Source organism: Bacillus sp. SRB_331 (assembly GCF_003264175.1).
Classification (GTDB): Bacteria; Bacillota; Bacilli; order Bacillales; family Bacillaceae_G; genus Bacillus_A; species Bacillus_A mycoides.
Map to the genome: position 1 here is coordinate 542,958 of NZ_NADV01000011.1, position 54,759 is coordinate 597,716.

Below are 54,759 nucleotides of genomic sequence, written 5' to 3' on the forward strand. Positions count from 1 at the left end.
AGATTCCATCAATAGAGGAACTTGAAACAGGAAAGTATATTACTTCAAAAACTTGCCCGAAAGGTGAACCAATCCATATTTCCGATGATGGTACGGTATCAGCTGGGAAATCGTGAAGCAAAAAGGTTTTACTCTTTTAGAAATGCTACTTGTCTTATTTGCTATTTCTGTACTGAGTGTTGTTACGCATTTTAACGTTACTTCATTACATGAAAAACAAAAAGTTGAGCAGTTTTTGAAACAGTTTTCAAATGATATTTTGTATATGCAGCAGTTAGCGATTAAGCGTCAAAAACATTATACGTTACGCTGGTTTAAAGAGAAACATATGTATTATATTTCGGAATCGGAGACAGCCCTTTTAATTGCTAAGGGAGAATATGATAAAGATGTCCAAATTGATTTGCATACCTTTCCAAACCCAATGACATATAATCCGAGCGGGAATATTAATAGGGGTGGTACGATTTTACTTTCCTATCGAGGGTATAAATATGAGATTGTATTTCAGCTTGGAAGAGGGAGATTTACGTATCGTGAAGTGTCAAAAAGGATCAGTAATGGTTGAAATGGTTGTAGCGTTAAGTTTAATAATGATGGCGGTATCGTTATTGCTCCCGCAAACATTATTAATTATGCAAGAAAGAAAAAATATAAAAATGAGCTATAAAGCATTAATATTATTAAAAAAAGAAGCGGCCTTATTTAAGTATGAGAATGAGGAAAAGCGAGTAAAAGAGCAAGTCATAAAAGGAATTGTATATTACACATATTGGAGAGGAGATGAAGTTTGTACGATGTGGAAAGATATGAGAGGAAAAGCGATGGAGCAATGCCTTTATGCAAAGGAAAAATAAAAAAGAAGCGGGATTTACATTAATAGAAATGATTGCATGTTTGTTGCTTTTATCAATGTTCTTTTTACTTTTACCGCGTCTTCATATTATGGGGATAGAAAATACACATTCAAAAGGATTAAATGACTGGGAGTGGGATGTGTTTTTAGGACAAATGCAATTAGAGTTTCGTGAAGTATCAAGTGGGAGGAAGATAGAGCTAGAAAACGGTGGGAATATTTTACGCTTCCAACTTCGTAATGGTGATCAGGTGACGTATGAAAAGTTGAATAGTAATTTAATAAGAAAAGTAAATATGCGCGGAAGGGAATTTATATTACAAAGGATTGAAGCGATTTCGTATAAATTAACACCTCATTTGTTATATATATATGTGAAAGATATAAGTGGTGAAATATATGAAGGCGTGGCTGTGCGCTATAGTGAAATTGAGATAGAAACATGAGAAAACAAGATGGATTTGTAATGCCAGGAACAATTATTTTTCTTATTTTATTCATTTCATTTTTGATGTACGAAACGAATATGTTACTTTCGGATAAAAAATTTTATTCTGAAATAGAACAAAGTTTTTTCATGGAGGAACTTGTTGATCGAGCTATTTCAGATATAAAAAGAGACTTACAGCAAAAAGAAAAAGAGGATGTTTTTTTATTTCAGTATGAAAGAGGAGAAGTGAGTGGAAAGTACGTCTTTGAAAATGATGTTATTATCATTTCGTTGCAATGTGTTACAAAACAGAGAGTTTTCTATACAGTGAGCTTTCGGTATAGGGAAAAGGATAATAAAATATTTGATTGGGTAGAAGGATAATATGTAAAATATATGGAGAAGAACCATGAGTTTCTATTGTGGAGGGAGTCAATTTCTTTGAGGAAAGGGATAAGAATAATGGTCAAAAGTTTAAATTTTCTCAAAAAAGAGAAAGGTAGAAAGAATATGATATATTCATGCTATCCAATCATTTTTTTCTAGGGAGATAAGGAAATGACAAATAACAATCAAATAGGTGAAAATAAGGAACAAACTATTTTTGATCATAAAGGAAATACGATTATGACAGAGGATAGGGAAATACAAATTATTTCAAAATTCGAAGAACCTCTTATTGTCGTATTAGCAAATGTATTAAGTGATGAAGAGTGCGGTGAATTAATTGAATTGTCTAAAAGCAAGATGGAACGTTCTAAAGTTGGTTCATCACGTGATGTAAATGATATTCGAACGAGTAGTGGTGCATTTTTGGAAGAGAATGAACTAACTTCGAAGATTGAAAAACGAATTTCATCTATCACGAATGTTCCTGTAGCGCATGGAGAAGGATTGCACATTTTAAATTATGAAGTAGATCAAGAATATAAAGCGCACTATGATTATTTTGCGGAACATAGTAGATCAGCTGCTAATAATCGTATAAGTACTCTTGTGATGTACTTAAATGATGTAGAAGAAGGCGGAGAAACATTCTTTCCGAAATTAAATCTTTCTGTACACCCTAGAAAGGGAATGGCAGTATACTTTGAGTACTTTTATCAAGATCAATCACTAAATGAGCTTACGTTACATGGAGGGGCACCTGTTACGAAGGGCGAGAAATGGATTGCAACGCAGTGGGTGAGAAGAGGTACTTATAAGTAAAAGTGAGCCAGCTTGTTTGATTACGAGAAAATAGTGAGTATGTTACGTTTTGTTCTTCATAGCATAAGAAGAACAAAACGTTTTTTTATTAAATAAAGTAACATCTTTCGTTATAATAACGGATGATTGAGAGGAACAAAAATGAAATCTATATACATAACTGGCTATATGGGAGCCGGGAAAACAACAATTGGAAAAGTGTTAAGTAAAGAACTTCATATGGATGTTGTAGATACAGACCAAAAAATTGAAGAGAAGCAAGAGAAGGCAATTCGTGATATTTTTGCCGAAGAAGGCGAAATGGCTTTTCGGGAATATGAAGGTGAAATGTTACGTTCACTACCGGTTCAGAATGTAATTATTACAACGGGTGGAGGGATTATTGAACGAGCGGAAAATCGAAAGTGGATGAAGGAAAATGGAACTGTTGTGTATTTATATTGCGATCCACATGTAATTGCAGAAAGGCTTCGTGAAGATACGACACGTCCACTATTTCATAAGAAAGATATAGATGCATTTATAACGAAATTTGAATCGCGCCGAGCTTATTATGAAGAGGCTGATATTCATATCGATACGACAAATAAGTCGGTAAAGCAAATTATGAATGAATTAAAGCAAAAGATTAATGAATAAAAAAGTGGACATACTAATCAAGTAGAGGTGATGATAATATGTCTACTAATGATTATGTACGCTTTGTGACACAGCAATTTGTGTCATATATGGATGCTCCAAAAGAGGATCGAAAACAACAGAAACAACAACGTCGTGCGGAGAAAGAGCCATTCTTAAATAAATGGTTTGGTGTTATGCCACTGAGCGCTGCTTTGTTTTATCGAAATGTAAAAAATAAAAGAAAAAAATCAAGCTAACTTTTTCGTAATATGTCTGGCAAAATAAAGATCCCCTAGTGCAATAAGCTGCTAGGGGATCTTTATTTATTGTTGCACAGATTCTTTTTCTTCAGTAACCGCATGTATCTTATTATTTACCCATACAAACCCTATTCCGATGCAAATAGAAATACCCCAGCCAACAGCGGTCATAATAGCTCTCATTTCACCATATCCATCTACACCGAAAACAGAGATGAAATAGATTTTCAAGAAGCTTTTTAATATAAATTGAAGGCCGAAAAATAGTGTTAAATATTGCAGTGCTGGATATATACGACTATCACGATAAAGCTCACGACTTTTATCACGATCATGACCTTGCAGTGCTGAAATATCCGCTGCGAAATATAACATAAGTGGTTTTTTTATAAAGATTGTACATATAACGATGCAGCCAAGTACGATATGATAATATGCATCATTCCATAGCATTCGTTCCGCTGATCCAGATATTAAGTCTACCGTTGTATTAGAAATGAGTGTAATTAAAATAAAGAACCCTGTAACGTTAAACTGTTTTTCTTTTTTAAAGGTATACAGTGTATAAATAATCCCCGGAACAGAGGAAATTAACATTGCGTAATAAGGATCGATATAAGGTTTTGCAAATTTCCAAATGAGGAATGGGAATACGAGATAAAAGACAAGATCTAATATAGCTTTTTTATTTTGATTCATACAAATCCTCCTTAAGTCATACATATATTTTATAATATAATTTCTGAAAATTGTATAAGGTTTAATAAAAAAAAGAAAAGTAGATGATTAGTAGATTAAAAAAATTGTCCCTAGCGTAGTAAGTTTTTTTAGTATATAATAAAGGAAACGCTTTCATTTTTTGATTTGTTCACAAAATGGATGGAAAATCACATATTTACTATTGATATGTTACTTTATAATGAAACTAATTAAATATACATGCATACAATATTGTGAAATAAATAACATAAATAATCTATATAAATGTAAACGTTATCAAAAGAGAGGTGGAGACAATGAGTAAATTTTTCTTCAATCATAATCCAGCAACATTAGAGGATGGAAGACTGGTTAAGTATGCTGAAATTATTTATGGAGAAGGTGGCCGTTCTGTATTAGAAAATTTAATGGTGAAGGCATCTATCAGATTACGTGATCGTTATCCGAATAAATCTGACGAACAGATCTCGAACCTCGTAAATCAAGGCATCCATGATATGTTTCAAAAATACGTGAATGAGTAAGAGCAGCTACTGGCTGCTCTTATTTTTTTGTATAAGGATTGTGCCTCTAGCTGAAAATAAAGATGCATTTTGAAACATGCAAAAAGGAGGCGAAAAAGATGAGTAATGGAATTGGTCGTTCAAAAGAGAATCTTCCAACTGATGCAAACCATGTAAGTGCAAAGGATCGTGCATATCAGAAACGTATGACAGAGAAAAAACAGCAAGAGCGTAATGAAGATAGAGAATAGGCTGGGAACATATCTTAAAAGAAGCTCCTTCAATCTGAAGGAGCTTTCTTTAAGATAGAAAATGATTTGCGGTAACATAAAAGAGACCACCGTTTATAATTTGTATTGTAATGCGTGGTTCGTATTGTTCTTGTAATGCTTGCTTTTCAATTTCATAGCTTTCTGGAAGTTCATCGCTATCTTCGTAAAATCGATTTAAAAGGTCTAAATCGTGATTCCAACGCACTCTCGCTTCTTTTGCCCACGTGTGGTCATCTTCAGCGATTATACTTTTTAAAGCATCCTCTATACGTTGTAAGCCACTTTGTGGCTTAATGATAGGTGAGAGGGTAAAACAAAAGTCAGGTATTTTCGGTGTGAGTTTGATCTCTGCTAAAGTGTCGTGAAAGTTTGCAATCATTGTCCCGGAAATAAGATGAATACCGATGGAATGAAGTATGTCTTTTTTTCGGTCGCATTGATAAGATACTTTTATATTTACACCAAGCCAAGGATGAAGGGGGGTATGAGTTGCCCCGCTATGTTTCACTTCCTCATATAAACGTATGTATGAACCTAGTTCTTTTGTTGTTTCAAATATTTGATGCAAACGGGGTGAACCGTAATGAATAAGTTCACCGTCGTTTTCTTCGTTTTCTGGATTTGTAATAAGAGTAAGGCGCATCGGGTTCGGAACGCCTCCTGTTTTTTCAAGATAGTGCCAATAGAAAGGGCGGTTCATTAATAATTTATCCATTTCAATTGTTAACTGCACGTCTAATAGGTGAGGGGAACGTTCTAAAATTTCGCAGTTATTCGCCTCAAAAAAGTTATATAAGTAATTATGAATTTCATTTTGCTGCATAGTCCTGCACCTCTGCTTCATTGCGCTTCGCAAAATCGATAATAGATGTTAAATTTTCCATCTTGATTCGAATTTCACCTTCGCTTTTTGACTGCGCGAAAATTTCTTGAATATGCGCATCAATATTTTTCATGTTGATTCTCGTTAAAATTTCATCGAGTTCACCGATTACACGTTCAAATAAATTAATTTTTTCATATAGTAGTTTTAAAATGTGCTCTTCAACAGTGTGCTTTGTTGCTAAGTTATAAATATGAACATCATTTTTTTGTCCAAGACGGTGAATACGTCCAATCCTTTGCTCGAGTCGCATTGGATTCCACGGTAAGTCGTAATTAATCATATGGCTACAAAATTGTAAGTTAATTCCTTCACCACCAGCTTCGGTCGCAATTAATACTTGGGCATGATTTTGGAAAAGCTCCTTCATCCAATCTTTCTTCCCGCGCTTAAATCCACCGCGAAATGGAACAGAGGAAATGCCATGTTGTTGTAAGAACCATTGTAAATACATTTGTGAAGCTCTATATTCAGTGAAGATAATGACTTTATCGTCAACTTCTTTTATAAGCTCTAGTGCTTTATTTGCTTTGGAGTTGAACGGAATATGATTAATTTTGTCCATCAGCACATCAATATGTGGGTCCTTTATGTAGTGCTCATTTTCTTTCTGTCTTTTTTCTACATGTTTTTTTAATGAATAGTAAACAGCTTCACGACTACTACATGCTTCCCGTTTTAAAGTTAAGGATGAGAAAGCAGATGTGACGGCATCTTGTCCACGCCAATTTTCAATTTCATTATACAAAGCTTGTTCTTCTTCATTGAATTCAACGAAGATTGTTCGTACATGCCTCTTCGGCCAATCAATGCCAGTGTTATTGCGTCTATTTCGAACCATTACTTTATTGATAAGAGCTTTTAAATCTTCATCGGATTCAGTGGAACGATTTTTGGAAGCGTAATATTCTTCAAAATTAGATTGATTGCCTAAATGACCTGGTTTTAATAAAGAAACGAGGTTGAAGATTTCATCGATTTTATTTTGAACAGGAGTTGCAGTTAGTAATAAACAAAACTTCTTTTTTAATCGCTGTGCAAATTCATAGTTTTTTGTTTTATTATTTTTTAGTTTATGTGCTTCATCGATAATAATAAGGTCATACTCTAGGTTTAAAACGATATCGCGATGCGGTGAACGTTTCGCAGTATCGATTGATGAAACGATGACATCAGCTTGTTCCCAAGAATAACTTTTCTTTTGAGCGACCGCAGGAATAAAAAATTTTGTGTTTAGTTCATACGCCCACTGAGATACGAGAGAAGCTGGAACGAGAATGAGTACCTTTTTTACAAGTCCTCGAACCATATATTCTTTCAAAATAAGTCCAGCTTCAATCGTTTTTCCAAGTCCAACTTCATCTGCTAGAATCGCTTTACCATTCATTTGTTCAATGACATTTTGAGCGACCTCTAATTGATGTGGAAGCGGCGTGAAATGTGATAAATGTTTCGGTGCTTGCAATCCATCAAAAGTAGGGACGAGTAACGATTTCTCTGTTTTATAAGCTAAATGATATAAATCCCAATTTGTCCAAGGACCATCTTCGTCAATTCTTTTTAAAAAATTATTTTGCCACGTTCGATCTACGGAAATATCGACATTCATTAAGACTCTCCCACCTTTTATAAACTAAAGTGATTATTAAAAAAATCTTTATTATAAGCCTTGTAATAAGGCGCTATCACAATTACTAAAAGTTAAAGAATAGACAACGATAAAGGTCTAAATCTTAAAAGTTGTATTTAATAGGATTAAGAATAAAAAATTCTAAATTATTTTTTATGCTAGAATATTGATGAAATATAGCGAATGATGTTAGGATAATGGTGTGAAATGTGTGGAATCTTTCGTATTTTATCCAAGAAAGCACTTTTTTATTTACGCTTTCATAAAAAAAAATAGTGAGATTCCGTATATCCTATCTTTTCAGAATGAAAATGTTTAGATATGGGAAGCAACTTTTATTGATTTGTCAGAGCATAAGGGGGAAAGAGCATGATTACATTACAACGTACACCGTTATTTGATGTATACGCGAAGTATGGTGGGAAAACAGTCGACTTCGGTGGTTGGGAATTACCAGTTCAATTTTCAAGCATTAAAGAGGAACATGAAGCTGTACGTACAGGAGCAGGTTTGTTCGATGTATCTCATATGGGAGAAGTAGAGGTAAAAGGTGTAGATAGTTTAGCATTTTTACAACGTGTTGTTACAAATGACGTATCTACCTTAAAGGTAGGGGGCGCACAATATACAGCTATGTGCTATGAAAATGGTGGCACAGTAGATGACTTATTAATCTACAAACGTGGTGAAGAAGACTATTTATTAGTAATCAATGCATCAAATATCGAGAAAGATTACGAATGGTTAGCTAGCCATGTAATTGGCGATGCGAAAGTAGTCAATGTTTCTAGTGAAGTTGCGCAGCTTGCAATTCAAGGACCAAAAGCAGAAGGCATTTTACAAAAAGTTGTGTCAGAAGATTTAAAAGAAATTAAGTTCTTTAAATTTAAAAATAATATTCTTGTAGATGGAATTCCTGCACTTGTATCTCGTACAGGTTACACAGGTGAAGATGGATTCGAAATTTACTGTAAGAGTGAAGATGCAGCAAAACTTTGGGAGAAACTTCTTGAAGTGGGAGCAGAAGAGGGCTTAAAACCATGTGGCTTAGGTGCTCGTGATACACTTCGCTTCGAAGCAACACTTCCGTTATACGGACAAGAGTTATCAAAAGATATTACACCGATTGAAGCGGGAATTGGCTTTGCGGTAAAACCAAATAAAGAAGCAGATTTCTTTGGAAAAGAAACGTTAAAAGAGCAAAAAGAAAACGGTGCATCTCGTAAATTAGTCGGCATCGAAGTAATCGAACGCGGTATTCCTCGTACGCATTACCCTGTATTTATAGGAGAAGAAAAAATCGGGGAAGTAACGAGTGGTACACAATCTCCAACGTTAAAGAAAAGCATTGGTTTAGCACTAATTGATGTAAAATACGCAGCAGTTGATACAGAAGTAGAAATTGAAATTCGTAATAAACGCGTCAAAGCAGTAGTTGTTCCAACACCATTTTATAAACGTTCAAAGTAACGGGGAGAGGGGTAGATTTCATGTTGCATCGTTATCTTCCAATGACAGAAGAAGACAAAAAAGAAATGTTACAAACGATCGGCGTTCAAACGATCGACGAATTATTCTCTGATATTCCAGAGAGTGTTCGTTTTAAAGGGGATTTAAAAATTAAAGAAGCAAAATCAGAGCCAGAGCTGTTAAAAGAGTTATCTCAAATGGCTAGTAAAAATGCGAACTTAAAAGAATATGCTTCTTTCTTAGGAGCAGGTGTATACGATCATTACGCTCCAGTAATTGTTGATCATGTTATTTCTCGTTCAGAGTTTTATACAGCATACACACCATACCAACCAGAAATTTCACAAGGGGAATTACAAGCAATTTTTGAATTCCAAACAATGATTTGTGAATTAACAGGAATGGATGTAGCAAACTCTTCTATGTATGACGGAGGTACAGCTTTAGCTGAAGCGGCAATGCTAGCAGCTGGTCATACTCGCAAAAAGAAAATTCTTGTATCTAAGGCAGTTCATCCAGAATCAAGAGCGGTACTTGAAACATATGCAAAAGGTCAAAATCTTGAAGTTGTTGAAATTGATCATAAAAACGGTGTAACAGATTTAGAAGTATTACAAAGTGAAGTAGATGATACAGTTGCTTGTGTAATCGTTCAATATCCAAACTTCTTCGGACAAGTGGAAAAGTTAGCTGATATCGAAAAAATCGTTCATCAACAAAAATCATTATTTATCGTTTCTTCAAATCCATTATCATTAGGCGCATTAACACCGCCAGGAAAATTCGGTGCTGATGTTGTAATCGGTGATGCACAACCATTCGGTATCCCAACGCAGTTTGGTGGACCGCACTGTGGTTACTTTGCAACAACGAAAGCATTTATGCGTAAAATTCCAGGACGTCTTGTCGGACAAACTGTAGATTCAGATGGTAAACGTGGATTTGTATTAACGTTACAAGCACGTGAACAGCATATTCGTCGTGATAAAGCGACGTCTAACATTTGTTCAAACCAAGCGTTAAATGCATTAGCAGCTTCTGTTGCAATGACGGCACTTGGCAAACAAGGTGTAAAAGAAATGGCACGTCAAAACATTTCTAAAGCACAATATGCAAAACGTCAATTTGAAGCGAAAGGTTTCACAGTAACGTTCGCTGGACCATTCTTTAATGAATTTGTTGTAGATTGTAAACGTCCAGTTAAAGAAATAAATGATGTATTAATACAAAAGAATATTATCGGTGGTTACGACCTAGGCCGTGATTATAAAGAGCATGAAGACCATATGCTTGTAGCGGTAACAGAGCTTCGTACAAAAGAGGAAATTGACACACTTGTAAACGAAATGGGGGCTATCCAATGAAGAACCAAGACCAAGCACTTATTTTTGAAGTGACTAAAGAAGGACGCGTAGGATATAGCTTACCCAAATTAGATGTAGAAGAAGTAAAATTAGAAGATGTGTTTGAGAGTGATTATATTCGAGTAGAAGATGCAGAGCTTCCAGAAGTATCTGAACTTGATATTATGCGCCATTACACAGCGCTTTCAAACCGTAACCACGGTGTGGATTCTGGATTCTATCCACTTGGGTCTTGTACGATGAAATATAATCCGAAAATTAATGAAAACGTAGCTCGTTTCGCAGGCTTTGCAAATATTCATCCACTTCAAGATGAAAAAACAGTGCAAGGTGCAATGGAATTAATGTATGACTTACAAGAACATTTAATTGAAATTACAGGTATGGATACTGTTACGTTACAACCAGCAGCTGGTGCACACGGAGAATGGACAGGATTAATGTTGATTCGTGCATATCATGAAGCGAACGGTGACTTTAACCGTACGAAAGTAATTGTTCCTGACTCTGCTCACGGAACAAACCCGGCGTCTGCAACAGTAGCTGGTTTTGAAACAATTACGGTGAAATCAAATGAACATGGTCTTGTTGACTTAGATGATTTAAAACGTGTTGTAAACGAAGAAACAGCAGCACTTATGTTAACAAATCCAAATACATTAGGCCTATTCGAAGAAAATATTTTAGAAATGGCAGAAATCGTCCATAACGCAGGCGGTAAATTATACTATGATGGTGCAAACTTAAATGCGGTATTAAGCCAAGCACGCCCAGGAGATATGGGATTTGACGTTGTGCATTTAAATCTTCATAAAACATTTACAGGTCCGCATGGCGGCGGTGGCCCAGGTTCTGGTCCAGTAGGTGTGAAAGCTGATTTAATTCCGTACTTACCAAAACCGATTTTAGAGAAAACAGAAAATGGCTATCACTTTAACTATGATCGTCCAGAAGCAATTGGGCGTGTGAAACCATTCTATGGTAACTTCGGAATTAACGTTCGTGCATACACATATATTCGTTCTATGGGCCCAGATGGCTTGCGTGCAGTAACAGAGTATGCTGTATTAAATGCGAACTATATGATGAGAAGATTAGCACCATTCTATGATCTTCCGTTCGATAGACATTGCAAGCATGAATTTGTATTATCAGGTCGTCGTCAAAAGAAACTTGGTGTACGTACATTAGATATTGCAAAACGTCTGCTTGATTTCGGTTACCATCCACCAACAATTTACTTCCCATTAAATGTGGAAGAATGTATTATGATTGAGCCAACAGAAACAGAATCAAAAGAAACATTAGATGGTTTCATTGATAAGATGATTCAAATTGCTAAAGAGGTAGAAGAAAATCCAGAAGTTGTACAAGAAGCACCACATACAACAGTAATAAAACGTTTAGATGAAACATTGGCTGCTCGTAAACCAGTTTTACGTTATGAAAAGCTAGCACCTGTACAAGTGTGATTGGAAAAAAAAGAACTCGCTACATGCGGGTTCTTTTTTTTTTGCAACATTGGTGCGGATAGAATGAAAAAAATGTTAAAAATTTATATTTTTTGTTTCATATTGCTGTAAAGATGCGGTTTTATAGGTGTTTTTGTTGAAAAAGTCGGTTTGATAAAAGTATTTATTTTTGTTAGAATTTTATTGAAATTAAGAAGATGTGATGAGGTAGAAATTACTCATTTTTATGTATATGTGAAAAAACGAGCAAGACGGGGGTGGAAGCGTGGGATATCGATGTTATAGAATGGTATACCATTTAGAAAATGGAGAAACAATTAAAGATGTAAAAGAATTTTGTTACCGAGACCAAGGGAAAGTGTTAGAAAGAGTAGCGCACCGTGTAATGGATAATAGAGAAGTGACAGCGATTGATAAACAAGGAACAATCATTTCAATAGCGTGTGAGGACATTGTAAAGGTAGAACTTGATTACATAACAGAAAGTTAACCTTGAGTCATATCGAATTATTCGATAGAATATACTGTTGAATGGTGAAGAGAGAAGAGAGGAGTTTATCATGGGTAATACAAGACACTTTTATATGTTTATTTTAGCGTTTGTTCTTGTTGTGGCGTTAACGATTTATTTAATTGTTGATAGCAGCTGGTACAATACAGTTCATCCAGCATTCCTTCTTTTTATGTATGTAGGAATTGCGGTTGTTAGTTTCGGAATGAGAGACGAAATGTTAGATCGCTTTGAAAAGTGATACATATACGAAAGACCAACAGGAAAATGTTGGTCTTTTTTTCTTGCCAAAAATAGGATGTTTTGTATATACAGTATATACACACTGGAGGAAAACATGAATATTATTATTTCGAATTCTTCCCAAGACCCTATTTATGTGCAAATAAGAAAACAATTAAGCCAGCTTATTTTAAATGGTGGTTTAAAGGGTGGAGACCAATTACCGTCTATTCGTAGCTTAGCGAAGGAATTACAAATTAGTGTAATTACAACGAAGCGTGCATACGAGGAGCTTGAAAAAGAAGGATATATAGAAACTGTTGCTGGGAAAGGGACTTATGTTTCACGTAAAAATAATGAACTACTAAAAGAACAAAGGCTTCGTTTATTGGAAAGTAAAGTGGAAGAGGTTGTAAATGAAAGTAAAGCGTTGCAGCTTTCACTGGAAGAGTTGCAACAGATGATTGCGTGTTTATACAAGGGGGAATAAGAGATGTTAGAGCTAAAAAACGTTTGTAAAACTTATCAAGATTTCTCAGTGAAAAATGTAAGTTTTACATTGCCACGTGGATATATTATGGGATTTATCGGACCGAATGGAGCTGGAAAAAGTACGACGATCAAAATGATTATGAATTTAATCAGAAAAGAGAGCGGTGATATAAAAATTTTTGGTAAGGACAATAAGAAAGCCGAAAAGGAAATAAAACAAAATATTGGTTTTGTATATGATGAAAATCATTATTACGAAGATTTAACGTGTGAGCAAATGAAACGGATTATTGCACCGTTATATAAAAAGTGGGACGAAAAGCAGTATCAATCGTATATGCAGAGATTACAAGTTCCAACGTATAAAAAGATTAAAGAGTTATCCAAAGGGATGAAAATGAAATTTGCGATTGCAATCGCACTTTCACACCATGCGGAATTCATTATTATGGATGAACCAACAGCAGGATTAGATCCAGTTGTTCGAAGTGAATTACTTGATATGCTGCAAGAAATTGTAATGGAAGATGAAGTGTCTGTCTTATTTTCCACACACATTACGACAGACTTAGAACGCATCGCAGATTACATTACATTCATCAATGATGGAGAAATTATATTTGCTGGTGAGAAAGATGAATTAATGGAGAACTACGTAATCGTAAAGGGAAGTAATGATTTATTAGATCGAGAAGGAAAAGAACTATTTGTTGGATTACGAAAAAATAAATTTGGTTTTGAAGGTTTAGCAGAGGATAGACAAGCAATTATAGACTGGTTTGGGCAAGAAGTAATATTAGAAAAACCGACCTTGGATGATATCATCGTTTACACTGCGAAAGGGAGAGGTGCCTATGCGTCAGCTCATATATAAAGATTTATTCTTTTTTCGGGTAACTTGGTTAGTGAATCTGAGTATGCCTCTTTTATTCTTTATATTAGAGCCAGATGGTGAAATGTTATTTCCGATGAGCTGTCTATTTATAACTCTTTCCTCCGTTATGACGTTAATCTTTATGGATGAAAGGAATAAAAGTGACATTATTATAAATAGTTTACCGTTAAGCAGAAAGGATATCATTATTGCTAGATATATTTCCTGTGCAATATTCATTGTAGGGGGCATGGTTTCCACTATGCTAGTTGTTTTTCTTATAAGAGGTATCGCTGTTATTGATGATATCGGTGCATATCATCCTAATTTGTATATTGAAATTCCGTGGTATGGAGTAGTAAATGGGGCTGTTTACGCTTTGGTTTTTGTTGCGGCATTTTTTCCTAGTTATTACGGAACGAAATCAAAGATAGCAAGAAGTATATTGTCAGGAGCATCGATGGCAGTAGGTGGAATTGCATGGATATTTATAGGAGATGGACTGAACGAAACAGCACCATCATTCATTAATTGGATTACGAATCCATCACATCTTGGCGTATTTATAGCTGGAGGAATTATATTGGCTAGTGTGTATATCGCTTCTATGTTTCTAACAATTAAAATCTATGGATCGCGTGATTTATAGAGAGGGGAATTTGCATGAAACAGTTGATTTTGAAGGAGTTTTTCTTACAAAGAAAAATGTTTCTCATCTATTTAATCTTGCCAATATACGGAGCATTCCAAAGCTCTATAGAACCATTTCAATTGGCGTATGTTTGTTTTGTTATATGTCTTTCAATGATTTCAATTTCTTTATCAGTTGAAGAAAAAAATAACACAGAAAAAATATTAGTGAGTTTACCTTTTACTAGAAGAGACATTGTTATTGCGAAATACATGACTACTGTATTTTTTATTGCATTTAGTCTAGTTGTTACATTTGTTTTCTTTGTACTACCTGTATTTGTATTAAGAGAAAATATAAATATTCCGTGGTATGCATTATTTATAGCTATTTTCTTTTCCGTTCTTTATGCTGTTATGATCCTCCCCATAAAATATAGTGGGGATAAGCGAACGGTTACTATCCTTGGAGTAGTTATATTTTTTCTTCTAATAGGCTTGTTAGGGTTTATGTGCAATATATTTGCTGATGAAAGGCTTCTGTTAATGTTTTTTCAATTGCGATTTTTAAAGAGAAGGAGCTTTAATAATTGCATATTTGATTAATAAGAAAAAAATGTTTAATGTTGCGAGATGCCACTAGGAGGTGTAACAAATGATCAAGCAACTAGTTTTAAAAGATATGATGTTGCAAAAAAAGTTAAGCTTTGTGTATCTAATATGCTTGCTTTTCCTTCTCATTGTTGATTTTCGTAGTGATAGTTTTCTGATGACATTTAGCATGTTTATACCTGTTCTTGGAATGATGCTGTCAATGAGTTATGAGGATAAAAATAAAAGTGACATGATAATAAATAGTTTACCGTTGCAGCGTAAAGAAATTGTCATAGCGAAATACATATTTGTAAGTATTTTAGTTGCTTTAGGTGGGATTTTCCCATTTGCTGTTAGTTTAATCCAGTTGCAAAACGAAAATACAACTGTATTTATTCTATGGGGAGCGATTCTCGGAGGAATAACAGGTGGTTTTGTTTATAGCATAATTGTGCTCCCGATTGAATTTGCAGTAGGGTACAACAGCGCAAAACAAATTGCTCCTTTTATCGGAATTGCATTTGGGTATTTAAGTGGACTGATTGTAAGTAAAGTATGGTTAAGTGTAGAAAATGCTTGGAACACTAGTATATTCATAAATATTTGTTTCATAGCAGGGCTGCTTCTTTTATATATCATGTCTATGTTACTCTCAATTCATTTGTATAGTGAGCGTGATTTGTAAGGGGGGAGAATAGCTTTGAAACAATTAATTTTAAAAGATTTCATCATTCAATGGAAATTTTTAATTTGGTACATATTGTATCCTATTTTCTTTTATATGGCTTTAACAGATACGGAAAATCTGTTCATAATTATGGCAGTAATTATTACAATTGGGGCAACAGTAAAAACATTTGAAGCAGATAGTAAAAATGAGAGTGAAGTTATAGTAAATAGTTTGCCAATATTGAGAAAACAAATTGTGTATGCGAAATATATAGTAGCAATTATTATTCTTTTTATAAGCGTAACGGTCGGTTGTTTCACGATGGGAATGAAGAATGGGGTTAACCTATTTGAATTTATTGAAACGACAATGGTTGCTAGTATTAGCTTTATTTTAGTGTATTTAAGTTTTGTTTTACCGATATCGTTTTGGCTAGGGTATAAAAAAACTATTTTTATTACGATAGTAATATTCATGGCGCCGATTGTTATTTTAGAAACTTTGTTTCAAATCAACCTGGAACAAATTCAACTATACAACAGCGTGTTATTCGTTAGTTCAATATGCATGTTCATAGTATCTATCTTCGTTTCAGTGAAATTGTATGAGAAGAGAGAATTTTAAAAGGTGCCTCATAAAAGGCACCTTCTTTAATAACGACAATATGAAAGTAAGAGTTTATAAACAGAGAGGCTATTCGGTACAACATCTTTCGGAGTATGTAATATAAAGCTGAAAACGATGATGAGAATGAGAAAGAGAAAAAATAAAAATAGGATCTGCTTATGTATAGAATTTTGCATATGATCCACTCCTTTTTTAGGTAGTATGTCCAAAAGAAAGGAGGGTATGAAAATTTTAGGAGGGAGAATGATGAACAAAAGAAAGTGGTTATATAGAATAGGGGTACTTTTATTTTCAATTGGTCTCATATTAGCAAATTTTTACTCAGATATACCATCGCCATTTCCTAATTTGCATAAAGGGATTGGTATGAGTGTTGTCCTAGCTGGTCTGCTTTGTCTGATCGCATCAAATTTCTATAGAAAATCTGAATGAATATAAAGTGAAACTTTAATCAGTGGGGGTTTTGTCCATCCCCACTGATTATTAGCCTTCACCAATCGGGCGTTTACGGGCAGTTGATCTCCCACCTAACTCCCTCGCATTCGCCGAATTTTGAGGTGGGGGTCTTACTGCCCGTTAATGCGGGATAAAAAAAGGACAGTTACTTCTTTTCAGAAGAACTGTCCTTTTTAAATAACTTGTTCCATAGCTTGGCGATACTCCATATAATCACGATTGTAATGGAGGCAATAATTGACCAAGCGATAGATGCAATTTCAAGTGCCATGTTAGGAAGGAATGTAAGAATGAATAGTACTTTATGAAACAGCCATTCTATTATATGAAAACTTATTTGTAATAGAATGACGATCCCGAGTGTAATCCATGCTAAGATTTGTTTTCCTTTTTCTTTCCACATGACATTCACCTCACGTTAGCCTAATAATTTTAAGCCAACAGCGCCGCATAGAATGCAGCTTAAGAAGGCAAGGCGACGCCAATCCGCTGACTCGCGGAAAATAAGAATACCGAGAAGTGCACTTCCGGCAGTTCCGATTCCAGTCCAAATTGCGTAAGCAGTTCCCATCGGTAATGTGTTCATTGCAAGAGATAAGAAGAAGAAGCTTACGCCAAAGTTAGCGATTAAAATAACTTTTGGTGCCCAGCCTTTCTTTTCAGTGGCTACTTTCATAAAGAGTACACCAACAATTTCACAAATACCAGCTAGAATTAAAAATACCCAAGCCATTTTATGCGGCCTCCTTCGCTTCTTTTTCTTCTGTTACTCGTTTTAAACCAATTACTCCGAAGAAGATTAAACCAATTAATAAAACTTTTACGATAGAGAAAGGTTCTCCGAAGATGAAAATCTCTGTAAGAACGATTCCACCAGCTCCAATTCCTGTAAAGACTGCGTATACAGTGCCGACAGGTAAATCTTTATATGCTCTAAATAATAAGACGAAACTAATTGTAATTAATAGGGCAACACCAGCCCACTCAAGTGGTGCCTCCGCTTTTTTAAGTCCAATAACCCAAAAGATTTCAATAATACCAGCTATGATTACATAAATCCATGCCATATGTCATTTCTCCTTCCTACCAGTCGTTAGGTAAAGGGCTTAAAAACGACGCATTGCAAAGGAGCAATCCGTCAGTTTGAAAGTCCGCGCCAAAATACTTTCCAAGAAGCTTCTAAACGTGTCTCAAAACGATTTAAACCTGCGTATAGTAGTTCAACCATAAGGCCGTCAAGTAAGCATAAAAAAGCCTCCAAAGCGTCTTTTACTTCAATGTTATGCAGTTCATCTTGTTCGCTTGCTCTTTTAAACACAGGGAATAAAAGTTTTCCGACATTTTCAATGTGTACATTCGCTTTATCAATAATTTGTTCGCGAAATGCATCCGGCGGAAAATAAGAAGTTCGTAACCAAAACATTGATTCTTCACTTTCACCAAATCGTTTTGCATAACCTTTTAACAGATTTACTAGCAATTCTTCAGTAGACGATTTTGAAAAATTTTCGATATCGTCAGTGAAGCTTTGTAAATCTTTTTGAAGAGCGGATTCTAAGCATGTAAAATATAGCTCTTCTTTTCCTTTAAAGTGTGCGTAAATCGATGGTTTTTTAATCCCAACTTCTTGAGCAATATTTGCTAATGAAGTTCCTTCGTAGCCGTAGCGTGCGAAATGAGAAAGTGCTACAGCTTTAATGCGGTTTGCTGTCATTTTCATCCCCTACCTACCGTTCGTTAGGTTCATTATATGAGATAAAAAATATAAAGTCAATAGGTGAAGAACTGAAAAAAGAGTGCTATGGTTGGCACTCTTTTCTAGACTGTTTTTCGCTCAATTAAATGGAATGAAAGTTCTTCTGAGTTTCCAATAATGTGTTCGTTTTGTATCTGTTTATGAAATAAAGAAAAAGCACGTGATCCCATTGTGAGCCCGGGATGCTCAATAGTTGTAATTTCTAATGCTTTTGAAATTTCATGGTTATCAAATCCCAGGATAGCGAGGTCTTCAGGTATGCGAATGCCATGTTTTTTTGCCTCTGTTAATAAACCAGCAGCTACTTGATCGTTCGCTGTGAAAATAGCGGTTGGACGATTTTTCATGTTTAAAATACGATGAAGTATTTTTGCCCCGTCCTGCATCGTATAACATTGATGGAAAATCCAATCAGGGTGTACTGTTTTTCCTTCGTGACGAAGAGTGTCGGCGAAAGCTTTTTCACGCTCGATTGAATTAACACTTGTTTTTCTTGCTAAACAAATGCCGATTTTTTCATGACCTTTACTGAGTAAATAGGAAGTGCCGAGATGGAATCCTTCGTAATGATCTACATAGACAGATGAAATGAGGGGATGGTTCATTTTTTCACATGAAATAATAGGGGCAAATTTTGCGAACGGTTCAATTTGTTCCCATGAACTCGTGCGAGAGCAAATAATCATCCCGTCAAATTGTTTCATTTTCATCATTTCAAGAACGCGAATTTCTTCAATACTATCGTAATTCGTTTGGCATAAATTAATATGATATCCAGCTGCTAACGCTTCGTTTCCGATTCCTTCAATGATCGTGCTAAAGTACGGAAGATTAATAAAAGGTAGCATAACCCCGATTGTATACGTTTTTCCCTTTATTAAATGGATAGCATTTATATTTTTTGCATAGTTCAATTCTTCAACTGCATCTAAAACACGCTTACGCTTTTCTTCTTTTACGTAAGGATGATTATTAAGAACACGAGAAACAGTTGATATAGATACACCAGCAGTTTTTGCAATTTGTTTTATATTGGCCATATGTATCACCTCTTTACTTAATTATAAGGGGAAAATAATAAGAATGAAAAAATCTTGACCTGAAAAGCTTTTCACAATCTATGTTATAAGCATGACTTCTGTTATTCGCGTAACCTTTTTATTTGGGCGTAAGAATAGCGAGGTCTTTTTTGTATGTCTGCAAAGAATTTTTGTCAAAATGTGTGAGAATAACGTGGAAAGTTTTCGGAGGAGGCGTTTGATAACGAAGCGAATAGAAGAGAGTATAAACGCTTCGCTCGTTAAGAGAGCGGTATGAAAGGGCGGAAACAAATTGAAAAAAGGAATCATTTGTTTCGTGTTTTCTAGTGTAATACTTAGCTCATGTTCATTTCAGCAAACGATGCAAGAAGAAAAAACATTTGTAGGAACAACAGGAGGGGCTAAGGAACGTGTTACTGATCCGATTCCCCTAAAGGAACTTCCAAAATATTTTCCGGCAAAGTTTAAAGTTCCAACGTTTTTACCTTATGACATTACGAGTGATGTGAAGGGAGAGGTAAGAACGATGGGAAAGAAGAATGCTGTCTTAACGATTAAATATAAGCAACAAGAGAAAGGAAGGCACGATTATATAGAATTAACAGTGGCCAACTTTTCTTACAGTTTTCCATACCTCGTAGAAGAGAATCGATTTCAAGAACAAATGAAATTGAATAATGGAGCACCTGCTTATTTTAAAAATAAGGATGATTACGAGAGAGGGGACGAATTTGCTACGCTTATATGGAAAGAGAAGGGGATTGAATATCAGCTATTATATCGTAATGTAGATGAGAAAGCTGAAGATGTGATTAAACAAAATCTGCTGTACATTGCGAACAATATGGAATGAAAAAACTAGCTGTATCGTGCAGCTAGTTTTTTGTATATTATTTCTTTTTAATTTTTCCTGACCAAGATTTAAATCCACCTTTTAATTGGTAGAAATCTGTGTAGCCTTGTTTTTTTAAGTATTGAGCTGCACGACCTGTACGGAATCCGCTTTGGCAATATAAATAAACCGGTTGATCTTGGCGAAGTTCTTTGTGGCGAAGGCGAATTTGTGATAATGGAATGTTACGCGCACCTAAAATATGTCCCGCGTTAAATTCATCCGCTTCGCGAATATCGATAAGCTGTGCTTTACGGTAGCCAGCGCGAAATTCATCTTCTGAAAGTGTTTTAATTAATTTTTTCTGATAGAAATACATCCATACAGTGTAGCCGATGAATGCTGCAATTGCGGCTAGTATAATAATCAAGTTTGTTGACACGATTCTATCGCTCCCTTTTTTCTTATCCTACTTTCAATATTATAATGCCCATATGTATTTATGCAACAGATTCATTTGTATATAAGAAGAAATTTCGTATTCTTTCACAAATTTTGTCGAATTTGGTAGACTAGAGAATGTGAAAAATAATTGGTTATATGAGGTGCAGGATGGGAAAAGAAAAATGGTGTTATATTAACTCTGGTCAATGTTCACCAGCATTTAATATGGCGTTAGATGAATGTTTATTAAATTGGCAAAGTGCAAAGAAAATGTCACCAACAATTCGTTTTTATGAATGGGAAGTACCAACATTAACAGTCGGGTATTTCCAGCGTGTTGAAAAAGATATAAATATGGATGTAGTTAACGAAAAGAAATATGGATTCGTTCGTCGTCAAACAGGCGGCAGGGGTGTACTACATGACAAAGAATTAACGTACAGTGTTATTGTGTCTGAAGATCATCCGAATATGCCAAAAACAGTTACAGAAGCATACCGCGTTATTTCGCAAGGCTTATTAGACGGTTTTAAGGCGTTAGGATTAGAAGCGTATTATGCAGTTCCGAAAACAGAAGCGGATCGTGAGAATTTAAAAAATCCGCGTTCAGGAGTATGTTTTGATGCACCATCTTGGTATGAAATTGTAGTTGAAGGAAGAAAAATCGCAGGTAGTGCTCAAACACGTCAAAAAGGTGTTATTTTACAGCACGGTTCTATTCCGTTAGAAATAGATTTAGATGAGTTATACGATCTATTTTTATTCCCGAATGAACGTGTAAAAGAGCGTATGAAAAATATGTTTTCTTCTAAAGCGGTAGCGATTAATGAGTTGACAGACCGTACATTTACGATTGAACAGTTAATTAAAGCGTTTGAAACTGGATTTGAAAAAGGTTTAGATATAGAGCTTGTGCCGTATGAACTAACAGAAGAACAGCTTCATGAAGTTCAAACTTTAGCAAAAGAGAAGTATGAAAGTAATGAATGGAATTATAAAAAATAAGGAGATGGCGACCGCCATCTCCTTATTTTTATAGTAAATTAAGTACTTTTTCTACTTTGATTCCTTTATCTTGTAAAGAACGAAGGCGATTTACAACGTCCATAATTTCTTTGTCGAATGTAACGCTAATACCTTGGCTTTGTAGCTCTTTTTTTAATCCTTCAATAGAATCATCTATGTCGATGCCAAGCTCGTAATCTTGACAAACTTCAATTGTCTTTTTCACAAGTTTAACATAATTTTCTTGTAGTTTTGTATTTGTTTCAGTCAAAGCAGGTTGCTTCGGTTTTGCAGGAGTAACCGGTGCTGTCTCTTGCTTTGTAACTGGAGTAGGTACTGATTTTTTCACAGGTGCTGGAGTAGATAGTTCTACAGCTGCTTCAACACTTACTGACTTCGGTGTTGGTACCGGAGTAGGCTTAGGTGTTATAGCGGGTGTTTCTACTCGCGTAACAGGTTTTAGAGCAGGTGTAACTGCTTTTGGAGCTTCTACAACTACTTCTTTTTTCGGAGTAGCTTCTACAACTGTTTCTTCTTGCTCAGCAGCTTCTTTATTTTCTTTGCTCCACATAACGCGTTCAACTTCTAGAGAAACATTGTTTTTGTTCATCGCTGTTAATGTAACTTTACCAACCTCAGCGTTCCCAGTGAAATCAACAATTTTATAAATAACACTCTTGTTCCAATCCACGTTTCCGCTCAAAAATAATTCTTCGTTACATTTCGGCGTTAAGCCCTCGATTTTAATTTCTGCGTTTACACCGTTTTCACTATATACCATAATTAGCGAAGCATTTACATCTTCGTCTGCTAACATTAGTTCACGTACCATTTTGCCGGTGCGTACTTGCGTTTTCTTCTTAACTGACATCTAATTTCTCCTCTCAAAAATTCAGTAATAATAAAAAAATCGTATAACGAAAAATAATTGCTCACGAAGATTTATGATACCGATAATAAAAGCATCACGTCAACAATTAACTTTAATTATTTTGCATTTTTCTTATTTTCTTTATGAAATTTTTCAATTTGTAAAATTATACAGAAGAAAAACAGCCGTTTGAAGGGCTGTTAAAATTTAGATGTTTTATATAAAAATTTATATAGAATGTAAAAAGAAAGTGTAATAAGGGCACCTTGCCAAATTGATAAATTATAAAATAAGTACGGCTGTGTTTTAAAAAATACGTTTGAAAAGATTGATAAGACAAAAGGTATGAACGCTGATAGTATGAGGAGTACTTTTTGGTGCCAAGATACTAGTATTGTAAAAGAAAAACGTCTGAATAACGAAAAAGTTATGAAAGAACCAATTGTTAAAACGATAGCAGATAATATTGTTCCGGGAATACTAAATGGAATTCCTGAGTGATTTGTATCTGTAAATAGTTTTTGCATAAGAGTAGTAAATGTATCGTATCCAATTTGAATAGCTAACAATAAACTAACTGCAAACCCAATAACAGCGGTTTGTTGGAAAAAATTTTGATGTTCTGAAGAATTAATTAATTCATCACAGTAAGCTTTTAAATCTTCTCCGAAAATATCATGAGCATTTTTATCATCTTCTTGTGCTTCTAAAAGATGGTCTAATATTTCTAATAGCAGTTCTTCCATTTGCTTTTGCGGAACGCTAGTAAAGCGTAAATAAATAAGCATATCACCATAAGCAGCTTCGTTTTCAGGTGTTAATAATTTTCTTTTTTCATTGTTTAACTTAACCATTTCTTTTTCGGTCATAACCTCGTTACTCCTTTTTAAATTCTAAGTATTCTTTTTTGAAGAAAAGTTTATATAGTGCATAGCAAGAGATGGCAAGTAAAGCGCCAATCCAAGGTGAAATTTGCAAAGTAGTATAGGGCTTTTTTATAAATAAAAAGGAAATACCGATTAATAGTATCCATAGGCTATGGCGTATTAAAAAACTTCCTATATGCCTCCAAATAGTTGTTGTGTTTTTAAATAAATCAGTGTTAATAAAATCGAAAATAAAACGTATCATAAGATGTACCGACAAGATAAATGCGAGCAGATAAATGAAATCAATGTGTACAAATTTAAAACGTGCTTCATTTGAAAATAAGGGAAATACCAATGCAATTACGGAAGAAATAGCTAAGTATATTGCTAACAGGTAACTAGTTATAAATAAAGGAATCGATAATTGTTCCCATAAACTTTGCTTCGGTAGAGCAGCAATTAGCTCGTCACAGTACGCCTGTAAGTCGTCGCCAAAAATATCATAAGCACTTTTTTCTTCTTGCTGGGCTTCAATAAGGTGATCTAGAATTTCAATTAGCAGTTCTTCTGCTTGGTACTCTGGCACTTTAGCTAGGCGGATGTATATTAACATGTCACTATAGGTGGTTTCATTTTCTGCATTTAATAATTTACGCTTTTGATTATTTAATTCGATTAAATCTTTCGCTTTCATCCCTATCACTCCCCTTGTAATAAGTTGTTTACCGTCGTTGAAACCATTCCCCAACTTTTTTTAAATTCTTCAAGTTGTTCTAATCCCTTATCAGTTACGTGATAATATTTTCGCTTCGGTCCAAGAGAGGAAGCCTTTAATGTACCTTCAATAAGTTTCTCTTTTTGCATGCGTAACAATAAAGGATAGATGCTTCCTTCACTTACGAATGTAAAGCCGTGTTTATTTAATTTTGTACTTAGTTCATATCCGTACACTTCTTCTTGTGAAATGATATATAGAATGCAACCTTCTAGTACACCTTTTAACATTTGGCTGTGCATGATTTCACCACCTTTTATCCAGGTAACTTGCGTTGCAAGGTAGCTGTTATCCAAATTATAACAGTCAGTAACTTGCAACGCAAGTTACTGAAGTGGAAAACTTTAATCTGTGTTAATTTTCATGTGCTTCCCATACTAATGAGAGGAGGGAAGCACATGAAACCATTTATGCCAAAACTCGTTTACTTTGAACCGAGGGCACTCGAATATCCGCTTGGAAAAGAGCTTTATGAGAAGTTTACGAAGATGGGATTAGAAATCCGTGAAACGACATCACACAATCAAATTAGAAATTTTCCAGGGGAAAATGAATTGCAAAAGTATCGTAATGCAAAAGCAACACTTGTCGTTGGGGTGAGGAAGACGTTAAAGTTCGATACATCAAAACCTTCAGCTGAATATGCAATTCCGCTTGCAACAGGGTGTATGGGACATTGTCATTATTGCTATTTGCAAACGACACTTGGGAGTAAACCTTACGTAAGGGTGTATGTGAATCTAGATGAAATCTTTGAGAAGGCAAAGCAATATATGGATGAAAGGGCCCCTGAAATAACAAGATTTGAAGCGGCGTGTACATCAGACATCGTTGGAATTGATCATTTGACACATGCATTAAAGCGGGCGATAGAGTTTATCGGAGAAAGTGAACATGGACGTTTACGCTTCGTTACCAAATATTCGCATGTTGATCATTTATTAGATGCAAAGCATAATGGGAAAACGCGTTTTCGATTTAGTATTAATTCACGTTATGTTATTAAAAATTTTGAACCAGGGACATCGCCATTTGAAGAGCGAATTGAGGCTGCTCGTAAAGTAGCGGGGGCTAATTATCCTCTTGGCTTTATTGTTGCGCCAATCTATATGCATGAAGGGTGGGAAGAAGGGTACCGTGAATTGTTTGAACGATTGTACAATGCGTTAAAAGACATGACGATACCAAATTTAACGTTCGAATTAATTCAACATCGTTTTACGAAACCAGCCAAAAAAGTCATTCAAGAACGTTATCCGAATACGAAACTTGAAATGGATGAAGAGAAGCGGAAATATAAATGGGGACGATACGGTATTGGGAAATACGTATATCAAAAGGATGATGTGGAAGTATTAGAAGAAACAATACGAGGTTATATATATGAGTATTTTCCCGATGCAGAAATTCAATATTTTACATAAGGGGAATCTGGATTCTTTTTTTGTTTTATATATTTAGGCTCGTTTCCACCTTGTCACGTTATTCTTTCTGGTGTATCATTTTATTGATTGCTTCGTACGGAATAAGCAAAATGAAATTGGATGGAGGAAACCGATGCCTACCCCTAGTATGGAAGATTATATTGAACAAATTTATTTGTTGATTGATGAAAAGGGTTATGCCCGTGTATCTGATATTGCTGAAGCGCTTAGTGTACATCCATCCTCTGTAACAAAAATGGTACAAAAATTAGACAAAGACGAATATCTAATTTATGAAAAATATAGAGGGCTTGTATTAACATCAAAAGGTAAAAAAATCGGAGAACGTCTCGTATATCGTCATGAATTGTTAGAACAGTTTATGCGCATTATCGGTGTGGATGAAAGCAAAATTTATAATGATGTAGAAGGAATTGAACATCATTTAAGTTGGGAATCAATTGACCGTATCGGTGATTTAGTACAATACTTTGAACAAGATGAAGTTCGAGTAAAAACACTTCGTGGTGTTCAAAAAGCAAATGAAGAGAAAAGTAATTAAGGGGAACGTGTGGCGTTTCCTTTTTTATTTCAATCGAAAAGGATGGGAGAATAATGAAAGCAATTATTTTTGATTTTGATGGATTAATTGTGGACACAGAAACAATATGGTTTCACTCTTTCAGAGATGCTGTTCGTGAATACGGCGGTGAGTTACCTTTAGAGGAATTTGCAAAATGTATTGGAACGACAGATGAAGTGCTTTATGCATATTTAAAAGAGCAATTAAAAGAAAAATTTAACGAGCATGCATTAAAGGGAAAAGTAACAACTTTACATAAAGAGAAAATGAAAATACCAAAAGCGCGTGACGGGGTAAAAGAATATTTAGAAGAAGCGAAAGAACTTGGATTGAAAATCGCATTGGCCTCTAGTTCATCTAGGGAGTGGGTCGTTCGTTTTTTAGAAGAGCTACAAATTAGAGATTATTTTGAAGTGATTAAAACGCGAGAAGATGTAGAGAAGGTAAAACCAGATCCAGCTCTTTATAAAGTTACGATAGAAGAATTAGGAATTGAACCATCAGAAGCTGTTGTATTTGAAGATTCATTAAATGGATTGAAAGCAGCGGTGGCAGCAGGATTAAAGTGTGTCGTCGTACCTAATGATGTGACAAGAAATTTGCAATTTGAAAACCATCACCTTCGTATCGAAAGTATGAAAGAGAAAAGTTTGAAAGAAGTGCTTCAACATATAAAGTGAAACTTTAATCAGTAGGGTTTTTCGCATCTTCCACTGATTATTAGCCCCGCACCAACCGGGATAAAAAAAGACCGTATTTCCTAAAAGGAAGCACGGTCTTTCTTTTTGTTTTTTTTACCTTCAATGACAGTTAAATGAGATTGTTTTCTTTTTCTTTTCAACGATGGAGAATTACCCTTTTTCCCCTTGTCATCAGAAGCATTTCGTTTCAAGAAAGAATTGCTTAGGGGTGCTACATTTTGTTTCCCGTGTTTGCGGTTCGATTGTTTCGCTGCACGCTTATATGAGCTTTGCGAATTTGCAGAACCACTAGAGTTTGTAAACATTTTGTAGAGTAAGTAAAAGATACCGACGACAGCTAACATGATACCAATGTTTTTCAATACTTCCATTGGATTTGTAATAACAGATGAAACAAGGCCGAATATTGCCAATCCGATAATAAGCACAAATATAGCGAATGTAAACGAACGACCGTTCATAAGGGACACCTCCTAAAAACATATATTAAAATTAGTATATTAACGATGAGGAAAGGAGTTGAACACCATTTTAAAATAATTATTGTTTGTTTTCTAAACGTAATAATTCTTCAAACGATGCGATTGCAACTTCCGCTTGATCATCTGTTGGTTCTTTCGTTGTTAATAGTTGCAGCCATAATCCTGGATATCCAAGTACTCGTAAAACAGGGACATCTCGTAATCGATTGGTAAATTGTAATACTTCAAAAGAAATACCGAGAACAACTGGAATTAATAAAATTCGGTTTACTACCCTTGCCCAAAGCGGATCTGTAGGGACGAGGAAATAGACAAACATTCCAATAATGACTGTAAATATAATAAAGCTACTGCCACAGCGATAATGGAGGCGAGTTTGCTTTTGAACATTTTCTACAGTCAGTGGAAGATTATTCTCATAAGCATTGATTACTTTATGTTCCGCACCGTGGTACTGAAATACCCGCTTAATAAGTGGGGTTAAAGAAATGAAGTATATATAGCTCAATAATAGCATGAGCTTAATGACACTTTCGACAATGATTTGCCCTGTATGAGATGGGAAAATCGGTCTCGTTAATTCAGCTAAAAGTGCAGGAACTGCTGTGAAAATTACTTTACCGAATATGAACGATAAAACGCCAACTGCTGCAACTCCTAATACCATCGTTAATTTTGATTGTTCTTCTTTTTTATTTGCAAGTTGTTCATCTTCTTCTGGGTGGACATCAAATCGTTCTGAAGCAAAGTTTAAATGTTTCGCTCCATTCGCACTTGCATCCACAATAGCGGCAATACCTCGTAAAAATGGAATTTTCTTTAGTAGAGATAATGCTTTATTACGAACGCGTGGTAAACGATAAAATTCAATCGATTTATCTTTACGACGAACCGCTGTAACAGTATATTCTCTACCGCCAAACATAACTCCTTCTATGACTGCCTGCCCGCCATATATTTGTTTTGACTCTTCTGCCATGTTAACACCAACCTGTATTTGTTTCTCTCTTATGTAGAAAAAGAGGCAATTGTCATACTTGGTTTTGTCATCTTGAAATAAGACAATCACCGAGTTTCCTTTATTTTATCGACAAATACAGGCAGATGACAAGGGAAAATGTTACGAGAGTCGGACATTTCTTATTCTTTTTATAGACAAATTTTGCAGGATTTAAACATGCCTCAAAATAGTTTCGGGCATACTATTGAGCGGAGGTGTCAATGTGAATCAAGAACAATCAACAATAAGAAACTTTGTACAAATTGGTTTATTTGGTGGCTTATTTTGGGGAGGTATATGGTATTTCCTTCATATATTCTCATTTACAGAAGCTGGACCTAACTATTTACTTTTACCGTTTGCATTTGGAGATTGGAAAGAAGGGGTTTGGGGAAATGTACTAGGTATCGTTTGTATGGGACTTCTTTCAATTTTAGTGGCATTTCTCTATAAAGCCCTTTTTAAAAAGTTTGAAGGAGTATTCCCTGGCGTACTATACGGTTTGTTTTGGTGGGCATTATTATTTTTGGGGATGGGGCTAATGGCACCTGTTATTAAAAGTGCACTCCATTTACCGAAAGAAACAATTGTAACGACAATATGTATCTTTATATTATATGGTGTTTTTATTTCGTATTCTGTAGCATTCGAATCGAATAATACAAATAGAGGAGAAGGGGTCGAGAAGACAAACTATTCAAATAAGTGATTCCTATGTTAAAATGTCGTATAGACATTTTTTAATATTAAGGAGTTTTAAGAAAATGAAAAAGTTACTCCTCGTAAATGGTCCTAACCTAAATCGCCTTGGCGTTAGGGAAGTAAATGTATACGGAAAAGGAACGTTAGCGACGCTTGAAACAGATATGAAACACGAAGCAGAGAAAATGGGAGTGGAGTTAGAATGTTTCCAATCGAATCATGAAGGTGCTATTATCGATCGTCTTCATGAGGCTGAAGATATATATGAAGGGATCATTTTAAATCCTGGAGCATTTACGCATTATAGCTATGCGATTCGAGATGCAATTGCGAGCATTTCGATCCCTGTTATTGAAGTACATATTTCTAACATTCACCAGCGTGAATCGTTCCGTCACGAATCTGTGACGGCGGCTGTTTGTGCGGGACAAATTGTTGGATTTGGTTTTTATGGCTATAAGTTAGCGTTATTTGCATTAATGGAGAAATTGAGGGAGGCATAAAGTAATGGAAAAGATCGGGAGATTAAGAAGTGCGTTTGATGAGGCTGGTATTGACGGTATCGTATTAACGAATGAACATAGCCGTAGATATATGGCGAATTTCACAGGAACAGCTGGTGTTGTACTAATTTCAAAAGAGCGTGCTCTATTTATTACAGATTTCCGTTATGTAGAGCAAGCTAGTAAGCAAGCGGTTGGATACGAAATAGTGCAGCATCCAGGATTAATTCTTGATGAAGTTGCGAAACAAGTTAAAGAACTTGGAATTCAAAAGCTAGGCTTTGAGCAAGATACTCTTACATATAGCTCTTACGTAACGCATAATGAAGCGATCGAAGCTGAATTCATCCCAACTTCTGGGCTTGTAGAAAAGTTACGCTTGATAAAGACTGATTCAGAGATTAAGATATTAAAGGAAGCTGCACAGATTGCAGATGCTGCCTTTGAGCATATTCTATCATTCATTCGCCCGGGAGTATCTGAAATTGAAGTGTCAAATGAACTTGAATTTTTCATGAGAAAACAAGGAGCAACATCTTCTTCGTTTGATATTATCGTTGCTTCAGGTCTTCGTTCGGCATTACCGCACGGCGTGGCATCTGAAAAAGTGATAGAAAAAGGAGATTTCGTTACATTAGACTTCGGCGCTTATTACAAAGGATATTGCTCTGATATTACTCGTACGATTGCAGTCGGTGAACCATCTGATAAATTAAAAGAAATTTATAATATCGTTTTAGAAGCACAACTACGTGGTGTGAACGGTATTAAAGCTGGTTTAACGGGTCGTGAGGCTGATGCATTAACGCGTGATTACATAACGGAAAAAGGATATGGTGAATACTTCGGACACTCTACTGGTCATGGAATCGGTCTTGAAATCCATGAAGCACCAGGTTTAGCGTTCCGTTCTGATACAGTACTTGAACCAGGTATGGCTGTAACAGTAGAACCAGGTATTTATATTCCAGGTGTTGGCGGGGTACGTATTGAAGATGATATCATTGTAACAAGTGAAGGCAATGAAGTAATAACGAAATCACCAAAAGAACTTATTATTTTGTAATACACAGGAGGATTTTTTTACATGATTTCAGTAAACGATTTTCGTACAGGTTTAACAATTTCAGTGGACAATGCCCTTTGGCAAGTAATGGATTTCCAACACGTAAAGCCAGGTAAAGGTGCTGCATTCGTTCGCTCTAAACTACGTAACCTTCGCACAGGATCTGTTCAAGAGAAAACATTCCGTGCAGGTGAAAAAGTAGAAAAAGCACACATCGAAAACCGTCGTATGCAATACTTATACGCGAGCGGTGAGTCTCACGTATTTATGGATAACGAAACTTATGAGCAAATCGAACTTGGCGAAAACCAAATCGAGCGCGAATTAAAATTCTTAAAAGAAAACATGGGAGTATCTATTATGACATACCAAGATGAAGTACTTGGTGTTGAGCTTCCGAACACAGTTGAATTAACAGTGTCAGAAACAGAGCCTGGTATTAAAGGTGACACAGCTTCTAACGTAACAAAACCAGCTAAATTAGAAACTGGTCTTGTTGTACAAGTACCAATCTTCATTAACGAAGGCGAAATGCTTATCATCAACACTGGTGAAGGTAAATACGTTTCTCGTGCATAGTAGAAAAGCACTCGTGATTATCACGAGTGCTTTTTTTATAGGAAGTAGGGAAGATAGTAAATTGCAGTTATAACAAAACTAACTGTGACGAGTGAAAGGGTACCCATAATATATGGAGTCAAAACAATTTGAAACGGGCGTATTTCACCAGTTTCAATACCGGTAAAAGTTTTATTCGTTACATGATCCATATTGTTATTTCTAAAGTTACTCATAATAATTAACCACGTAATTGCAAATATTGCTAGACTGCCAAGGAAAAAGCTCTCCAAAAATGACCAGCCGACCATTTTTGAAAAAAGATAAATAATAGCTAATTCTACTACAATTGTTAAACTAATTTTTAATGCTTTCATATTTTCCCCCCTCATTTTGTACGTCCAGCCAATTTGAAAAATTCTTGCGTGATACGACATGTAGTGAGCAAGGTGACTTTACTTCTTTCTCAAGTGCAGCATGTTCGCCTGGAAACTTGTTTTCCACATGCAATGAAATATAAGGTAGTTTCTCTTGCGCCTTTAAAGAGCGAATGTTAGTCGTTTTGGCACCAGCGAATACGTATGTGAGTTGTAAGTCTAAGAAAGCAACTTTAAAGATTTCTTTTTTAGCGGCCTCGTTATATCCTTTTCCCCAGTATGGATAGCCGATCCAACTGCCAATGTGAGATTGCTTTTTCTCATAATTAATATGTTTAAGTGTGGTGAGGCCAATTATTTCATTTTCTTCATTTACAATCACTCTTGATAAGGAGTGCTTTTTTCGTTCCTCTTCAATTGCAAAAAGAATGAATGTTTTTGTATCTTCCACTGATTCTACTTTTAGCCCTAATGCATTTTTTACATGTGGATTGCTTGATAGCTCAAAAATCACATTTGCATATCGTAAATCGAGCGGTAATAAAGTAACTTGCTTCATCATCTATGCTCCTTTTCTATTAAATATACCATAAATTAATTAGAATATTCAGTTTTAGATTAAGTCGATAGAGAAAAATTATGTTTTTACTTCTGAAATAGACAACCTCTGCATATGGTTGTACAAATATATTCTTTTTCAGAATAAGGAAGTAGTAACTGTTATGGGAGAAGGTGGGAGAATGAAACAGTGGCTAGCGGCAATGGAAACATCCGTGCTTGTTATGGGATTACTTCGGTTGTTTTCAGGAAGCGCGGAAATATTCGCCGCTTTGCTTATGCTTTACGTGAATGATGCGAAGAAAGCATTGTTTATAAATGGTATGTTGGCGTTTGTTGGACCGACCGTATTAATTTTAACAATGACAATTGGCATAGCGAGTGTAGCAAGTGAGATTTCTTTCTTGAAACTCTTTTTTCTAGCACTTGGAATTGGCTGCATTTTTATCGCGTTGTTGAAATAGTAAGTCGAGTATAGTGGGGAGAAGCTTATGAAAGAAGTATTAGAAGTTTTACCGAAAACGATGAAACAGTTAGTTGAAGGCTGTAAACAATACGATACTCTAGAGGAAATTCGCGTTCGAATTGGAAGGCCACTAGAGTGTATCGCACATGGAGAAGTGTTTTTCTATGACTATATCGCTACAGCGGAAGATGCGATCCATTTATTGAATAAATTAAGCCAATTCTCAATTTATACGATGGAAGAGGAATTGAAACGTGGATATGTGACACTACGAGGAGGACATAGAATTGGCCTAGCTGGAAAAGTCATTACAGAAAAAAGTGCAGTGAAAATGATTCGGGATGTCTCTTCTTTTAATATTCGTATTGCCCGTCAAAAAATAGGGATTGCTGAGCCGCTTCTGCCATATCTTTATGAATCGCGATGGTTAAACACGATGGTAATTGGCCCACCGCAAACGGGGAAAACAACACTTTTAAGAGATGTAGCACGCTGTATGAGTCAAGGTGTAAGTGCTTCGAAAATTCCTTCATGTAAAGTGGGGATTGTTGATGAACGATCAGAAATTGCGGGTTGTGTGAAAGGAATCCCGCAATATGACTTTGGCGTGCGAGTAGATGTATTAGACGCTTGTCCAAAAGCTGAAGGAATGATGATGATGATTCGTTCTATGAGCCCAGACATATTAATCGTAGATGAAATTGGACGTAAAGAAGATAGTGAAGCGATTATGGAGGCGGTACATGCAGGTGTTCAGCTTTTTATAAGTGCACATGGATTTTCTTATGATGACGTTGTGAAACGTCCATCGTTACAGGCGGTGCTGGAACTTGGTGTATTTGATAGGTTTGTGGAATTATCAAAAGCGAGAGGGCCAGGAACAGTTATGCAAGTGAAAGATAGAGATGGAAAACCAGTATTATCCCATAGAAAGGTTCAAGGCGTATGGTGAAAATATTTGGTGCGGTATTAATAGTTGCTGTTAGCACTTTTTTCGGATTTTCATACGCTAAAAGGTACAGTGAGAGACCGCGGCAACTTAGGTTATTGAAGGCAGCATTGCAATCATTAGAAGCTGAAATTATGTATGGACACACGCCGTTATCTGAGGCTGCAGAGCGTTTAGTCAAACAAATGCCGAAGCCGTTAAATTGGATATTTCAAAGCTTTTCGAAACGGCTAGAGGACGGGGAGCAAACAGTTAGAGAAGCTTGGATTGATAGTTTGAAGGAGAACTGGACGTTAACGGCGTTTAAACAAACCGAGTATGAAATCTTACAACAATTTGGTGAAACACTTGGACAACATGATCGTGAATCACAGCAAAAACATATTCGCTTATGTATTACACATTTGGAGAGAGAAGAAGGAGAAGCGAAAGCATTACAACTACAATATGAAAAAATGATAAAGAGTTTAGGGGTACTAGCAGGGCTACTTATCGTAATTTTACTGCTATAGGGGGGAGAAAGGCGATGTCCATTGATGTTGGATTAATATTTCAAATCGCCGGAATCGGCATTGTTTTAGCTTTCATTCATACTGTACTAAAAGAATTAAAGCGAGAGGATATTGCAAATTGGGTTATCCTTGTCGGTTTTGTCGTTATTTTGTTTCATGTTGCATTTTTAATTAATACTCTATTCGACAAGATTAAAAGTGTCTTTCTCTTCCAGTAAAGGAGGCGGTTCGAATCGAAATTATACAAATTGTCGGATTAGGCCTCGTTGCTACATTTTTAGCTGCTGTTTTAAATCAGCATAAGTCTAGTATTACATCGTTATTTATTGTGTTCATTGGTAGCATGATGTTTCTTCTCTTAATCGATCAAATTCATTCTATTTTACAAATGATTGAGAGAGTGGCGAGTGAAGCGAAGGTTAGCAACGTATATGTAGAAACGTTATTGAAAATTATAGGGATTGCTTATATCGCTGAGTTTGGTGCGCAAATTACAAAGGATGCTGGTCAAGGTGCAATCGCTTCGAAAATTGAATTAGCTGGGAAAATCTTAATTCTCGTCATGGCAATTCCTATTTTGACGGTTGTAATTGAAACAATTCTCGGTTTTTTACCTACGGGATAAGGGGGAGTGAATGTTGAGGAAGTTTGGAGCTAAGCTATTATTTGCTTGCTTCCTTTTCTTTTCTTTACCGATTGTTGTACAAGCTTCTCCTATAGAAACAAACGTCGTTGATCAACAATTGGATAAGCTCGGAATTGAAGATGTGAAGCAATTTTGGGACGGGCTTGTTACAAAGTATGGAGGCTATTTACCAGAGAGTCAAAAAGGAAGCTTTATGGAGTTTGTAAAGGGAGAAAAAGAGTTCTCCATAAAAGAGTGGATGATAGGTCTACTAAAATATTTATTTCATGAGCTTGTTGCAAATGGAAAGTTACTTGGAACGCTCATTATGCTCACGATTTTCAGTGCATTGTTGCAATCGTTGCAATCTGCTTTTTCAAAGAGTAGCGTGAGTAAAATCGCTGATGCAGTCGTATACATGGTACTTATTATTTTCGCTTTAAATAGTTTTTATGTCGTCATGACATATGCAAGAGAGACGATACAAACAATGGTAGATTTCATACTAGCGTTATTACCAATTTTACTCGCACTCATAGCAACAGGCGGCGGTGTTGTTTCTGTATCGTTTTTTCATCCGATTATCATTTTCTTAATGAATACGAGTGGGCTTCTTATGAACTATATCGTTCTACCACTTTTATTACTTGCAACTATATTAAGTATTGTAAGCACGATGAGTGATCAATATAAAGTTACGAAATTGTCCAAGCTTTTGCAAAACGTTAGTGTTGGGATTATTGGTATCTTTTTGACGGTTTTTTTAGGCGTATTATCTGTACAGGGAACAGCGTCAGCCGTTGCTGATGGTATAGCTGTGAAAACGGCCAAATTTGTAACAGGAAACTTCATTCCTGTAGTAGGAAGGATGTTTACTGAGGCGGCGGATACTGTTATTAGTGCATCTGGATTATTAAAAAACACAGTCGGAATTATCGGGCTCGTTATTTTATGCTTAATTGTCGCTTTCCCAGCGATTCAAATTTTTTGTATCGCGTTTATTTATAAATTCGCAGCAGCAGTATTGCAACCAGTAGGCGGAGGAGCAATTATTCAATGTTTAGATATCATTGGACGAAGTATCATTTACGTATTTGCTTGCTTAGCTATCGTATCATTTATGTTCTTTTTAAGTATCACAATTATTATTGCTGCCGGGAACATTACTCTCATGATGCGGTAGGAGGTGAAGAGTATGCAATTTGTTACAGAGTGGATTAGAAATATTATCGTTTTTTTACTCTTAGCGACAATGCTTCATCTTATTCTTCCAAATTCAAATTTGCAAAAGTACGTTAAATTCGTTGTAAGTCTATTGTTAGTCGTATTAATTTTAACGCCTCTATTTAAGTTGTTACAAACAGATGTAAATGAAGTTATCGCAAATTTCAATGAGGAAAAGTACGTAGCAGATGGATCTGTAAAAAATTCGATAGATTCGAAGAAAAAAGAAATACAAGCTCTAACACGTGCATATAGTTTAGAAGAGATGGCTACCAAAATGAAAAAAGACGTAGGAAAAGAGTTTGAGAAAAAGTATGGTATGACAGTCTCTGAAATACAAATAGTCGCAGTGGAACATGCAGAAGAAGTAAAGTCAGCGAAAGATATTCAATCTGTTGTTGTGACGTTGAAAGAAAAAGAACGTAGTAAAAATGATGCAATCGAAACAGTAAAGCCAATTGAAATTAATATGAAAGAACCTCCAAAAAAAATAGAAGAAACGAATGTAGAAATGAAAGATTTCTTTTCAAGCAGGTGGCAACTAGAGGATAAACAAATCCAAGTTCAGATGGAAGGGAGGACAGGTAGCGTAAATGGACAATAAAGATAAAAATTCGAGGTTCTCATTTTTTCGAAACCTATTAAATGGGGATGGAAAAGAAAGTAATGAGAAGGGGAAAAAGGTAACACCTAAGTTTTTGCTTGTCCTACTCATACTTGGGATTGCGCTTATGTTTTCTAGTAATTTCTTATCACCTAAAAAAGAAGAAGTGCCTGTGTTTAAAGAAAAGACAAGTCAAAGCCAAGATAAAGATGTACCAACTTTCGGTCAAAAAAACAATGATAATATGTCAAATGTAGAAAAATACGAAAAAGCGTATGAACAAGAATTGAAAGCTTCTTTAGAAGAGATAGCCGGAGTAAAAGATGTAACTATTAAAGTGAACTTAGATTCATCTGAAGAAAAAATACTCGAGAAAAATACAGTAAAACGTTCACAAACGACAGGTGAAACTGATAAAGCAGGCGGGAAAAGGGAAGTAGAAGACGAGTCTCTTGATGAAAAGACAGTCATTATACGTGAAGGTGATAAAGAAACTCCAATTGTTTTGCGAACAGAGAAACCGAAAGTACGAGGTGTTCTGGTCGTAGCAAAGGGAGTGGATAATATACAAATAAAAGCAATGGTAAAAGAAGCTGTGACGCGATTATTAGATGTACCAGCTCATCGCGTTTCAGTATCACCGAAAAATTGATAGGGAGGAAATAAAGTGTTAAAAAAACAAACGGTTTGGCTATTAACGATGTTAAGTTTAGTGGTTGTACTATCTGTTTATTACGTAACAACTCCTGATAAAATGAATACAGCAGCACCGGCAACGGGTGAAAAGATGGGACAAGAAAAGCAAGGTGTTGATAAAGCAGTTACAAAAGAAACAACGAAAGAAACTACAAATAAAGAGACAACAAAAGAAAATACAAGCAAGGAAACTACAAATAAAGAAACAGACAAAAAAGAGAATGACAAAAAAGAAACAAGTAAAAAAGAGGCTAGCGTAACAGTTCAATCAAGCGATGAGAATTTTACAGCGCTACGTATGCAAATGGAAGATCAGCGTAGTGTAGAGAAAGAAAAGTTACAAAATGTAATGAAGTCATCAAAATCTTCAGCAGAAGAAAAGAGTAAAGCGAAAGATAATCTTGATGCAATCACTACGATGGAAACGAAGCAACAATTACTTGAGACAGTGATTAAATCTCAAGGCGGATATAAGGATGCTCTTGTAAGAGCTGATGGAACGGACATTAAAGTAACAGTTAAATCGGCAAAGCATTCACAAAAAGAAGCGAATAAAATTATTCAGCTCGTAAGAAGTGAAGGTGGTTCAAAAGATGTAGGTGTGAAATTTGATCCATCAGTAAAATAAATTGAAATTATAATAGGTGTTGCTGCTTCAAATTAGATAAAAGAATAATAGAAAAAAGCTATCGTTTTCGATAGCTTTTTTCTATTTCATCTTTGCAGTTGTATTTAGTATTTTCAATTGGAAACGGGGAAATACGCTGTGAGTAAAAGATTAATGGTTCGTGATGATGGTGATTAGTTTTTCCAGATTTGACGTGAATGAAGAGGACCAATGTCCAAATCACTACGGCAGGCAAGAACAGGATGAGCCATATCATATGTCCGCACCTCACTACAATAAATTTGCTACACTTTGAACATACTATTCTTTTATGAAGGAAGAATGAACGGCGCGTAAACAAAAAATAATATTTGGTAAAAATATGTTTTTTTACCGTAGATAAAATGAAGAATGCTGAGGGAATTACGTTTTTACACTTTGCAGTTTTGAAAAAGTAAAGAATGTTTTTTAGGAAGTGGTCTTGCCAATTTTGTGTGAAACTTGGTATTATTACTAGGTAATAATTTTTTGGCGGAATAATATTTTTACAGGAGTTTCGATTTATAATAAAGAAATATAAATTGGAATGTTTAAAAAATTTAGCGTAAGATGGGAATAGTAAATATTTCTATTAGTAAATGTCATAGGAATAAATTTTCTAATAGAATACATCGTATTTTTACAGTAAATCAGTTTGATGCCAATCTGTAAAAACGGGACAAACAAGAGTATGGGAGTGGATTTTACATGTTTAAAATTCAAGAAGTTCGTGAATTAATTAAATTAATTGATAGCTCTAATATTGATGAATTTGAATACAAAAAAGACGGTACAGCAATCAAAATGAAAAAACGTGGTAATGAAGTTGTTGCTGTGCAAGCACCGGTAACGAAACAGGTAGTACAACCAGCAGCATCTGTTGAAGTAGAAACAGCAGTAGCGGCAGCGCAAGTAGAAGCGCCAAAACAAGAAGAGAAGACAGCTGTTCAAAATGAAAACCTACATAAAATCACATCACCGATGGTAGGGACATTTTATTCCTCTTCTTCGCCTGATACACCTCAATATGTAAGTGTTGGGGACAGAGTATCGAAAGATTCTATCGTATGTATTGTTGAGGCTATGAAATTATTTAACGAAATTGACGCAGATGTAGAGGGCGAAATTGTTGAAATTCTTGTTAATAACGGACAGCTTGTTGAGTATGGACAACCGCTATTTCTTGTAAAAGCGTAATAAGGGAGTCTTTGTGATGATAAAAAAAGTATTAATAGCCAATCGTGGGGAAATTGCTGTACGAATTATTCGTGCTTGTAAAGAAATGGATATTGAAACAGTTGCAATTTATTCAGAAGCAGACAAAGAGTCACTTCATGTGCAAATTGCAGATGAAGCGTATTGTGTTGGACCAACGATTTCAAAAGAAAGCTATTTAAATTTGACGAACATTATTAGTGTTGCGAAATTAACAGGTTGTGATGCAATTCATCCGGGATATGGATTTTTAGCAGAGAATGCAGATTTTGCAGAATTATGCCGTGAGTGTAACTTGATTTTTATCGGTCCAAGCCCAGAAGCCATTTCAAAGATGGGCACAAAAGACGTTGCACGTGATACAATGAAAGAAGCAGGGGTTCCGATTGTACCAGGTTCACAAGGGATTATTAAAAATACCGAAGAAGCGATCGAGCTTGCTAATCAACTTGGATATCCAGTTATCATTAAAGCGACTGCAGGTGGCGGCGGAAAAGGTATTCGTGTTGCGCGCCATGAAGAAGAGCTTGTAAAAGGAATTCAAATTACACAGCAAGAAGCCAGTACCGCTTTTGGGAACCCTGGTGTATACTTGGAGAAGTACGTTGAAGATTTCCGCCATGTTGAGATTCAAATAATGGCAGATACACATGGAAATGCCATTCATTTAGGAGAGCGTGATTGTACAATTCAGCGCCGTCTGCAAAAATTATTAGAAGAAAGTCCATCACCTGCACTTGATGAGAATATTCGCAAGCAAATGGGTGAGGCAGCAGTTAAAGCGGCGGTAGCGGTTGATTATACAGGTGCTGGTACGGTTGAGTTTATTTATGAATATAAAACGAAAAGCTTTTATTTCATGGAGATGAATACGAGAATCCAAGTTGAACATCCAGTTACTGAAATGGTAACAGGGATGGATTTAATTAAAGAACAAATTCTTGTTGCTTCTGGAGAAAAGTTATCGTTACAGCAAGAAGAAGTACAATTTAATGGTTGGGCAATGGAATGTCGAATTAATGCGGAAAACCCTGCCAAAAAATTTATGCCATCTCCAGGTAAAGTAGAAATGTACTTACCACCAGGCGGATTTGGTATTCGCGTCGATTCAGCTGTATATCCGGGATATTCAATACCACCTTTCTATGATTCGATGGTTGCTAAATTAATTGTTCACGGAAAAACACGTGAAGAGGCAATTGCAAAAATGAAGCGAGCGCTCAGTGAGTTTGTCATTGAAGGCGTACATACAACAATCCCGTTCCATTTGCAATTGCTAGAGCATCCTGATTTTGTAAAAGGTGAGTTTAACACGAAATTTTTGGAAGAGCATGAACTTGTGACGCAGTGATACATTAAAGGAGGTTTTTTTCATGGCTGAACATATGTTAGATATGGGTCAAGATACAACTCTTGGAAAAGTAGAAATTGCACCAGAAGTAATCGAAGTAATTGCAGGTATTGCAGCTGCTGAAGTAGAAGGTGTAGCGGCAATGCGTGGTAATTTTGCTACAGATGTTGTTGAGAAGTTAGGTAAGAAAAATCATGGTAAAGGTGTAAAGGTTGAATTAGCAAACGAAGATATTATTGTTGACCTTTATGTTGTGATGTATTTTGGTGTAGCGATTCCGGTTGTTGCACAAAAAATTCAAGACAATATTCGCCAAGCACTCTTTACAATGACAGGACTTGAGCCAAAAGAAGTGAACGTTCACATCGTTGGCGTAACATTCGAAACACAAAAAACAGAAATCGAACCAGTGTAAGAGTGGAAAAAGGTGCCTAGTAAAATAGGCATCTTTTTTATCGTTTCATTTCTTCACAAATTAAAACCCTCTAATTATTATACTATTTCAAAAAAAAAGAAAAATAAAACGGTATGTTTCATTTTTCCAAAAAACGTACATTGTGATAAGATATGGAACTTGAAGTTAATCTTTTTATTATTTTTCAGCCTTGTACCCCGTGTGTGAAACGATAAATTGTGTTATTATCATTGTATTATAAGGTTGGAAAATCAATGAAAACTGCAAGAGTAAGTGAATTGACGGCTTATAAATTATAATAATATAACAAAACATAAGGAAAGACTTGAAGTATAAAGGAGAGTTACAATGAAACGTAGGACGGCTAGAGAAAGAGCAATGCAAGCATTATACCAAATGGATATTACAGGTGAATTAGAACCGAAAGTAGCGGTGGAAAATACGCTAGATGAAGGCGAAGAAACAAATGAGTTTCTAGAATCACTTGTTGTAGGATTTGTAGACAACAAAGAAGAGATTGACGCAGCAATTCGTCAAAATTTAAAAAAGTGGAAGCTTGAGCGTATTAGTATTGTTGATCGCAGTATTTTACGTGTAGCTGTGTGTGAGATGAAATACATGGAAGAAATTCCGCACAATGTAACAATTAACGAAGCAATTGAAATCGCAAAAACATTTGGGGATGAGGAATCTCGTCGTTTTATTAACGGCGTTTTATCTAATATAAAAGATACACTGTAATTTCTTTAAGGGGGAAACTTAAAATGGTAGCAGTAATCATCAAAGGAAATGAAGTTGCGGAGAAAAAACGAGCACAATTAAAAGAAAAAGTTGTGAAGTTAAAAGAGCAAGGGATTGTACCAGGATTAGCAGTTATTTTAGTTGGAGAAGATCCAGCATCTCGTTCTTATGTAAAAGGAAAAGAAAAAGGCTGTGAGCAAGTAGGAATCTATTCAGAGCTAATTGAACTTCCTGAAACGATTACTGAGGAGCGTTTGCTTGCTGAAATCGATCGCTTAAATGGAGACGACCGCATTAATGGCATATTGGTACAATTACCTTTACCAAAACATATTGAAGAAAAAGCTATCATTGAAAGAATTTCACCGGAAAAGGATGTAGATGGATTTCACCCAATCAGCGTAGGACGTATGATGACGGGACAAGACACATTCCTTCCATGTACACCGCATGGCATTTTAGAATTAGTAAAAGAAACGAATCTTGATATTTCTGGAAAGCATGTTGTTGTAATTGGAAGAAGTAATATTGTTGGTAAACCAGTGGGGCAACTGTTTTTAAATGAAAATGCTACTGTCACATATTGTCATTCTAAGACGCAAAATATAAAAGAATTATCGAAGTTAGCTGATATTTTAATCGTAGCCGTTGGACGACCGAAAATGGTAACAGCTGACTATATTAAAGAGGGTGCGGTTGTAATTGATGTTGGTGTTAACCGTTTAGAAACAGGCAAACTTTGTGGTGATGTTGATTTTGACAATGTATTAGACGTTGCAGGTTACATTACGCCTGTGCCAAAAGGAGTCGGCCCAATGACTATTACAATGCTTCTTCACAACACTGTGGAGTCTGCAAAGCGTGCAGGTGTTGTTTGTCAATAATTTGAATCGGCTATGAGGAGAGAGAAATGGAGAAACAATATTTAACCGTTACAGCATTAACACGCTATATTAAAACAAAAATAGAGTATGATCCGCATTTACAGTCTGTTTGGTTAAAAGGAGAAATTTCCAACTTTAAATATCATAGTCGTGGTCATATGTATTTTACATTGAAAGATGAAAATGCAAGAATTGCAGCGGTTATGTTTGCGGGTCATAATCGTAACATTAAATTCAGACCGGAAAATGGAATGAAAGTACTTGTAAAAGGAAAGATTTCTGTTTATGAGGCGAGTGGTTCTTATCAAATTTATATTCAAGACATGCAGCCTGACGGAATTGGAAACTTGCATTTAGCTTATGAGCAATTAAAAGTTCGTTTAGAGGAAGAGGGCTTGTTTTCTCAAGTTTATAAAAAAATAATTCCTCCGTATGCTAAAACAATAGGTGTAATCACGTCGCCAACAGGAGCAGCAATTCGCGATATTATAACAACAATTAAACGTCGATATCCAATTGGAAATGTTATTGTGTTTCCTGTACTTGTACAAGGGGAGTCAGCAGCTCCCTCGATTGTACAAGCAATTCGTACAGCGAATGAAATGGGAGATATTGATGTTTTAATTGTTGGACGTGGTGGAGGCTCTATTGAAGAATTATGGGCCTTTAATGAGGAAGTAGTTGCAAGAGAAATTTTCACAAGTGAGATTCCGATTATTTCGGCTGTAGGCCATGAAACAGATTTTACAATCGCAGATTTTGTCGCGGATTTACGTGCACCAACACCGACTGCAGCAGCTGAGTTGGCGGTACCTAATACTATAGAGTTACAAGAAAAGGTATTACAAAGAACTCTGAGATTGCAAAGAGCAATGAGAGAGAGAGTACATAAAAAAGAAGAAAAACTGCAAGTGTTACAAAAATCTTATGCGTTCCGTTATCCAAGGCAAGTGTACGAGCAAAAAGAAGAGCAGTTAGACAGGGCTCTTGAACAACTTGTTTTAGCGAAAGAGCGTTATATAGATAAAAAAGTAAATCAATTAAAGCAACTTTCATTTTATTTAGAAAAGCACCACCCATCTCAAAAAATTATACAAACGAAAACGGCAATTGAAACGTTGCAAAAGCAGTTGCAACGTGAAATGCAAACATTACTTCAAACGAAGGAGTTCGTATTTGTGAGAGCGGCTCAAAAGCTTGAGGTATTAAGCCCGCTTAAAGTAATGATGAGAGGGTATGGGCTTGTATACGATGAAGAGAAACAAGTATTAAAAAGCGTGAAAGATGTTAGCCTTGGAGATGCTGTTTCGGTTCAATTACAAGATGGAATACTAGATTGTAGCGTATCAAGCATAGAGGAGCGTGAATTGAATAATGGAAAATAAGTTAAGCTTTGAAGAAGCAATTTCGCAGCTTGAGCATCTCGTTTCTAAGCTTGAACAAGGTGATGTACCTTTAGAGGAAGCAATTTCTTATTTTAAGGAAGGCATGGAATTATCTAAGCTTTGTGATGAGAAATTGAAAGATGTACAAGAACAAATGGCAGTTATCCTTGGGGAAGATGGAGAGCTTAAACCGTTTACTGCTTTAGGAGATGAGGCATAGTGACACATATAGCTTTTGATGCTTTTTTGAAAGAGAGTAAAACTTTCGTAGAAGAAAAGCTTGTAAGCTATGCAAATGAATTACAATGTCCAAATGTGCTTCGTGAAGCGATGGCATATTCTTTGGAAGCGGGTGGGAAACGTCTCCGCCCGTTACTTTTATTTGCAACGTTACAAGCGTTTGGGAAAGAAAGAAATCTTGGAGTGGGGGCAGCTTGTGCCCTTGAAATGATTCATACATATTCGTTAATTCATGATGATTTACCTTGTATGGATGATGATGATCTAAGACGAGGAAAGCCTACAAATCATAAAGTATTTGGTGAAGCAATGGCAGTTTTAGCGGGAGATGGTTTGTTGACATATGCTTTTCAAGTTATTATGGCATATGAGCAAAAAGAAATCTCTGCTGAAAAAAAAGTAAGACTTGTACTTGAGCTTGCGAAAGCAGCAGGACCTGAAGGAATGGCTGCTGGACAAGTGGCAGATATGGAAGCTGAAGGAAAACGACTTACAATTAATGAATTAGAGTACATTCATAATCATAAGACAGGTAAACTGCTTGAGTTTGCTGTACTTGCAGGAGCGATACTTTCTGATGCTACAGAAGAGCAAGAAGAGAAGTTACTTGCATTTGCGAAATATATCGGTCTAGCTTTCCAAATTAGAGATGATATTTTGGATGTAGAAGGAACAGAAGAAGAGATTGGAAAACCGATTGGTAGTGATGCTTCCAACGAGAAGAGCACATATACGACGTTATTTACTGTAGATAGAGCAAAATCTATTTTAGAGGAGAAAATTGCAAAAGCAAAAGATTCTATTAGCTCCTTACAATTACAAGATGAATATTTACTATCTATTTGTGATTTAATCGCAAAACGTAATAACTAATATAACAGCGTTTCCATTTGTTGAGTCATTCATCATTTTATGATATAAATGTAGGAAAGGTTTTTCTTTTCTTGTTATTGGCAAAAATATATGTAGATTACATTGCCGTTATCACTTCGTGTTAGCGGCTATTTTTTTCATCACGTAAAGAAATATGATGTATAATATGATAAGTGAAAAAATGGAAGTGTTTTCTGAAAGCAGGACAAGATAAAAAGAATAGAAAAGATAATTTCTTGTGTTGTGTAAATGTTTCTTATAATATTTGACATGTTGACAGATTATGAAATGAAAGTGAGTGATCCATGTGGATCTAACGCAAATTCAAAACCCTAGTTTTTTGAAAGATATGTCTATCAGTGAACTAGAGGGGTTGAGTGAGGATATTCGTAAGTTTTTAATTGAAGAGCTCTCTCAAACAGGTGGACATATTGCACCTAATTTAGGTGTAGTAGAACTCACAATTGCTCTGCATAAATTATTTGATAGTCCGAAAGATAAGTTTTTATGGGACGTAGGACATCAATCCTATGTACATAAAATTTTAACAGGGCGTGCGAAAGAATTCGGCACATTAAGGCAATACCAAGGTCTATGTGGTTTTCCAAAACGCTGCGAGAGTGAGCATGATGTTTGGGAAACTGGTCATAGTTCAACGTCGTTATCTGCTGCAATGGGAATGGCTCTAGCACGTGATTTAAAGAAAACGGAAGAATACGTTATACCAATCATTGGCGATGGTGCATTAACAGGCGGAATGGCTTTAGAGGCATTGAACCACATTGGGCATGAAAAAACGGACATGATTGTTATTTTGAATGACAATGAAATGTCAATTGCACCAAACGTCGGTGCACTTCATAATGTGCTTGGTCGTTTACGTACCGCAGGGAAGTACCATTGGGTAAAAGATGAACTAGAGTATATATTGAAGAAAATCCCAGCAGTCGGCGGGAAAGTTGCTGCGACAGCAGAGAAAATAAAAGATAGTCTAAAATATTTACTAGTATCAGGCGTCTTTTTTGAAGAATTAGGCTTTACATATTTAGGTCCGGTCGATGGGCATGATTATGAAAAGTTATTCGAAACGTTGCAATATGCAAAGAAAACAAAAGGCCCAGTACTTGTTCATGTTATTACGAAAAAAGGAAAAGGTTATAAACCAGCTGAAAGTGACGTTATTGGAACTTGGCATGGAACAGGATCGTATAAAATTGAGTCAGGTGACTTCGTTAAACCGAAAGAAGTTGCACCAGCATGGAGTGCTGTTGTTAGTGAAACAGTGCTTAAGCTAGCGAGAACGGATGAACGTATCGTTGCAATTACGCCTGCAATGCCTGTTGGATCGAAACTTGAGAAATTCCAAAAAGAATTTCCGGATCGCATGATTGATGTAGGTATTGCAGAGCAGCATGCTACAACAATGGCAGCTGGTATGGCAACACAAGGGATGAAGCCGTTCCTAGCAATTTATTCAACATTTTTACAAAGAGCATATGACCAAGTTGTTCATGATATTTGTCGCCAGAATTTAAATGTTTTCATTGGAATAGATCGCTCTGGATTAGTAGGAGCAGACGGTGAAACGCATCAAGGTGTATTTGACATCGCGTTTTTACGTCACTTGCCGAATATGGTGCTTATGATGCCGAAAGATGAAAATGAAGGTCAACATTTAGTATATACAGCGATGCAATACGAAGATGGACCGATTGCTTTACGTTATGCACGCGGAAATGGACTTGGCGTTCAAATGGATGAAGAATTAAAGGCGATTCCAATCGGTACATGGGAAACGTTAAAAGAAGGCACACAAGCAGCAATTTTAACGTTTGGTACGACAATCCCGATGGCAATGGAAGCAGCTGAGCGTCTTGAACAAGCTGGAGTATCAGTGAAAGTAGTGAATGCTCGCTTTATTAAGCCGATGGACGAAGCATATTTACATGAGCTTTTAGGGAAAAATATACCGATTTTAACGATTGAAGAGGCTTGTTTAATCGGTGGCTTTGGAACGGGAGTAGTTGAATTTGCTTCTGAGAACGGATACCATAGTGCTTTAATTGAACGAATGGGTATTCCTGATCGCTTCATAGAGCATGGTAGTGTAACAAAACTGTTAGAAGAAATTGGTTTAACAACAGATGCTGTTGTAGACCGTATTCATACAATGATTCCATCAAAACAAAAAAGGGCGTAACAAATGAGCGTAAAAAAAGAAAGAGTAGATGTACTATTAGTAGAGCGAGGACTTATAGAAACGCGTGAGAAGGCTAAACGTGCTGTTATGGCAGGTCTTGTATATGCGAATGAAATGAGACTCGATAAGCCAGGGGAGAAAATCTCACAAGATACGGAGATTACGGTGAAAGGGCAAGTCATGCCGTATGTAAGCCGTGGTGGTTATAAGCTTGAAAAGGCATTAGAAACATTTCAACTTGATTTACAAGATAAGGTTATGATAGATATTGGTTCATCAACTGGTGGTTTTACAGACTGTGCGCTTCAAAATGGGGCGAAGTTATCCTACGCATTAGATGTAGGATATAATCAACTTGCGTGGAAATTGCGTCAAGATGAGCGTGTTGTTGTGATGGAACGAACGAACTTCCGTTACGTGACACCGGCAGATTTAGAGCGTGGTTTACCGCAGTTTGCAAGTATTGATGTTTCATTTATATCATTAAGGCTTATATTGCCGGTTTTAAAAACAATGCTTATGCCAAATGGTGATGTAGCTGCATTGATTAAACCTCAGTTTGAAGCTGGACGAGAACAAGTCGGGAGAAAAGGCATTGTTCGTGATAGAAAAGTACATGAAGCTGTCGTGGAAATGATTGTCGATTTTGCTCTTAAGGAAGGCTATAATATCGAAGGTTTAACATTCTCACCAATTACAGGCGGGGATGGAAATATTGAATTTTTAATTCATCTAAAGTGGCACGGTGAGCGTGAGAATGGCGAAAATCATTCTCCGGTTTCTATTGAGCAAGTTGTTACAGAAGCACATGATGTTCTAAAACAAAAAGGGAAAGGGGAATAACATATGTTGTTCCTCTTTTTGTTGTAATCGTATAATGATTGTAAAAACAATTGTGTACAAGTAATGGATTATACGGTAACATAAATAAATGAAGTATACCAATGTTTAAACTATGGTAAGAGATAGTGTGAGGTGCAAATGTATGAATAAAGGTCAGCGCCATATTAAAATCAGGGAAATTATTGCTAACAAAGAAATTGAAACACAAGATGAGCTAGTTGATATTTTACGTAATGTGGGGTTTAATGTAACGCAAGCAACAGTATCGCGCGATATTAAAGAACTGCACTTAGTGAAGGTGCCATTACATGATGGCCGCTATAAATATAGCTTGCCAGCAGATCAACGATTTAATCCGTTGCAAAAATTAAAACGAAATCTAGTGGATTCATTTGTAAAATTAGACACGGCAGGACATATGCTTGTGCTAAAAACATTGCCTGGTAACGCTCATTCACTTGGGGCACTCATTGATCATTTAGAGTGGGATGAGATCGTCGGAACCATTTGTGGTGATGATACTTGCTTAATTATTTGCCGTACACCTGAAGATACAGGTGTTGTCTCTGATCGTTTCTTAAATATGCTTTAACAGAAAAATCTTGTTTACTTTCCTCTGTAAAGTGGAAAGTAAACAAGATATTTTTATTGGCGAAAAATACGGATTTTTAAATACAATACATTATTTTTTTTGAATGAAGTTAGAAAATAGGTGGATTGACCCGTAAAACGAATGTTTGGTACAATGGAGCGGGTTAGAAGAGTAATTTATACATACAAACATATAGTATAACTATTTGAATGAAGAATACTGAGAAAAGCCCTTAATAGGGGATTAGTTTATAACGAGGTGAATGGGGCATTGTTATCGGAATTATCGATCAGAAACTTTGCTATTATTGAGGCATTAAATATTTCTTTTCAAAAAGGTTTAACCGTTTTAAGTGGTGAAACAGGAGCTGGAAAATCCATTATTATTGATGCAATTAGTTTGCTTGTTGGTGGCCGTGGTTCAGCAGAATTTGTTCGATATGGAACAGAAAAGGCTGAGATAGAAGGCTTATTCTATGTAGAAGATGACAAACATCCATGTATCGCAAAGGCAGAAGAGTTAGATATAGAAATAGAAGATGGCATGATTATTTTGAAGCGTGACATCGCTGCGAACGGAAAAAGTGTTTGTCGTGTAAATGGGAAACTTGTTACACTCAGCATATTAAAAGAGATTGGAAAAACGCTAGTTGATATTCATGGACAGCATGAAACACAAGATTTAATGAATGAAGAGCGTCATATGTTTATGCTTGATCATTTTGATGGAAATCGCATTGTTAAACAATTGGGCATATATCAAAATGTATATACAGACTATGAGAAGTTAAAAAAACAGCTGAAATCTTTAAGTGAAAATGAACAACAAATGGCCCATCGTCTAGATTTAATTCAATTCCAACATGAAGAAATTCGTAAGGCGGATTTAAAAATGGATGAAGAATATGAATTGACTGAGGAACGATTAAAAATCTCCAATTTTGAAAAGATTTATAAAGCATTAGGAGATGCGTATCGTTCGTTAAGTGGAGACGGACAGGGATTGGATCACGTAAGAAATGCAATGGGACAAATGGAGAGTATTACGCACTTAGATGAAGCGTATCAAGAAAATCATGATTCTATTGCGAATAGTTATTACTTATTAGAAGAAGTTGCATACCAGCTTAGAGAAAAATTAGATATGATGGAATATGATCCGAAACGTCTAGATGAAATTGAAACACGTTTGAATGAAATCCGTATGTTAAAGAGAAAGTATGGAAATACTGTAGAAGAGATTTTAGCGTATGCTGATAAAATTGAACAAGAAATTTTTACGATTGAAAATAAAGACGTGCATATTGAAACGACGAGAAAGCAGTTAACGAAATTAGAAGGTGTTATTGTAAAAGAAGCAACGTTGTTAAGTACTATGCGTCATGAGCTTGCAGATCATCTTACAAGCGCTATTCATCAAGAATTAAAAGAACTATATATGGAAAAAACGAAATTTGAAGTGAGAATTATGAAGAGGGTAGGAAATGTAGAAGAACCTCTCGTGGAAGGAACACCGGTAAAACTTACGGCGGATGGCTACGATCATGTGGAATTTTATATTTCAACGAATCCGGGTGAACCGTTAAAGCCACTTTCAAAGGTCGCTTCTGGCGGAGAGTTATCTCGTATTATTTTAGCTTTAAAAAGCATTTTTTCTAAGCATCAAGGTGTTGCATCTGTTATTTTTGATGAAGTGGATACGGGTGTGAGTGGTCGGGTTGCACAGGCTATTGCGGAAAAAATTTATCGTGTATCAGTAAACTCGCAAGTACTTTGTATTACGCACTTACCTCAAGTAGCTTCAATGGCGGACTCTCATTTATTTATTAGAAAACAAGTGGCGAATGATCGTACGATTACATCGGTTACTGTGTTAAGTACGGATGAAAAAGTAACAGAAATTGCTCGAATGATTTCTGGTGTTGAAATTACAGATTTAACGACAGAGCATGCGAAAGAGTTACTTACGCAAGCGCATCATTTCAAACAGACAGCAGAGGCTATCCAGTAATGGATAGCTTTTTTTTCTCAAATGACGATTTCTTAATTCTTCCGGTTATAAATAAAGCGCTGCAAGGAGAGATTAAAAAGTGAAGCCAAGAGGCTGAATGTGGGGTAGGAGCGAGGAGAGTGAACAAATTGAAATTAGAAAGATTTCGAAAAATAATAGGTCTTTGTCTCCTTGTTTCTCTAGTTTTTATTGGATGTTTTAAACCGCTTCGAACGTTTATTTCATCTCCGAAGCAACTTGTTGTTTTTGAAGGACAACAATCAGAAATAGCATCATTACCAGTTTTTAAGGCTGCATCTACAAATCGTAATGTGTTTACTGTAAGTTCAAATGAACAAGAACTTATGGTAAATTCTCACCAAAATGGTGAAGCTGATATGGTGTTTCAACTTGCTGGTTTTCCAGTGAAAAAAGTAAATGTGAAAGTATTAAAAGATTTTAAAGTTATTCCAGGTGGACAATCGATTGGTGTAAAATTGAACACAAAAGGTGTACTTGTTGTAGGCCATCATTTAATTCAAACTGAAAAGGGTAAAGTATCTCCTGGTGAAACAGCTGGTGTACAGATTGGAGATATGATTACTGAAATCAATGGTAAAACAATTGAAAGAATGAGTGATGTAGCACCATTTATTCATAATAGTGGAGAAACAGGTGAACCGCTTAATCTTGTTTTATTAAGAGATGGAAAATATATTCGTGCTAAGCTAACACCACAAAAAGACAATGGTGAATCCTCTTACCGAATTGGACTGTATATTCGTGATTCAGCAGCTGGTATCGGAACGATGACATTTGTACATCCAGATTCCATGAAATATGGAGCGCTTGGTCATGTGATTTCCGATAATGATACAAAAAAGCCAATTCAAGTAGAAGATGGACAAATTATGCGTTCGACAGTAACGTCTATTGAAAGAGGAAGTCACGGGAACCCGGGAGAAAAATTAGCAAGATTTTCACCGGATCGTGAAGTGATTGGTAATATTACAATAAATAGCCCGTATGGTATTTTTGGGAAATTAAACACAGATATGACAAACGGCATAATGGATAAAGCAATGCCTATCGCATTATCCCATCAAGTAAAAGAAGGGCCAGCGAAAATATTAACAGTTATTGATCAAGATAAGGTGGAAGCGTTTGATATTGAAGTTGTTAGTACGGTACCACAAAAGTTCCCGGCTACAAAAGGTATGGTTATAAAAGTGACAGATAAACGTTTACTAGCAAAAACGGGTGGTATTGTACAAGGAATGAGTGGAAGTCCGATTGTACAAAATGGGAAAGTAATTGGTGCGGTTACACATGTATTTGTAAATGATCCAACGTCAGGATACGGTGTTCATATTGAATGGATGTTACATGAGGCTGGAATTAATATTTATGATCAAGAGAAAAAAGCGAGCTAATACATATTAGCTCGCTTTTCTTTTGAAAAATTCGTTGAAATTTTGTAAAAGCTCCGCAAGAGCTGTTTTTTGTTGTAAGATATAAGCAAAGGGTTGAACGTTTCGCTGTAATTCTATGATGGAATGTGTTGCGAAAGTAAAAAAATGAACGATAAACATATTTTTTTGTGATTTTATCGGAAAGTAAGAAACTTTAAAGGGAATTTTCACACAATTGTCGAACAATTCATGTAGCCTAGAAGCTTACACATGTCGGAAGAATCGATTCGGTAAGGGAGGAAAAACTGTGGAGAAAATTAAAGTATGTCTTGTGGATGATAATAAAGAATTGGTATCGATGCTAGAGAGTTATGTTGCTGCCCAAGATGATATGGAAGTTATCGGAATTGCTTACAATGGTCAAGAATGTTTAAACTTATTGAAAGAAAAGCAGCCTGATATACTCGTTTTAGACATTATTATGCCACATTTAGATGGTCTGGCTGTGCTAGAGAAAATGCGACATATTGAAAGGTTAAGACAACCTAGCGTTATTATGTTGACAGCATTCGGACAAGAAGATGTGACGAAAAAAGCGGTTGATTTAGGGGCATCATATTTCATATTAAAACCATTTGATATGGAGAATTTAACAAGTCATATTCGTCAAGTTAGTGGTAAGGAAAGTGCTACTATTAAACGTCCATTACCATCTTTCCGATCAGCAACAACGATCGATGGAAAACCGAAAAACTTAGATGCGAGTATTACAAGTATCATTCATGAAATTGGTGTACCCGCTCATATTAAAGGGTACATGTACTTACGAGAAGCAATCTCTATGGTGTACAATGATATCGAATTACTAGGATCTATTACGAAAGTATTATATCCAGATATTGCAAAGAAATATAATACAACAGCAAGCCGTGTCGAGCGCGCAATCCGTCACGCAATTGAAGTAGCTTGGAGCCGTGGGAATATTGATTCTATTTCGTCCTTATTTGGTTATACTGTATCCATGTCAAAAGCAAAACCTACGAATTCCGAGTTCATCGCAATGGTTGCGGATAAGCTAAGACTTGAACATAAGGCTAGTTGAGATTAGTATATTCAAAATAAATATTTTTATAAAAGATCAATGAGTTTAAAACACTCGTTGATCTTTTATTTTGTTTCTCGCATTCATAATTTTAGCGGGGAAGTCATCCATGATATAATAGATGATAATAAAAAGCCCTGCAAAACAGGACTATATTATTCTTCGTCTTTATTTTGTTTTTCTAATTCAACTAACTTTTGGATTAAAATATGCTGTGGCATATGCATAAGTTGTTCAAGTGGAACACCTAAAGCTTTTGATAGGCGGACTGCAGTGTCTGGAGAAATTTGTAATGGTCTCATAGAAGTACCTCCTTTTTCGTATAGTATAGCATAAGATTGGGGGAGTGAGGATGACTCTTATATTTGCGCATCGTGGTGCGGCGGGAACGTATCCGGAAAATACAATGATTTCATTTGAAGCGGCGGAGGCTTTCGGGGCAGATGGAATTGAACTCGATGTTCAATTCACGAAAGATGGAAAAGTTGTCGTTATTCATGATGAAACGGTGGATCGGACAACAAATGGAAAAGGTGCGGTTCGAAATTATTTATATGAGGATTTATGTAAGTTGGATGCGAGTTATAAATTCGGTGACAAAGTAGGTTTTTGCAAAATACCTCTTCTAGAAGAGGTGTTAGAATGGCTCGCAAAAACGAAATTGCTACTCAATATTGAACTGAAAAATAATAAAATCCCATACAGAGGTTTAGAAGAAGAGGTTATAACACTTGTACGTAAGTTTAGTCTAGAGGATCGTGTTATATTTTCTTCGTTTAATCACTACAGTATGAAAAAATGTCATTTGATGGCTCCTGATATTCAAACAGCTATTTTGTATCGTGAAGGTTTGCATAGCCCGTGGGCATATGCAAAAAAGATGGGTGCTACTGCAGTACATCCGAATTATCGTTATCTTCAAGATGCTATCGCTGAATTAACGATGGAAAGTGGTGTGGAGGTTCGTCCTTACACAATAAATGAAGAAACGCTTATGCGTAAATATTTTGATATGAATATATCAGCGATTATTACTGATTATCCTGAAACAGCAAGAACTTTATTACCGATAAAAAAATGAGACCTAATATAATGGTCTCATTTTTTATTTATGATATGTGAAAACTTTGTTTTATCTTCTGAAGCGTGCTTGTACTTTATTTCTCTTACGATCCCTGTGTAAGACGAAGCCGCCGAAGATATAAAACCCGAGTGCGAAGCAAAGAGCGCCGATTAAAAATTGTAACCATAATATAGGGATTGGGGAGAACAAAATCCCAAATACAGTATCTCTCATTAGTTTAATACCAAGCACGGCTAATGAAATGGGGATGAGTGCTAATAATAGAGCGAGGTAACGCTGCATACATAACGCTCCTTTTCAGATTATTTTGTGTATTTTAATGATGTTATATGGAATGGGGGTTTGTCAAGAGGTTGCTGAACGAGTAAGATAAGAATGTGAAAAATTTTGCAGAGATAC

General features: G+C 35.8%; 75 protein-coding genes and 1 pseudogene (1 of these 76 cut by a window edge). 55 read left to right on the top strand and 21 right to left on the bottom strand.

Annotated features, from left to right (window positions below; translation table 11 throughout):
* The 8 genes from comGC to B5P42_RS11460 all read left to right on the top strand — a co-directional run.
* Positions 1-116, top strand: partial view of a competence type IV pilus major pilin ComGC gene (gene comGC / locus B5P42_RS11425; RefSeq protein WP_113734227.1) — the final stretch only. Its footprint begins 184 nt before the window's first position; 116 of the gene's 300 nt are visible here — the last part of the coding sequence; its start codon lies beyond the left edge, outside the window; the stop codon is at positions 114-116.
* Positions 113-568, top strand: coding sequence for a competence type IV pilus minor pilin ComGD (gene comGD, locus B5P42_RS11430; protein WP_002165074.1), 456 nt, complete (start codon positions 113-115; stop codon positions 566-568). The genes comGC and comGD overlap by 4 nt, the downstream gene beginning before the upstream one ends.
* The gene (locus B5P42_RS11435; RefSeq protein ID WP_002165075.1) at positions 561-857 is read left to right on the top strand and encodes a hypothetical protein; all 297 of its coding nucleotides are present in this window, start codon (positions 561-563) and stop codon (positions 855-857) included. Before comGD ends, B5P42_RS11435 begins: the two co-directional genes overlap by 8 nt.
* Positions 841-1,302: a competence type IV pilus minor pilin ComGF gene (comGF, locus tag B5P42_RS11440; RefSeq protein WP_002165076.1), complete on the top strand. Its 462-nt coding sequence runs from the start codon at positions 841-843 to the stop codon at positions 1,300-1,302. The genes B5P42_RS11435 and comGF overlap by 17 nt, the downstream gene beginning before the upstream one ends.
* On the top strand, positions 1,299-1,670 hold the full coding sequence (gene comGG, locus B5P42_RS11445; RefSeq protein ID WP_113734228.1) for a competence type IV pilus minor pilin ComGG: 372 nt from the start codon (positions 1,299-1,301) through the stop codon (positions 1,668-1,670). Before comGF ends, comGG begins: the two co-directional genes overlap by 4 nt.
* A gap of 174 nt (positions 1,671-1,844) precedes the next feature.
* Positions 1,845-2,495, top strand: coding sequence for a 2OG-Fe(II) oxygenase (locus B5P42_RS11450; RefSeq protein ID WP_113734229.1), 651 nt, complete (start codon positions 1,845-1,847; stop codon positions 2,493-2,495).
* A gap of 141 nt (positions 2,496-2,636) precedes the next feature.
* Entirely contained in the window at positions 2,637-3,134 is a 498-nt protein-coding gene (locus B5P42_RS11455) for a shikimate kinase (RefSeq protein ID WP_113734230.1), read from the top strand.
* Between the two features lie 38 nt (positions 3,135-3,172).
* Complete coding sequence (locus B5P42_RS11460) at positions 3,173-3,373, top strand: YqzE family protein (protein ID WP_002015009.1); 201 nt, start codon at positions 3,173-3,175, stop codon at positions 3,371-3,373.
* A 66-nt stretch (positions 3,374-3,439) separates the two neighbouring features.
* Here B5P42_RS11460 and B5P42_RS11465 read toward each other — a convergent pair whose 3' ends face one another.
* Both B5P42_RS11465 and B5P42_RS33110 read right to left on the bottom strand, forming a co-directional pair.
* Positions 3,440-4,075, bottom strand: coding sequence for a VC0807 family protein (locus B5P42_RS11465; protein ID WP_002015010.1), 636 nt, complete (start codon positions 4,073-4,075; stop codon positions 3,440-3,442).
* A 128-nt stretch (positions 4,076-4,203) separates the two neighbouring features.
* Positions 4,204-4,321: pseudogene (locus B5P42_RS33110) on the bottom strand (GTP pyrophosphokinase).
* Between the two features lie 71 nt (positions 4,322-4,392).
* On the opposite strand from B5P42_RS33110, the gene B5P42_RS11475 reads away from it, so the two are divergent.
* The gene (locus B5P42_RS11475) at positions 4,393-4,620 is read left to right on the top strand and encodes a hypothetical protein (RefSeq protein WP_000032698.1); all 228 of its coding nucleotides are present in this window, start codon (positions 4,393-4,395) and stop codon (positions 4,618-4,620) included.
* Between the two features lie 98 nt (positions 4,621-4,718).
* Positions 4,719-4,850, top strand: coding sequence for a hypothetical protein (locus tag B5P42_RS32580; RefSeq protein WP_002088613.1), 132 nt, complete (start codon positions 4,719-4,721; stop codon positions 4,848-4,850).
* 49 nt (positions 4,851-4,899) lie between these two features.
* On the opposite strand, the gene B5P42_RS11480 is transcribed toward B5P42_RS32580, so the two are convergent.
* Positions 4,900-5,694: a YqhG family protein gene (locus B5P42_RS11480; RefSeq protein WP_002088611.1), complete on the bottom strand. Its 795-nt coding sequence runs from the start codon at positions 5,692-5,694 to the stop codon at positions 4,900-4,902.
* Positions 5,681-7,363: a DEAD/DEAH box helicase gene (locus tag B5P42_RS11485; RefSeq protein ID WP_002015016.1), complete on the bottom strand. Its 1,683-nt coding sequence runs from the start codon at positions 7,361-7,363 to the stop codon at positions 5,681-5,683. The genes B5P42_RS11480 and B5P42_RS11485 overlap by 14 nt, the downstream gene beginning before the upstream one ends.
* Positions 7,364-7,753: 390 nt before the next feature.
* Here B5P42_RS11485 and gcvT point away from each other — a divergent pair, with 390 nt between their 5' ends.
* From gcvT to B5P42_RS11545, 12 genes are all read left to right on the top strand, one after another.
* Positions 7,754-8,854 (top strand): glycine cleavage system aminomethyltransferase GcvT, encoded by a 1,101-nt coding sequence (gene gcvT / locus B5P42_RS11490; protein WP_002034013.1) that lies wholly within the window; start codon positions 7,754-7,756, stop codon positions 8,852-8,854.
* A 20-nt stretch (positions 8,855-8,874) separates the two neighbouring features.
* On the top strand, positions 8,875-10,218 hold the full coding sequence (gcvPA, locus tag B5P42_RS11495; RefSeq protein ID WP_002034012.1) for an aminomethyl-transferring glycine dehydrogenase subunit 1: 1,344 nt from the start codon (positions 8,875-8,877) through the stop codon (positions 10,216-10,218).
* Positions 10,215-11,690 (top strand): aminomethyl-transferring glycine dehydrogenase subunit 2, encoded by a 1,476-nt coding sequence (gene gcvPB, locus B5P42_RS11500; protein ID WP_002122485.1) that lies wholly within the window; start codon positions 10,215-10,217, stop codon positions 11,688-11,690. Before gcvPA ends, gcvPB begins: the two co-directional genes overlap by 4 nt.
* A gap of 286 nt (positions 11,691-11,976) precedes the next feature.
* The gene (locus tag B5P42_RS11505) at positions 11,977-12,180 is read left to right on the top strand and encodes a DUF3929 family protein (RefSeq protein WP_000262495.1); all 204 of its coding nucleotides are present in this window, start codon (positions 11,977-11,979) and stop codon (positions 12,178-12,180) included.
* 70 nt (positions 12,181-12,250) lie between these two features.
* Complete coding sequence (locus B5P42_RS11510) at positions 12,251-12,442, top strand: hypothetical protein (RefSeq protein WP_002088608.1); 192 nt, start codon at positions 12,251-12,253, stop codon at positions 12,440-12,442.
* Positions 12,443-12,538: 96 nt separating this feature from the next.
* Positions 12,539-12,913, top strand: coding sequence for a GntR family transcriptional regulator (locus B5P42_RS11515; protein WP_113734231.1), 375 nt, complete (start codon positions 12,539-12,541; stop codon positions 12,911-12,913).
* 3 nt (positions 12,914-12,916) lie between these two features.
* Complete coding sequence (locus B5P42_RS11520) at positions 12,917-13,789, top strand: ABC transporter ATP-binding protein (protein WP_113734232.1); 873 nt, start codon at positions 12,917-12,919, stop codon at positions 13,787-13,789.
* Complete coding sequence (locus B5P42_RS11525; RefSeq protein WP_113734233.1) at positions 13,770-14,438, top strand: ABC-2 transporter permease; 669 nt, start codon at positions 13,770-13,772, stop codon at positions 14,436-14,438. The genes B5P42_RS11520 and B5P42_RS11525 overlap by 20 nt, the downstream gene beginning before the upstream one ends.
* Positions 14,439-14,452: 14 nt before the next feature.
* Positions 14,453-15,025: an ABC-2 transporter permease gene (locus tag B5P42_RS11530; RefSeq protein WP_113734234.1), complete on the top strand. Its 573-nt coding sequence runs from the start codon at positions 14,453-14,455 to the stop codon at positions 15,023-15,025.
* Between the two features lie 49 nt (positions 15,026-15,074).
* Positions 15,075-15,698 carry an ABC-2 transporter permease gene (locus B5P42_RS11535; RefSeq protein ID WP_113734235.1) on the top strand — a complete coding sequence of 208 codons (624 nt, stop codon included), beginning with the start codon at positions 15,075-15,077 and terminating at the stop codon, positions 15,696-15,698.
* Between the two features lie 15 nt (positions 15,699-15,713).
* Positions 15,714-16,307, top strand: coding sequence for an ABC-2 transporter permease (locus B5P42_RS11540; protein WP_113734236.1), 594 nt, complete (start codon positions 15,714-15,716; stop codon positions 16,305-16,307).
* 249 nt (positions 16,308-16,556) lie between these two features.
* Positions 16,557-16,742: a hypothetical protein gene (locus tag B5P42_RS11545; RefSeq protein WP_113734237.1), complete on the top strand. Its 186-nt coding sequence runs from the start codon at positions 16,557-16,559 to the stop codon at positions 16,740-16,742.
* A 169-nt stretch (positions 16,743-16,911) separates the two neighbouring features.
* On the opposite strand, the gene B5P42_RS11550 is transcribed toward B5P42_RS11545, so the two are convergent.
* From B5P42_RS11550 to B5P42_RS11570, 5 genes are all read right to left on the bottom strand, one after another.
* Positions 16,912-17,169: a DUF3975 family protein gene (locus B5P42_RS11550; protein WP_088034289.1), complete on the bottom strand. Its 258-nt coding sequence runs from the start codon at positions 17,167-17,169 to the stop codon at positions 16,912-16,914.
* A gap of 15 nt (positions 17,170-17,184) precedes the next feature.
* Positions 17,185-17,499, bottom strand: a complete 315-nt coding sequence (locus B5P42_RS11555; protein WP_002015033.1) for a DMT family transporter — start codon at positions 17,497-17,499, stop codon at positions 17,185-17,187.
* A 1-nt stretch (position 17,500) separates the two neighbouring features.
* Positions 17,501-17,833, bottom strand: a complete 333-nt coding sequence (locus B5P42_RS11560; protein WP_000312339.1) for a DMT family transporter — start codon at positions 17,831-17,833, stop codon at positions 17,501-17,503.
* A gap of 71 nt (positions 17,834-17,904) precedes the next feature.
* Positions 17,905-18,486 carry a TetR/AcrR family transcriptional regulator gene (locus B5P42_RS11565; protein ID WP_002034003.1) on the bottom strand — a complete coding sequence of 194 codons (582 nt, stop codon included), beginning with the start codon at positions 18,484-18,486 and terminating at the stop codon, positions 17,905-17,907.
* Positions 18,487-18,584: 98 nt separating this feature from the next.
* Complete coding sequence (locus B5P42_RS11570; protein WP_113734238.1) at positions 18,585-19,562, bottom strand: LacI family DNA-binding transcriptional regulator; 978 nt, start codon at positions 19,560-19,562, stop codon at positions 18,585-18,587.
* 316 nt (positions 19,563-19,878) lie between these two features.
* Between B5P42_RS11570 and B5P42_RS11575 the strand changes: the two genes are divergently transcribed.
* The gene (locus tag B5P42_RS11575; RefSeq protein WP_113734273.1) at positions 19,879-20,415 is read left to right on the top strand and encodes a DNA polymerase III subunit delta; all 537 of its coding nucleotides are present in this window, start codon (positions 19,879-19,881) and stop codon (positions 20,413-20,415) included.
* A gap of 37 nt (positions 20,416-20,452) precedes the next feature.
* Here the strand turns inward: B5P42_RS11575 and B5P42_RS11580 are convergent, their stop codons facing one another.
* Entirely contained in the window at positions 20,453-20,836 is a 384-nt protein-coding gene (locus B5P42_RS11580; protein WP_002015038.1) for a rhodanese-like domain-containing protein, read from the bottom strand.
* A 170-nt stretch (positions 20,837-21,006) separates the two neighbouring features.
* Between B5P42_RS11580 and B5P42_RS11585 the strand changes: the two genes are divergently transcribed.
* Positions 21,007-21,843 (top strand): lipoate--protein ligase family protein, encoded by an 837-nt coding sequence (locus B5P42_RS11585; protein ID WP_113734239.1) that lies wholly within the window; start codon positions 21,007-21,009, stop codon positions 21,841-21,843.
* A 28-nt stretch (positions 21,844-21,871) separates the two neighbouring features.
* Here B5P42_RS11585 and B5P42_RS11590 read toward each other — a convergent pair whose 3' ends face one another.
* The 4 genes from B5P42_RS11590 to B5P42_RS11605 all read right to left on the bottom strand — a co-directional run bounded on the left by B5P42_RS11590 (position 21,872) and on the right by B5P42_RS11605 (position 24,600).
* Positions 21,872-22,714, bottom strand: a complete 843-nt coding sequence (locus tag B5P42_RS11590) for a hypothetical protein (RefSeq protein WP_113734240.1) — start codon at positions 22,712-22,714, stop codon at positions 21,872-21,874.
* A gap of 200 nt (positions 22,715-22,914) precedes the next feature.
* Positions 22,915-23,583, bottom strand: a complete 669-nt coding sequence (locus B5P42_RS11595) for a DUF1048 domain-containing protein (RefSeq protein WP_113734241.1) — start codon at positions 23,581-23,583, stop codon at positions 22,915-22,917.
* 7 nt (positions 23,584-23,590) lie between these two features.
* Positions 23,591-24,277, bottom strand: coding sequence for a DUF1129 domain-containing protein (locus B5P42_RS11600; RefSeq protein ID WP_113734242.1), 687 nt, complete (start codon positions 24,275-24,277; stop codon positions 23,591-23,593).
* A 5-nt stretch (positions 24,278-24,282) separates the two neighbouring features.
* Entirely contained in the window at positions 24,283-24,600 is a 318-nt protein-coding gene (locus B5P42_RS11605; RefSeq protein WP_000556081.1) for a PadR family transcriptional regulator, read from the bottom strand.
* Between the two features lie 156 nt (positions 24,601-24,756).
* Here B5P42_RS11605 and splB point away from each other — a divergent pair, with 156 nt between their 5' ends.
* The 3 genes from splB (at position 24,757) to B5P42_RS11620 (ending at position 27,045) form a co-directional block, all read left to right on the top strand.
* On the top strand, positions 24,757-25,782 hold the full coding sequence (gene splB, locus B5P42_RS11610) for a spore photoproduct lyase (RefSeq protein ID WP_002015042.1): 1,026 nt from the start codon (positions 24,757-24,759) through the stop codon (positions 25,780-25,782).
* Between the two features lie 133 nt (positions 25,783-25,915).
* Positions 25,916-26,344, top strand: coding sequence for a transcriptional regulator MntR (mntR, locus tag B5P42_RS11615; protein WP_002143106.1), 429 nt, complete (start codon positions 25,916-25,918; stop codon positions 26,342-26,344).
* Between the two features lie 53 nt (positions 26,345-26,397).
* Positions 26,398-27,045, top strand: a complete 648-nt coding sequence (locus tag B5P42_RS11620; RefSeq protein ID WP_002111771.1) for an HAD family hydrolase — start codon at positions 26,398-26,400, stop codon at positions 27,043-27,045.
* Positions 27,046-27,125: 80 nt separating this feature from the next.
* On the opposite strand, the gene B5P42_RS11625 is transcribed toward B5P42_RS11620, so the two are convergent.
* Complete coding sequence (locus tag B5P42_RS11625; RefSeq protein WP_002015046.1) at positions 27,126-27,527, bottom strand: SA1362 family protein; 402 nt, start codon at positions 27,525-27,527, stop codon at positions 27,126-27,128.
* Between the two features lie 79 nt (positions 27,528-27,606).
* A complete protein-coding gene (locus B5P42_RS11630; RefSeq protein WP_002015047.1) occupies positions 27,607-28,527 on the bottom strand; it encodes a DUF1385 domain-containing protein in 921 nt (306 codons plus the stop codon).
* A gap of 244 nt (positions 28,528-28,771) precedes the next feature.
* Between B5P42_RS11630 and B5P42_RS11635 the strand changes: the two genes are divergently transcribed.
* Genes B5P42_RS11635 through efp form a run of 4 tightly spaced genes read left to right on the top strand, consistent with a single transcriptional unit; the run spans position 28,772 to position 31,398 of the window.
* Positions 28,772-29,257, top strand: coding sequence for a YqhR family membrane protein (locus tag B5P42_RS11635; RefSeq protein WP_002015048.1), 486 nt, complete (start codon positions 28,772-28,774; stop codon positions 29,255-29,257).
* A 55-nt stretch (positions 29,258-29,312) separates the two neighbouring features.
* Complete coding sequence (gene aroQ, locus B5P42_RS11640; RefSeq protein ID WP_002015049.1) at positions 29,313-29,753, top strand: type II 3-dehydroquinate dehydratase; 441 nt, start codon at positions 29,313-29,315, stop codon at positions 29,751-29,753.
* Between the two features lie 4 nt (positions 29,754-29,757).
* Complete coding sequence (gene pepQ / locus B5P42_RS11645) at positions 29,758-30,819, top strand: Xaa-Pro dipeptidase (RefSeq protein ID WP_002088584.1); 1,062 nt, start codon at positions 29,758-29,760, stop codon at positions 30,817-30,819.
* Positions 30,820-30,840: 21 nt separating this feature from the next.
* Positions 30,841-31,398: an elongation factor P gene (efp, locus tag B5P42_RS11650; RefSeq protein ID WP_002033989.1), complete on the top strand. Its 558-nt coding sequence runs from the start codon at positions 30,841-30,843 to the stop codon at positions 31,396-31,398.
* 35 nt (positions 31,399-31,433) lie between these two features.
* Here the strand turns inward: efp and B5P42_RS11655 are convergent, their stop codons facing one another.
* Together B5P42_RS11655 and B5P42_RS11660 are read right to left on the bottom strand one after the other, a co-directional pair.
* Positions 31,434-31,754 carry a hypothetical protein gene (locus B5P42_RS11655; RefSeq protein ID WP_016100630.1) on the bottom strand — a complete coding sequence of 107 codons (321 nt, stop codon included), beginning with the start codon at positions 31,752-31,754 and terminating at the stop codon, positions 31,434-31,436.
* Positions 31,735-32,313, bottom strand: a complete 579-nt coding sequence (locus tag B5P42_RS11660) for a GNAT family N-acetyltransferase (RefSeq protein WP_176280945.1) — start codon at positions 32,311-32,313, stop codon at positions 31,735-31,737. Before B5P42_RS11660 ends, B5P42_RS11655 begins: the two co-directional genes overlap by 20 nt.
* Before the next feature lie 181 nt (positions 32,314-32,494).
* Between B5P42_RS11660 and B5P42_RS11665 the strand changes: the two genes are divergently transcribed.
* The 9 genes from B5P42_RS11665 to B5P42_RS11705 are packed head-to-tail and all read left to right on the top strand — an operon-like array spanning position 32,495 to position 38,016.
* Complete coding sequence (locus B5P42_RS11665; protein ID WP_000816054.1) at positions 32,495-32,776, top strand: YqhV family protein; 282 nt, start codon at positions 32,495-32,497, stop codon at positions 32,774-32,776.
* A 27-nt stretch (positions 32,777-32,803) separates the two neighbouring features.
* Entirely contained in the window at positions 32,804-33,730 is a 927-nt protein-coding gene (spoIIIAA, locus tag B5P42_RS11670; protein WP_002088576.1) for a stage III sporulation protein AA, read from the top strand.
* Positions 33,724-34,239 (top strand): stage III sporulation protein SpoIIIAB, encoded by a 516-nt coding sequence (gene spoIIIAB, locus B5P42_RS11675; protein WP_002088574.1) that lies wholly within the window; start codon positions 33,724-33,726, stop codon positions 34,237-34,239. Before spoIIIAA ends, spoIIIAB begins: the two co-directional genes overlap by 7 nt.
* A gap of 14 nt (positions 34,240-34,253) precedes the next feature.
* On the top strand, positions 34,254-34,457 hold the full coding sequence (gene spoIIIAC / locus B5P42_RS11680; RefSeq protein ID WP_000020914.1) for a stage III sporulation protein AC: 204 nt from the start codon (positions 34,254-34,256) through the stop codon (positions 34,455-34,457).
* Positions 34,458-34,480: 23 nt separating this feature from the next.
* A complete protein-coding gene (gene spoIIIAD / locus B5P42_RS11685) occupies positions 34,481-34,864 on the top strand; it encodes a stage III sporulation protein AD (protein WP_078172833.1) in 384 nt (127 codons plus the stop codon).
* A gap of 10 nt (positions 34,865-34,874) precedes the next feature.
* Positions 34,875-36,047, top strand: a complete 1,173-nt coding sequence (gene spoIIIAE / locus B5P42_RS11690; protein WP_002033983.1) for a stage III sporulation protein AE — start codon at positions 34,875-34,877, stop codon at positions 36,045-36,047.
* Between the two features lie 12 nt (positions 36,048-36,059).
* On the top strand, positions 36,060-36,692 hold the full coding sequence (gene spoIIIAF / locus B5P42_RS11695; protein WP_002015059.1) for a stage III sporulation protein AF: 633 nt from the start codon (positions 36,060-36,062) through the stop codon (positions 36,690-36,692).
* Positions 36,682-37,344 carry a stage III sporulation protein AG gene (spoIIIAG, locus tag B5P42_RS11700; RefSeq protein WP_002088572.1) on the top strand — a complete coding sequence of 221 codons (663 nt, stop codon included), beginning with the start codon at positions 36,682-36,684 and terminating at the stop codon, positions 37,342-37,344. Before spoIIIAF ends, spoIIIAG begins: the two co-directional genes overlap by 11 nt.
* Before the next feature lie 15 nt (positions 37,345-37,359).
* On the top strand, positions 37,360-38,016 hold the full coding sequence (locus B5P42_RS11705) for a SpoIIIAH-like family protein (RefSeq protein ID WP_002015062.1): 657 nt from the start codon (positions 37,360-37,362) through the stop codon (positions 38,014-38,016).
* A gap of 58 nt (positions 38,017-38,074) precedes the next feature.
* On the opposite strand, the gene B5P42_RS11710 is transcribed toward B5P42_RS11705, so the two are convergent.
* The gene (locus B5P42_RS11710) at positions 38,075-38,272 is read right to left on the bottom strand and encodes a hypothetical protein (protein ID WP_012261697.1); all 198 of its coding nucleotides are present in this window, start codon (positions 38,270-38,272) and stop codon (positions 38,075-38,077) included.
* A 470-nt stretch (positions 38,273-38,742) separates the two neighbouring features.
* Here B5P42_RS11710 and accB point away from each other — a divergent pair, with 470 nt between their 5' ends.
* The 14 genes from accB to spo0A all read left to right on the top strand — a co-directional run bounded on the left by accB (position 38,743) and on the right by spo0A (position 53,276).
* Positions 38,743-39,231: an acetyl-CoA carboxylase biotin carboxyl carrier protein gene (gene accB / locus B5P42_RS11715; RefSeq protein WP_002192509.1), complete on the top strand. Its 489-nt coding sequence runs from the start codon at positions 38,743-38,745 to the stop codon at positions 39,229-39,231.
* 16 nt (positions 39,232-39,247) lie between these two features.
* Positions 39,248-40,600 carry an acetyl-CoA carboxylase biotin carboxylase subunit gene (accC, locus tag B5P42_RS11720; protein WP_002015065.1) on the top strand — a complete coding sequence of 451 codons (1,353 nt, stop codon included), beginning with the start codon at positions 39,248-39,250 and terminating at the stop codon, positions 40,598-40,600.
* 22 nt (positions 40,601-40,622) lie between these two features.
* A complete protein-coding gene (locus tag B5P42_RS11725) occupies positions 40,623-41,015 on the top strand; it encodes an Asp23/Gls24 family envelope stress response protein (RefSeq protein WP_000807630.1) in 393 nt (130 codons plus the stop codon).
* 348 nt (positions 41,016-41,363) lie between these two features.
* Positions 41,364-41,756, top strand: coding sequence for a N utilization substance protein NusB (gene nusB / locus B5P42_RS11730; RefSeq protein ID WP_002067080.1), 393 nt, complete (start codon positions 41,364-41,366; stop codon positions 41,754-41,756).
* A 23-nt stretch (positions 41,757-41,779) separates the two neighbouring features.
* Entirely contained in the window at positions 41,780-42,640 is an 861-nt protein-coding gene (gene folD, locus B5P42_RS11735) for a bifunctional methylenetetrahydrofolate dehydrogenase/methenyltetrahydrofolate cyclohydrolase FolD (RefSeq protein ID WP_002067081.1), read from the top strand.
* A 26-nt stretch (positions 42,641-42,666) separates the two neighbouring features.
* On the top strand, positions 42,667-44,025 hold the full coding sequence (xseA, locus tag B5P42_RS11740) for an exodeoxyribonuclease VII large subunit (RefSeq protein WP_002015068.1): 1,359 nt from the start codon (positions 42,667-42,669) through the stop codon (positions 44,023-44,025).
* Complete coding sequence (gene xseB / locus B5P42_RS11745; RefSeq protein WP_000428422.1) at positions 44,015-44,245, top strand: exodeoxyribonuclease VII small subunit; 231 nt, start codon at positions 44,015-44,017, stop codon at positions 44,243-44,245. The genes xseA and xseB overlap by 11 nt, the downstream gene beginning before the upstream one ends.
* Positions 44,245-45,138: a (2E,6E)-farnesyl diphosphate synthase gene (gene ispA, locus B5P42_RS11750; protein WP_113734243.1), complete on the top strand. Its 894-nt coding sequence runs from the start codon at positions 44,245-44,247 to the stop codon at positions 45,136-45,138. The genes xseB and ispA overlap by 1 nt, the downstream gene beginning before the upstream one ends.
* 307 nt (positions 45,139-45,445) lie before the next feature.
* Complete coding sequence (gene dxs / locus B5P42_RS11755; protein WP_002088566.1) at positions 45,446-47,338, top strand: 1-deoxy-D-xylulose-5-phosphate synthase; 1,893 nt, start codon at positions 45,446-45,448, stop codon at positions 47,336-47,338.
* Positions 47,339-47,341: 3 nt separating this feature from the next.
* Positions 47,342-48,181 (top strand): TlyA family RNA methyltransferase, encoded by an 840-nt coding sequence (locus B5P42_RS11760; protein ID WP_088034303.1) that lies wholly within the window; start codon positions 47,342-47,344, stop codon positions 48,179-48,181.
* Positions 48,182-48,323: 142 nt separating this feature from the next.
* Positions 48,324-48,773 (top strand): arginine repressor ArgR, encoded by a 450-nt coding sequence (gene argR / locus B5P42_RS11765; RefSeq protein ID WP_002015076.1) that lies wholly within the window; start codon positions 48,324-48,326, stop codon positions 48,771-48,773.
* A gap of 270 nt (positions 48,774-49,043) precedes the next feature.
* The gene (gene recN, locus B5P42_RS11770) at positions 49,044-50,783 is read left to right on the top strand and encodes a DNA repair protein RecN (protein ID WP_002088564.1); all 1,740 of its coding nucleotides are present in this window, start codon (positions 49,044-49,046) and stop codon (positions 50,781-50,783) included.
* A 119-nt stretch (positions 50,784-50,902) separates the two neighbouring features.
* Positions 50,903-52,195, top strand: a complete 1,293-nt coding sequence (gene spoIVB, locus B5P42_RS11775) for a SpoIVB peptidase (protein WP_002015079.1) — start codon at positions 50,903-50,905, stop codon at positions 52,193-52,195.
* 286 nt (positions 52,196-52,481) lie between these two features.
* Positions 52,482-53,276 carry a sporulation transcription factor Spo0A gene (gene spo0A / locus B5P42_RS11785; RefSeq protein ID WP_002015081.1) on the top strand — a complete coding sequence of 265 codons (795 nt, stop codon included), beginning with the start codon at positions 52,482-52,484 and terminating at the stop codon, positions 53,274-53,276.
* 155 nt (positions 53,277-53,431) lie between these two features.
* Here the strand turns inward: spo0A and B5P42_RS11790 are convergent, their stop codons facing one another.
* On the bottom strand, positions 53,432-53,578 hold the full coding sequence (locus B5P42_RS11790; RefSeq protein WP_001247671.1) for a YycC family protein: 147 nt from the start codon (positions 53,576-53,578) through the stop codon (positions 53,432-53,434).
* 50 nt (positions 53,579-53,628) lie between these two features.
* Here B5P42_RS11790 and B5P42_RS11795 point away from each other — a divergent pair, with 50 nt between their 5' ends.
* Complete coding sequence (locus B5P42_RS11795) at positions 53,629-54,357, top strand: glycerophosphodiester phosphodiesterase (RefSeq protein ID WP_002192540.1); 729 nt, start codon at positions 53,629-53,631, stop codon at positions 54,355-54,357.
* Between the two features lie 51 nt (positions 54,358-54,408).
* On the opposite strand, the gene B5P42_RS11800 is transcribed toward B5P42_RS11795, so the two are convergent.
* Positions 54,409-54,642: a DUF2627 domain-containing protein gene (locus tag B5P42_RS11800; RefSeq protein WP_001190193.1), complete on the bottom strand. Its 234-nt coding sequence runs from the start codon at positions 54,640-54,642 to the stop codon at positions 54,409-54,411.
* Positions 54,643-54,759: the final 117 nt, after the last annotated feature.

Coding starts and splice junctions, on each gene's coding strand:
- spoIIIAA (WP_002088576.1), top strand. CDS start 32,804: ATGAAAGAAGTATTAGAAGTTTTACCGAAAACGATGAAACAGTTAGTT.
- B5P42_RS11605 (WP_000556081.1), bottom strand. CDS start 24,600: ATGCACAGCCAAATGTTAAAAGGTGTACTAGAAGGTTGCATTCTATAT.
- B5P42_RS11585 (WP_113734239.1), top strand. CDS start 21,007: ATGGGAAAAGAAAAATGGTGTTATATTAACTCTGGTCAATGTTCACCA.
- B5P42_RS11800 (WP_001190193.1), bottom strand. CDS start 54,642: ATGCAGCGTTACCTCGCTCTATTATTAGCACTCATCCCCATTTCATTA.
- spoIIIAF (WP_002015059.1), top strand. CDS start 36,060: ATGCAATTTGTTACAGAGTGGATTAGAAATATTATCGTTTTTTTACTC.
- efp (WP_002033989.1), top strand. CDS start 30,841: ATGATTTCAGTAAACGATTTTCGTACAGGTTTAACAATTTCAGTGGAC.
- spoIIIAC (WP_000020914.1), top strand. CDS start 34,254: ATGTCCATTGATGTTGGATTAATATTTCAAATCGCCGGAATCGGCATT.
- B5P42_RS11480 (WP_002088611.1), bottom strand. CDS start 5,694: ATGCAGCAAAATGAAATTCATAATTACTTATATAACTTTTTTGAGGCG.
- B5P42_RS11620 (WP_002111771.1), top strand. CDS start 26,398: ATGAAAGCAATTATTTTTGATTTTGATGGATTAATTGTGGACACAGAA.
- gcvPB (WP_002122485.1), top strand. CDS start 10,215: ATGAAGAACCAAGACCAAGCACTTATTTTTGAAGTGACTAAAGAAGGA.
- B5P42_RS11545 (WP_113734237.1), top strand. CDS start 16,557: ATGAACAAAAGAAAGTGGTTATATAGAATAGGGGTACTTTTATTTTCA.
- comGG (WP_113734228.1), top strand. CDS start 1,299: ATGAGAAAACAAGATGGATTTGTAATGCCAGGAACAATTATTTTTCTT.
- B5P42_RS11660 (WP_176280945.1), bottom strand. CDS start 32,313: ATGAAGCAAGTTACTTTATTACCGCTCGATTTACGATATGCAAATGTG.
- B5P42_RS11560 (WP_000312339.1), bottom strand. CDS start 17,833: ATGGCATGGATTTATGTAATCATAGCTGGTATTATTGAAATCTTTTGG.
- B5P42_RS11725 (WP_000807630.1), top strand. CDS start 40,623: ATGGCTGAACATATGTTAGATATGGGTCAAGATACAACTCTTGGAAAA.
- B5P42_RS11655 (WP_016100630.1), bottom strand. CDS start 31,754: ATGAAAGCATTAAAAATTAGTTTAACAATTGTAGTAGAATTAGCTATT.
- accC (WP_002015065.1), top strand. CDS start 39,248: ATGATAAAAAAAGTATTAATAGCCAATCGTGGGGAAATTGCTGTACGA.
- B5P42_RS32580 (WP_002088613.1), top strand. CDS start 4,719: ATGAGTAATGGAATTGGTCGTTCAAAAGAGAATCTTCCAACTGATGCA.
- B5P42_RS11450 (WP_113734229.1), top strand. CDS start 1,845: ATGACAAATAACAATCAAATAGGTGAAAATAAGGAACAAACTATTTTT.
- gcvT (WP_002034013.1), top strand. CDS start 7,754: ATGATTACATTACAACGTACACCGTTATTTGATGTATACGCGAAGTAT.
- B5P42_RS11535 (WP_113734235.1), top strand. CDS start 15,075: ATGATCAAGCAACTAGTTTTAAAAGATATGATGTTGCAAAAAAAGTTA.
- B5P42_RS11530 (WP_113734234.1), top strand. CDS start 14,453: ATGAAACAGTTGATTTTGAAGGAGTTTTTCTTACAAAGAAAAATGTTT.
- pepQ (WP_002088584.1), top strand. CDS start 29,758: ATGGAAAAGATCGGGAGATTAAGAAGTGCGTTTGATGAGGCTGGTATT.
- spoIIIAB (WP_002088574.1), top strand. CDS start 33,724: ATGGTGAAAATATTTGGTGCGGTATTAATAGTTGCTGTTAGCACTTTT.
- B5P42_RS11625 (WP_002015046.1), bottom strand. CDS start 27,527: ATGAACGGTCGTTCGTTTACATTCGCTATATTTGTGCTTATTATCGGA.
- gcvPA (WP_002034012.1), top strand. CDS start 8,875: ATGTTGCATCGTTATCTTCCAATGACAGAAGAAGACAAAAAAGAAATG.
- B5P42_RS11570 (WP_113734238.1), bottom strand. CDS start 19,562: ATGGCCAATATAAAACAAATTGCAAAAACTGCTGGTGTATCTATATCA.
- accB (WP_002192509.1), top strand. CDS start 38,743: ATGTTTAAAATTCAAGAAGTTCGTGAATTAATTAAATTAATTGATAGC.
- B5P42_RS11760 (WP_088034303.1), top strand. CDS start 47,342: ATGAGCGTAAAAAAAGAAAGAGTAGATGTACTATTAGTAGAGCGAGGA.
- B5P42_RS11465 (WP_002015010.1), bottom strand. CDS start 4,075: ATGAATCAAAATAAAAAAGCTATATTAGATCTTGTCTTTTATCTCGTA.
- B5P42_RS11525 (WP_113734233.1), top strand. CDS start 13,770: ATGCGTCAGCTCATATATAAAGATTTATTCTTTTTTCGGGTAACTTGG.
- B5P42_RS11460 (WP_002015009.1), top strand. CDS start 3,173: ATGTCTACTAATGATTATGTACGCTTTGTGACACAGCAATTTGTGTCA.
- B5P42_RS11455 (WP_113734230.1), top strand. CDS start 2,637: ATGAAATCTATATACATAACTGGCTATATGGGAGCCGGGAAAACAACA.
- B5P42_RS11565 (WP_002034003.1), bottom strand. CDS start 18,486: ATGAAAATGACAGCAAACCGCATTAAAGCTGTAGCACTTTCTCATTTC.
- mntR (WP_002143106.1), top strand. CDS start 25,916: ATGCCTACCCCTAGTATGGAAGATTATATTGAACAAATTTATTTGTTG.
- B5P42_RS11550 (WP_088034289.1), bottom strand. CDS start 17,169: ATGTGGAAAGAAAAAGGAAAACAAATCTTAGCATGGATTACACTCGGG.
- B5P42_RS11630 (WP_002015047.1), bottom strand. CDS start 28,527: ATGGCAGAAGAGTCAAAACAAATATATGGCGGGCAGGCAGTCATAGAA.
- B5P42_RS11510 (WP_002088608.1), top strand. CDS start 12,251: ATGGGTAATACAAGACACTTTTATATGTTTATTTTAGCGTTTGTTCTT.
- B5P42_RS11710 (WP_012261697.1), bottom strand. CDS start 38,272: ATGATATGGCTCATCCTGTTCTTGCCTGCCGTAGTGATTTGGACATTG.
- splB (WP_002015042.1), top strand. CDS start 24,757: ATGAAACCATTTATGCCAAAACTCGTTTACTTTGAACCGAGGGCACTC.
- comGF (WP_002165076.1), top strand. CDS start 841: ATGCAAAGGAAAAATAAAAAAGAAGCGGGATTTACATTAATAGAAATG.
- xseB (WP_000428422.1), top strand. CDS start 44,015: ATGGAAAATAAGTTAAGCTTTGAAGAAGCAATTTCGCAGCTTGAGCAT.
- B5P42_RS11505 (WP_000262495.1), top strand. CDS start 11,977: ATGGTATACCATTTAGAAAATGGAGAAACAATTAAAGATGTAAAAGAA.
- B5P42_RS11790 (WP_001247671.1), bottom strand. CDS start 53,578: ATGAGACCATTACAAATTTCTCCAGACACTGCAGTCCGCCTATCAAAA.
- aroQ (WP_002015049.1), top strand. CDS start 29,313: ATGAAAAAGTTACTCCTCGTAAATGGTCCTAACCTAAATCGCCTTGGC.
- argR (WP_002015076.1), top strand. CDS start 48,324: ATGAATAAAGGTCAGCGCCATATTAAAATCAGGGAAATTATTGCTAAC.
- B5P42_RS11475 (WP_000032698.1), top strand. CDS start 4,393: ATGAGTAAATTTTTCTTCAATCATAATCCAGCAACATTAGAGGATGGA.
- B5P42_RS11795 (WP_002192540.1), top strand. CDS start 53,629: ATGACTCTTATATTTGCGCATCGTGGTGCGGCGGGAACGTATCCGGAA.
- folD (WP_002067081.1), top strand. CDS start 41,780: ATGGTAGCAGTAATCATCAAAGGAAATGAAGTTGCGGAGAAAAAACGA.
- B5P42_RS11520 (WP_113734232.1), top strand. CDS start 12,917: ATGTTAGAGCTAAAAAACGTTTGTAAAACTTATCAAGATTTCTCAGTG.
- B5P42_RS11600 (WP_113734242.1), bottom strand. CDS start 24,277: ATGAAAGCGAAAGATTTAATCGAATTAAATAATCAAAAGCGTAAATTA.
- B5P42_RS11590 (WP_113734240.1), bottom strand. CDS start 22,714: ATGTCAGTTAAGAAGAAAACGCAAGTACGCACCGGCAAAATGGTACGT.
- B5P42_RS11435 (WP_002165075.1), top strand. CDS start 561: ATGGTTGAAATGGTTGTAGCGTTAAGTTTAATAATGATGGCGGTATCG.
- B5P42_RS11595 (WP_113734241.1), bottom strand. CDS start 23,583: ATGACCGAAAAAGAAATGGTTAAGTTAAACAATGAAAAAAGAAAATTA.
- B5P42_RS11485 (WP_002015016.1), bottom strand. CDS start 7,363: ATGAATGTCGATATTTCCGTAGATCGAACGTGGCAAAATAATTTTTTA.
- spoIIIAG (WP_002088572.1), top strand. CDS start 36,682: ATGGACAATAAAGATAAAAATTCGAGGTTCTCATTTTTTCGAAACCTA.
- spoIIIAE (WP_002033983.1), top strand. CDS start 34,875: ATGTTGAGGAAGTTTGGAGCTAAGCTATTATTTGCTTGCTTCCTTTTC.
- nusB (WP_002067080.1), top strand. CDS start 41,364: ATGAAACGTAGGACGGCTAGAGAAAGAGCAATGCAAGCATTATACCAA.
- B5P42_RS11515 (WP_113734231.1), top strand. CDS start 12,539: ATGAATATTATTATTTCGAATTCTTCCCAAGACCCTATTTATGTGCAA.
- xseA (WP_002015068.1), top strand. CDS start 42,667: ATGGAGAAACAATATTTAACCGTTACAGCATTAACACGCTATATTAAA.
- B5P42_RS11555 (WP_002015033.1), bottom strand. CDS start 17,499: ATGGCTTGGGTATTTTTAATTCTAGCTGGTATTTGTGAAATTGTTGGT.
- B5P42_RS11665 (WP_000816054.1), top strand. CDS start 32,495: ATGAAACAGTGGCTAGCGGCAATGGAAACATCCGTGCTTGTTATGGGA.